This is a genomic window from Leptospira bouyouniensis (assembly GCF_004769525.1).
Lineage (GTDB): Bacteria > Spirochaetota > Leptospiria > Leptospirales > Leptospiraceae > Leptospira_A > Leptospira_A bouyouniensis.
Map to the genome: position 1 here is coordinate 748,065 of NZ_RQFT01000003.1, position 57,671 is coordinate 805,735.

General features: G+C 36.9%; 53 protein-coding genes (2 of these 53 cut by a window edge). 26 read left to right on the plus strand and 27 right to left on the minus strand.

Annotation, left to right across the window (positions count from 1 at the left end):
- From EHQ43_RS05195 to EHQ43_RS05205, 3 genes are all read left to right on the plus strand, one after another.
- Window positions 1–1,249, plus strand: partial view of an alpha-2-macroglobulin family protein gene (locus EHQ43_RS05195; protein ID WP_135770290.1) — the 3' portion only. It extends 3,821 nt beyond the left edge of the window; 1,249 of the gene's 5,070 nt are visible here — the last part of the coding sequence; its start codon lies beyond the left edge, outside the window; it ends in the stop codon at window positions 1,247–1,249.
- A complete protein-coding gene (locus tag EHQ43_RS05200; protein ID WP_135770291.1) occupies window positions 1,246–3,435 on the plus strand; it encodes a transglycosylase domain-containing protein in 2,190 nt (729 codons plus the stop codon). Before EHQ43_RS05195 ends, EHQ43_RS05200 begins: the two co-directional genes overlap by 4 nt.
- A gap of 169 nt (window positions 3,436–3,604) precedes the next feature.
- Window positions 3,605–5,050 carry a sulfatase-like hydrolase/transferase gene (locus tag EHQ43_RS05205; RefSeq protein WP_244242646.1) on the plus strand — a complete coding sequence of 482 codons (1,446 nt, stop codon included), beginning with the start codon at window positions 3,605–3,607 and terminating at the stop codon, window positions 5,048–5,050.
- On the opposite strand, the gene EHQ43_RS05210 is transcribed toward EHQ43_RS05205, so the two are convergent.
- Window positions 5,043–5,723: a TetR/AcrR family transcriptional regulator gene (locus tag EHQ43_RS05210; RefSeq protein WP_135739800.1), complete on the minus strand. Its 681-nt coding sequence runs from the start codon at window positions 5,721–5,723 to the stop codon at window positions 5,043–5,045. The two genes, EHQ43_RS05205 and EHQ43_RS05210, sit on opposite strands and share 8 nt — an antisense overlap.
- A gap of 158 nt (window positions 5,724–5,881) precedes the next feature.
- Here EHQ43_RS05210 and EHQ43_RS05215 point away from each other — a divergent pair, with 158 nt between their 5' ends.
- The 3 genes from EHQ43_RS05215 (at window position 5,882) to EHQ43_RS05225 (ending at window position 8,534) form a co-directional block, all read left to right on the plus strand.
- Window positions 5,882–6,559, plus strand: coding sequence for an SOS response-associated peptidase (locus EHQ43_RS05215; protein WP_135770293.1), 678 nt, complete (start codon window positions 5,882–5,884; stop codon window positions 6,557–6,559).
- A 47-nt stretch (window positions 6,560–6,606) separates the two neighbouring features.
- The gene (locus EHQ43_RS05220; RefSeq protein WP_135753313.1) at window positions 6,607–7,026 is read left to right on the plus strand and encodes a DUF5329 family protein; all 420 of its coding nucleotides are present in this window, start codon (window positions 6,607–6,609) and stop codon (window positions 7,024–7,026) included.
- Window positions 7,027–7,349: 323 nt separating this feature from the next.
- Window positions 7,350–8,534 carry a YncE family protein gene (locus EHQ43_RS05225; protein ID WP_135753312.1) on the plus strand — a complete coding sequence of 395 codons (1,185 nt, stop codon included), beginning with the start codon at window positions 7,350–7,352 and terminating at the stop codon, window positions 8,532–8,534.
- 88 nt (window positions 8,535–8,622) lie between these two features.
- On the opposite strand, the gene EHQ43_RS05230 is transcribed toward EHQ43_RS05225, so the two are convergent.
- Window positions 8,623–9,471 (minus strand): NAD(P)H-binding protein, encoded by an 849-nt coding sequence (locus tag EHQ43_RS05230; RefSeq protein WP_135770394.1) that lies wholly within the window; start codon window positions 9,469–9,471, stop codon window positions 8,623–8,625.
- A 166-nt stretch (window positions 9,472–9,637) separates the two neighbouring features.
- Between EHQ43_RS05230 and EHQ43_RS05235 the strand changes: the two genes are divergently transcribed.
- Window positions 9,638–10,534: an AraC family transcriptional regulator gene (locus tag EHQ43_RS05235; protein ID WP_135739796.1), complete on the plus strand. Its 897-nt coding sequence runs from the start codon at window positions 9,638–9,640 to the stop codon at window positions 10,532–10,534.
- Here EHQ43_RS05235 and EHQ43_RS05240 read toward each other — a convergent pair.
- The 3 genes from EHQ43_RS05240 to EHQ43_RS05250 form a co-directional block, all read right to left on the minus strand.
- On the minus strand, window positions 10,502–11,374 hold the full coding sequence (locus EHQ43_RS05240) for an RNA polymerase sigma factor (RefSeq protein ID WP_135770294.1): 873 nt from the start codon (window positions 11,372–11,374) through the stop codon (window positions 10,502–10,504). The two genes, EHQ43_RS05235 and EHQ43_RS05240, sit on opposite strands and share 33 nt — an antisense overlap.
- The gene (locus tag EHQ43_RS05245) at window positions 11,371–11,748 is read right to left on the minus strand and encodes a DUF1304 domain-containing protein (RefSeq protein ID WP_135739794.1); all 378 of its coding nucleotides are present in this window, start codon (window positions 11,746–11,748) and stop codon (window positions 11,371–11,373) included. The genes EHQ43_RS05240 and EHQ43_RS05245 overlap by 4 nt, the downstream gene beginning before the upstream one ends.
- Before the next feature lie 288 nt (window positions 11,749–12,036).
- A complete protein-coding gene (locus tag EHQ43_RS05250; RefSeq protein WP_135770295.1) occupies window positions 12,037–12,252 on the minus strand; it encodes a hypothetical protein in 216 nt (71 codons plus the stop codon).
- Between the two features lie 43 nt (window positions 12,253–12,295).
- Here EHQ43_RS05250 and EHQ43_RS19810 point away from each other — a divergent pair, with 43 nt between their 5' ends.
- Window positions 12,296–13,771, plus strand: a complete 1,476-nt coding sequence (locus tag EHQ43_RS19810) for a hypothetical protein (protein ID WP_279631071.1) — start codon at window positions 12,296–12,298, stop codon at window positions 13,769–13,771.
- A 28-nt stretch (window positions 13,772–13,799) separates the two neighbouring features.
- Here EHQ43_RS19810 and EHQ43_RS05260 read toward each other — a convergent pair whose 3' ends face one another.
- The 3 genes from EHQ43_RS05260 to EHQ43_RS05270 form a co-directional block, all read right to left on the minus strand.
- Window positions 13,800–15,401: a hypothetical protein gene (locus EHQ43_RS05260; RefSeq protein ID WP_135770296.1), complete on the minus strand. Its 1,602-nt coding sequence runs from the start codon at window positions 15,399–15,401 to the stop codon at window positions 13,800–13,802.
- A 301-nt stretch (window positions 15,402–15,702) separates the two neighbouring features.
- Window positions 15,703–17,226 (minus strand): hypothetical protein, encoded by a 1,524-nt coding sequence (locus EHQ43_RS05265; RefSeq protein ID WP_135770297.1) that lies wholly within the window; start codon window positions 17,224–17,226, stop codon window positions 15,703–15,705.
- Window positions 17,227–17,322: 96 nt separating this feature from the next.
- Window positions 17,323–18,753 (minus strand): glycogen/starch synthase, encoded by a 1,431-nt coding sequence (locus EHQ43_RS05270; protein ID WP_135770298.1) that lies wholly within the window; start codon window positions 18,751–18,753, stop codon window positions 17,323–17,325.
- 70 nt (window positions 18,754–18,823) lie between these two features.
- Here EHQ43_RS05270 and pckA point away from each other — a divergent pair, with 70 nt between their 5' ends.
- Entirely contained in the window at window positions 18,824–20,416 is a 1,593-nt protein-coding gene (gene pckA, locus EHQ43_RS05275) for a phosphoenolpyruvate carboxykinase (ATP) (RefSeq protein WP_135739789.1), read from the plus strand.
- Window positions 20,417–20,906: 490 nt separating this feature from the next.
- Here pckA and EHQ43_RS05280 read toward each other — a convergent pair whose 3' ends face one another.
- From EHQ43_RS05280 to EHQ43_RS05315, 9 genes are all read right to left on the minus strand, one after another.
- Window positions 20,907–21,413 (minus strand): DUF1993 domain-containing protein, encoded by a 507-nt coding sequence (locus EHQ43_RS05280; protein WP_425269620.1) that lies wholly within the window; start codon window positions 21,411–21,413, stop codon window positions 20,907–20,909.
- 136 nt (window positions 21,414–21,549) lie between these two features.
- Window positions 21,550–21,741, minus strand: a complete 192-nt coding sequence (locus EHQ43_RS05285) for a hypothetical protein (RefSeq protein WP_135770299.1) — start codon at window positions 21,739–21,741, stop codon at window positions 21,550–21,552.
- 768 nt (window positions 21,742–22,509) lie between these two features.
- Entirely contained in the window at window positions 22,510–22,713 is a 204-nt protein-coding gene (locus EHQ43_RS05290) for a helix-hairpin-helix domain-containing protein (RefSeq protein ID WP_135770300.1), read from the minus strand.
- A 116-nt stretch (window positions 22,714–22,829) separates the two neighbouring features.
- Window positions 22,830–24,425, minus strand: a complete 1,596-nt coding sequence (locus tag EHQ43_RS05295) for a TPM domain-containing protein (RefSeq protein WP_244242671.1) — start codon at window positions 24,423–24,425, stop codon at window positions 22,830–22,832.
- A 106-nt stretch (window positions 24,426–24,531) separates the two neighbouring features.
- On the minus strand, window positions 24,532–24,840 hold the full coding sequence (locus tag EHQ43_RS19685) for a hypothetical protein (protein WP_244242647.1): 309 nt from the start codon (window positions 24,838–24,840) through the stop codon (window positions 24,532–24,534).
- Window positions 24,803–25,102, minus strand: coding sequence for a carboxypeptidase-like regulatory domain-containing protein (locus tag EHQ43_RS19690; RefSeq protein WP_244242648.1), 300 nt, complete (start codon window positions 25,100–25,102; stop codon window positions 24,803–24,805). Before EHQ43_RS19690 ends, EHQ43_RS19685 begins: the two co-directional genes overlap by 38 nt.
- A gap of 138 nt (window positions 25,103–25,240) precedes the next feature.
- Complete coding sequence (locus EHQ43_RS05305; RefSeq protein ID WP_135770301.1) at window positions 25,241–26,044, minus strand: Ig-like domain-containing domain; 804 nt, start codon at window positions 26,042–26,044, stop codon at window positions 25,241–25,243.
- A 102-nt stretch (window positions 26,045–26,146) separates the two neighbouring features.
- Window positions 26,147–26,989 (minus strand): carboxypeptidase-like regulatory domain-containing protein, encoded by an 843-nt coding sequence (locus EHQ43_RS05310; RefSeq protein ID WP_135770302.1) that lies wholly within the window; start codon window positions 26,987–26,989, stop codon window positions 26,147–26,149.
- 21 nt (window positions 26,990–27,010) lie between these two features.
- Complete coding sequence (locus tag EHQ43_RS05315; RefSeq protein ID WP_135770303.1) at window positions 27,011–27,832, minus strand: LA_0442/LA_0875 N-terminal domain-containing protein; 822 nt, start codon at window positions 27,830–27,832, stop codon at window positions 27,011–27,013.
- Between the two features lie 228 nt (window positions 27,833–28,060).
- Here EHQ43_RS05315 and eat point away from each other — a divergent pair, with 228 nt between their 5' ends.
- A complete protein-coding gene (gene eat, locus EHQ43_RS05320) occupies window positions 28,061–29,356 on the plus strand; it encodes an ethanolamine permease (protein WP_135770304.1) in 1,296 nt (431 codons plus the stop codon).
- A gap of 10 nt (window positions 29,357–29,366) precedes the next feature.
- On the opposite strand, the gene EHQ43_RS05325 is transcribed toward eat, so the two are convergent.
- The 4 genes from EHQ43_RS05325 to EHQ43_RS05340 are packed head-to-tail and all read right to left on the minus strand — an operon-like array spanning window position 29,367 to window position 34,929.
- Window positions 29,367–31,442 (minus strand): adenylate/guanylate cyclase domain-containing protein, encoded by a 2,076-nt coding sequence (locus EHQ43_RS05325; protein WP_135770305.1) that lies wholly within the window; start codon window positions 31,440–31,442, stop codon window positions 29,367–29,369.
- A complete protein-coding gene (locus tag EHQ43_RS05330) occupies window positions 31,443–32,993 on the minus strand; it encodes an FMN-binding glutamate synthase family protein (protein WP_244242649.1) in 1,551 nt (516 codons plus the stop codon).
- Between the two features lie 41 nt (window positions 32,994–33,034).
- Window positions 33,035–33,433, minus strand: a complete 399-nt coding sequence (locus EHQ43_RS05335; protein ID WP_135770307.1) for a response regulator — start codon at window positions 33,431–33,433, stop codon at window positions 33,035–33,037.
- Window positions 33,430–34,929: a PAS domain S-box protein gene (locus EHQ43_RS05340; protein ID WP_135770308.1), complete on the minus strand. Its 1,500-nt coding sequence runs from the start codon at window positions 34,927–34,929 to the stop codon at window positions 33,430–33,432. Before EHQ43_RS05340 ends, EHQ43_RS05335 begins: the two co-directional genes overlap by 4 nt.
- 154 nt (window positions 34,930–35,083) lie before the next feature.
- On the opposite strand from EHQ43_RS05340, the gene EHQ43_RS05345 reads away from it, so the two are divergent.
- Complete coding sequence (locus EHQ43_RS05345) at window positions 35,084–35,437, plus strand: single-stranded DNA-binding protein (protein ID WP_135739775.1); 354 nt, start codon at window positions 35,084–35,086, stop codon at window positions 35,435–35,437.
- Window positions 35,438–35,482: 45 nt separating this feature from the next.
- Here EHQ43_RS05345 and EHQ43_RS05350 read toward each other — a convergent pair whose 3' ends face one another.
- Both EHQ43_RS05350 and EHQ43_RS05355 read right to left on the minus strand, forming a co-directional pair.
- Window positions 35,483–36,544, minus strand: a complete 1,062-nt coding sequence (locus tag EHQ43_RS05350) for a hypothetical protein (protein WP_135770309.1) — start codon at window positions 36,542–36,544, stop codon at window positions 35,483–35,485.
- Window positions 36,545–36,595: 51 nt separating this feature from the next.
- Window positions 36,596–37,102: a DUF3332 family protein gene (locus tag EHQ43_RS05355; protein WP_135739773.1), complete on the minus strand. Its 507-nt coding sequence runs from the start codon at window positions 37,100–37,102 to the stop codon at window positions 36,596–36,598.
- A gap of 129 nt (window positions 37,103–37,231) precedes the next feature.
- Here EHQ43_RS05355 and EHQ43_RS05360 point away from each other — a divergent pair, with 129 nt between their 5' ends.
- Genes EHQ43_RS05360 through EHQ43_RS05390 form a run of 7 tightly spaced genes read left to right on the plus strand, consistent with a single transcriptional unit; the run spans window position 37,232 to window position 43,020 of the window.
- Window positions 37,232–38,698 (plus strand): MBOAT family O-acyltransferase, encoded by a 1,467-nt coding sequence (locus EHQ43_RS05360; RefSeq protein WP_135739772.1) that lies wholly within the window; start codon window positions 37,232–37,234, stop codon window positions 38,696–38,698.
- Between the two features lie 47 nt (window positions 38,699–38,745).
- The gene (locus EHQ43_RS05365; protein WP_135739771.1) at window positions 38,746–39,093 is read left to right on the plus strand and encodes a PilZ domain-containing protein; all 348 of its coding nucleotides are present in this window, start codon (window positions 38,746–38,748) and stop codon (window positions 39,091–39,093) included.
- Window positions 39,090–39,782 (plus strand): Rossmann-fold NAD(P)-binding domain-containing protein, encoded by a 693-nt coding sequence (locus EHQ43_RS05370; RefSeq protein ID WP_135753293.1) that lies wholly within the window; start codon window positions 39,090–39,092, stop codon window positions 39,780–39,782. The genes EHQ43_RS05365 and EHQ43_RS05370 overlap by 4 nt, the downstream gene beginning before the upstream one ends.
- Entirely contained in the window at window positions 39,779–40,531 is a 753-nt protein-coding gene (locus EHQ43_RS05375) for a lysophospholipid acyltransferase family protein (protein WP_135753292.1), read from the plus strand. The genes EHQ43_RS05370 and EHQ43_RS05375 overlap by 4 nt, the downstream gene beginning before the upstream one ends.
- A 10-nt stretch (window positions 40,532–40,541) precedes the next feature.
- Window positions 40,542–41,708, plus strand: coding sequence for a methionine adenosyltransferase (gene metK / locus EHQ43_RS05380; RefSeq protein ID WP_135739769.1), 1,167 nt, complete (start codon window positions 40,542–40,544; stop codon window positions 41,706–41,708).
- A gap of 3 nt (window positions 41,709–41,711) precedes the next feature.
- Complete coding sequence (locus tag EHQ43_RS05385; RefSeq protein WP_135739768.1) at window positions 41,712–42,677, plus strand: transketolase family protein; 966 nt, start codon at window positions 41,712–41,714, stop codon at window positions 42,675–42,677.
- Between the two features lie 16 nt (window positions 42,678–42,693).
- Entirely contained in the window at window positions 42,694–43,020 is a 327-nt protein-coding gene (locus EHQ43_RS05390) for an ATP-dependent Clp protease adaptor ClpS (protein WP_135739767.1), read from the plus strand.
- Window positions 43,021–43,154: 134 nt separating this feature from the next.
- On the opposite strand, the gene EHQ43_RS05395 is transcribed toward EHQ43_RS05390, so the two are convergent.
- On the minus strand, window positions 43,155–44,033 hold the full coding sequence (locus tag EHQ43_RS05395; RefSeq protein WP_135740447.1) for an early set domain-containing protein: 879 nt from the start codon (window positions 44,031–44,033) through the stop codon (window positions 43,155–43,157).
- Between the two features lie 155 nt (window positions 44,034–44,188).
- On the opposite strand from EHQ43_RS05395, the gene EHQ43_RS05405 reads away from it, so the two are divergent.
- Window positions 44,189–47,851, plus strand: coding sequence for a hypothetical protein (locus EHQ43_RS05405; RefSeq protein ID WP_135770310.1), 3,663 nt, complete (start codon window positions 44,189–44,191; stop codon window positions 47,849–47,851).
- Window positions 47,852–47,854: 3 nt separating this feature from the next.
- On the opposite strand, the gene EHQ43_RS05410 is transcribed toward EHQ43_RS05405, so the two are convergent.
- On the minus strand, window positions 47,855–48,667 hold the full coding sequence (locus EHQ43_RS05410) for a WecB/TagA/CpsF family glycosyltransferase (RefSeq protein ID WP_135739765.1): 813 nt from the start codon (window positions 48,665–48,667) through the stop codon (window positions 47,855–47,857).
- A 126-nt stretch (window positions 48,668–48,793) separates the two neighbouring features.
- Here EHQ43_RS05410 and EHQ43_RS05415 point away from each other — a divergent pair, with 126 nt between their 5' ends.
- Genes EHQ43_RS05415 through mtnC form a run of 3 tightly spaced genes read left to right on the plus strand, consistent with a single transcriptional unit; the run spans window position 48,794 to window position 51,963 of the window.
- The gene (locus tag EHQ43_RS05415; RefSeq protein WP_135739764.1) at window positions 48,794–49,819 is read left to right on the plus strand and encodes a hypothetical protein; all 1,026 of its coding nucleotides are present in this window, start codon (window positions 48,794–48,796) and stop codon (window positions 49,817–49,819) included.
- Entirely contained in the window at window positions 49,816–51,174 is a 1,359-nt protein-coding gene (locus EHQ43_RS05420; RefSeq protein ID WP_135739763.1) for an MFS transporter, read from the plus strand. Before EHQ43_RS05415 ends, EHQ43_RS05420 begins: the two co-directional genes overlap by 4 nt.
- 45 nt (window positions 51,175–51,219) lie before the next feature.
- Complete coding sequence (gene mtnC, locus EHQ43_RS05425; RefSeq protein ID WP_135770397.1) at window positions 51,220–51,963, plus strand: acireductone synthase; 744 nt, start codon at window positions 51,220–51,222, stop codon at window positions 51,961–51,963.
- Here mtnC and EHQ43_RS05430 read toward each other — a convergent pair.
- Complete coding sequence (locus EHQ43_RS05430) at window positions 51,960–52,190, minus strand: prokaryotic cytochrome C oxidase subunit IV (RefSeq protein ID WP_135770311.1); 231 nt, start codon at window positions 52,188–52,190, stop codon at window positions 51,960–51,962. The genes mtnC and EHQ43_RS05430 overlap by 4 nt on opposite strands.
- Window positions 52,191–52,199: 9 nt before the next feature.
- Complete coding sequence (locus EHQ43_RS05435; RefSeq protein ID WP_135770312.1) at window positions 52,200–52,772, minus strand: cytochrome c oxidase subunit 3; 573 nt, start codon at window positions 52,770–52,772, stop codon at window positions 52,200–52,202.
- A 289-nt stretch (window positions 52,773–53,061) separates the two neighbouring features.
- On the opposite strand from EHQ43_RS05435, the gene EHQ43_RS05440 reads away from it, so the two are divergent.
- The 4 genes in view from EHQ43_RS05440 to EHQ43_RS05455 are tightly spaced (at most 9 nt apart) and all read left to right on the plus strand, a layout consistent with a single transcriptional unit that may run on beyond the window.
- Window positions 53,062–53,766, plus strand: a complete 705-nt coding sequence (locus tag EHQ43_RS05440; protein ID WP_135770313.1) for a c-type cytochrome — start codon at window positions 53,062–53,064, stop codon at window positions 53,764–53,766.
- A 9-nt stretch (window positions 53,767–53,775) separates the two neighbouring features.
- The gene (locus EHQ43_RS05445; RefSeq protein ID WP_135753289.1) at window positions 53,776–55,125 is read left to right on the plus strand and encodes a cbb3-type cytochrome c oxidase subunit I; all 1,350 of its coding nucleotides are present in this window, start codon (window positions 53,776–53,778) and stop codon (window positions 55,123–55,125) included.
- A gap of 3 nt (window positions 55,126–55,128) precedes the next feature.
- Window positions 55,129–55,911: a CbbQ/NirQ/NorQ/GpvN family protein gene (locus tag EHQ43_RS05450; RefSeq protein ID WP_135739757.1), complete on the plus strand. Its 783-nt coding sequence runs from the start codon at window positions 55,129–55,131 to the stop codon at window positions 55,909–55,911.
- A 9-nt stretch (window positions 55,912–55,920) separates the two neighbouring features.
- Window positions 55,921–57,671: the 5' portion of a nitric oxide reductase activation protein NorD gene (locus EHQ43_RS05455; RefSeq protein WP_135770314.1), read on the plus strand. It continues 58 nt past the right edge of the window; only the first 1,751 of its 1,809 coding nucleotides appear in the window; the start codon lies at window positions 55,921–55,923; its stop codon lies beyond the right edge, outside the window.

Sequence of the window (57,671 nt, forward strand, 5' to 3'; positions counted from 1 at the left end):
TAAGGGAAAAAGATCTAATTCTCCTTCTTATGCTTCTGCAATTAAATATTTAGAAGGGTATGTTAAAAATCCTACAGAAACATCTGTAAATTCCTACCAAACCTTAAGTTTGATTTATTCAGTTTTTTCTAAGGAGAAAAAGGATGTTTCTTCAATAGAAAAAACACTTATCGATCACTTTGATGAACTTAACCCAAAATCAAGAGGGATATTTTTAACTGCATATGCAGAGAATCTTAAACTTGATTCGTATCAAACTAATCCTACATTTAAAAAATTATATGAAGATTTTATAAGTTATATCGAGTATGATAAGGGTTTATTTCTCATTAAACCAATGAAGAAAAATCCAAACGAAAATTATTATTATTCATATTATAACACATCTTCTGTTTTAGGAAATTATTTACGCCTAATGCTTCGCGTAGACATCAAAAATCCTAGAATGGTGCAACTCGTAAAAGCAATCATGATGGACCAAAATAAAACATACTGGGCAGACAGTCATAGTGTTGGAACCATTGCTCTTGCACTATCTGAATACAGAAATCGCTTTGAAGCGACTACAAGCGATACAGAAGGGCAGGTAATATTTGGCGAAAAGACTATTATCGATGAATCATTTTCTCCAACATCTGATTCCATTTACAAAGAGGAGATTACATTTGATCGTTTGTTTGATGGAAAAGATGTCGCCAATCGGCCAATTAATTTCAAACGAACAAGTCCAGATGGAAGATTATATTTTCAATCAAGGTTGATGTATGTTCCTGTGAAAGATACCACACAACAAAAGTTTAATGGTCTTGAGATTAAAAAAACAATCTATCGTATTGATGGTAGAAACAGTGATGGAGATCCGATTCTAAAAGAGGTATCAAATTTACAAAGGGGATCAACTTATCTTATAAAAGTAAAAGTGCTTTCAAAAAAAGATCAAGCTTTTGTATTGGTTGTGGATCCACTACCAAGTAACACAGAAATTGTGAATACTTCATTTCTAACTGAAAAACAATCAGATTCAGAAGATACTGATGTCACCGAATCTTATTATGGGCAGTACCAGGAATATCGCGATGATCGAGTTATTTTTTCTGATGATTACCTACGTGCTGGTGAAACTGAATATAACTATATCATACGGCCGGTTGCAAAGGGTAATGCAACAATGCCAGCTTCAAAAACTTTTTTGATGTATCATCCTGAATTTTATGGGAATACAAGTTCATTAAAAGTGAAAGTGGAGTGAAACGAAAAATTTTCCAAACTTTGAAAATCCTAACTCCAGCAGTTTTGATACTGTTGGGATTAGGATATGTTTTTCGACCCATTGATCTAAACGTCTTTAAAAAACAAATTACAACGAGAATCCTTTCAAAGGAAAAACAAATCATTGGTCGGTCAACCAATGACTCGCAAACAAAACAAGATTGGGAATCCATTGATGAATATCCCGATTTTGTTTCTAAAATTGTAATACTTGCAGAAGATAAACGATTTGAAACCCATCATGGTATCGATTTATTAGCCCTTTCAAATTCTCTTTACTCTTTCTTATTCACTCGTGAGAATCGTGGAGGAGGATCTACAATCACAATGCAGCTCACTCGCATTGTATTTCCCGAGATTCGCAAGTATCCAATTTTATTTAGAAAAATAATTGAAGTCGCCACTGCATTACGTTTTGAACTTTGGATGACAAAAAAAGAAATTTTAGAAGCATATTTAAATTCTGTTTCATTGCATTCGAATATTGTGGGTTTTCCTTCTGCATCCCTACAATTATTTGGAAAACACATTCGGTTTTTATCGATAGAGGAATCGGTTTATTTAACAATTTTAATTCGAAAAAATCATTCCTCAGATGAGGAAATAAAATTTCGTTACAATCAACTTAAAGAGAAAATTCCCTTTCCAATTCCTTATTTAGAAAATCCAAAAGAACTTACTATTCTTACTAAAAAAGAAAATGTATCAGAAGTTAATCCTTTGTTAAGTGGGGAAAACCAACATTTTCTCAATTGGATTCGAGTTTTGATTCCATTACCAGATGGAGAATTTATAGGGACAATATCTTCTCAATTAAATTCGGAAGTTCATTCAATTGTTAATTCTGAATTAGAAGGATTAAAACGATGGAATGTAGGTAATGCTTCCGCTTTGGTTCTAGAAAAAAATCCTAACTATTTCGATGAATTATCTTTAGTTGCTATGATAGGTTCCAAAAATTTCTTTGAAGAAGGAAACGGAATGGTAAATGGTACACTTGCATTTCGCGATGCAGGTAGTACTTTGAAACCATTATTATATGGATATGCTATTGATAAAAAATATTATACAATAAATTCTATACTTTCAGACGAAAAATTTTCTTATCCAATTGGATTTGTCGGGAATTATCTTCCTAGAAATGCTGACCTTCGTTATTGGGGTGATCTGACTTTAGCGGAAGCCTTGGGAAATTCGAGAAATATTCCTGCTGTCACAGCCATCCAAAAAATCGGAGTCCCAAACTTTTACCAATTTTTAATAAGTGCAGGATTCCAACATCTCAAAGAGTCTCCTAGTTTTTATGGACCTGGTCTTGCATTAGGAACCGGCGGTGCAAGTTTATTACAATTGTCACGTATTTATGGTGCATTTGCGTTAGGTGGTATTTTACCTAAAATTCGATTGGGATACTTTAAAGAAGAACCATTTTATTTCGGTGATTCTAAACGGATATTTTCCGAAGAAACTTCTGAAGAAATTAAATTCATTCTAAGTGATGGAAAACTTAGACAAAAAGCTTTTGGCCGAAGGAGTTATTTAAATTTTCCATTCCCTGTTTCTGTTAAGACAGGTACATCTAAAGACTATCGAAACTCATGGACTGTTGCCTTTAATGATCGTTATGTAGTGGCAGCTTGGGTTGGAAATTTTTCCGGCGAAAAAACAATGGATGTTTCTGGTTCCTTTGGTGCTGGACGAATTGTACAGAATATATTTCGTTTATTGATGAATGATAAACCAAAATCGGTTTATATTCCTAAGTTAACAGAAATCAGAGATTTTTGTAAGATTACCGGAAAATCGGCAACTAAAAAATGTCCATCGATATCACTTCGTGTTCGTAAGACGATGAATCATTCTGAAATTTGTAACAAACATGGTGAAGGTGATTTGAGTTCAGTCATTGGAGTTGGTTTTGTTTATCCAGCCAATGGTCAAGTGTATTTGTATCATCCAGCGCATGAAAAAGATAAACAAAAAATTCCGATTCGAATCAGAGAAATCAAAACATTAAAGAATCCTAAATTAGTATGGAACCAAATGAAAGAAATTCCAATGTCTTTGGATGGAGATGCGAATGTTTCGATTCAAAGGGGAAAACAAAATTTAGAACTGTTTGATGGACTCGAAAAAAAGGCAAGCGTACAATTTGAAGTTAAGTAATTTAAAATTTTTTTATTTCGACCTAGGGAACAAATGGATTTCCTTTTTGGGAATTTTATACCTGTTCCATTTTCCAGGTGATTTGAATTGGAAAATATGGAGTTATTATCATGGTCTGTTTGTAAATATAATATTCCTAATTTGTTTAAGTTTTGAATTTTTTGAATCAATGAGTTTGAAATTAAATCATAATTTTAAAAAATGTTTGCGAATCATAGTATTTTTAATTTTATTTTTTGTTTTGAATTATCAATGGGTCTATCAAACACAAATTGATTTTAATCTTGTTGGATATGCCTTAAACAATTTTGTTATGATGTTCCATGAATTAATTCCTTTCATAAAAGAATGGAATATCGTTCATTTTTTCCCAGTCCTAATTTTTTTTATTTTATTCGATCCGTTTTTAATTTTATCCAATCACCGAGTAGATCCATATGTTTTGCTTTTAATTCTTTATTTTCTTTTGGTTTGGAATTCATGGTCTTCAGATACTATACAGTTGAATCAAACACCTTCAAAAAGAACGAACCAAAAAATAAATCGATATTTGGATACAATTCCGAAAGGTACAAATATAATTCTAATTGTTTTGGAAGGGGTATCAAGAAAACATATCTTAGAAATTAACTCCAATTTTATTGATTATTCAAAGTTAAATGGATCACATTTTTGGATTCCAATGCCACATACTTCAAAAAGTCTTTATACTTGGATGACAGGCGAATCCCAATTGTATAACAATCGGATTGAGTCAGAGAAAAAAGTTGATGAGGTTAGTTTACCAAGAGTATTAAAAAATAAATATTCCTACCAAACCCAAATGATTTATACACAATCGATCTATTTTGAAGGTATGAATTCTTTTTTTCCTAATATATTTGATAAAGTTTGGGATAAAACGATTCTTGAATCAAAATATAATGAAAAATTTGATTTTTTTAGTTGGGGAATGGATGATCGAGTGGTGTTAACTGAGTTCAAACAACATATTGATGGATCAAAACCTTTTTTTCTATTAATAGGTCTAAGCCAAACTCATAGTCCATATTTTACCATAGCAAAGTCTGATATTTCATTGAACAAAGTCCAACGGCATCATAATGCTTTAGAAGAAAATCTACGCATGGTCGATGATCTTATTTCTCATATAAGATCGAACATCAAACAGGAAACTTTGTTTATTTTAACGGCTGATCATGGAGAAAGTTTCGGAGAAGAAGGGGCTCATGCTCATAATTATTCCTTATATAATCAAGAGGTTGATGTTCCATTTTTGATGTATCTGATTCAATCAGACAAACTAATTATTCCTCAAGTGGGTTCATCTATTCATTTTAAAGAAACCTTACTTCAGTTAATGGGTTCAGATTTGGAATCAAAAGATAATCATCGTAATTTTTTAAATTCACAATATCTCCCGTTTTTAGCATTTAAAACTTGGAATTCTGAGATACAAAGAGGTTTAGTCAAAGAGGATAAAAAATATATTTATCATAGTGATAGAAATATTTTATATGAAATGGATTGGGATGAGAGGGATCGAAAGATAATCAAAGATTCAGCGCTAAGAGAAAAAATTGTAAAGGAGATCTTTATTGAATCCTCTAAATAGAATGTGAACCTGAATGGCCTTTTAATAAATTTAAAATTGAGATTTCTAAAAATTTTTTATAATCCAATACAAACATTTCAAGATCTGTATCTTTGACGGCCTCCTTAACTTGGTTGGAAGGAAAACCATGTGACCATGATCCCACTGCCAAAGCATGGCATTGCATTAAAAACAAAAATCCTGATTGTTCAGTAAAAAAAGGAAAATACTTTATAAGCTGTGGCAAAACAGACGTTATTTGGTTTTTAAGGTTGGTTTTGAATTCACGAATCGTTTGGATACTAGCATTTTTTTCTAGAATTGTTGGTACGATAGGAAGTAGTTTTAAAAAACGAAGGTGTCGATCCATCGAATTGACAAACCAATTAGAAAAAATTTCAGCATCAATCTTAGGTGCACTTACGAAAAATTCGTTTAAATCCATAAACCAAGATTCATAATCTGCACTATGAATACGTAGACAAAGATCTTCTTTTGTTGGAAAATATAAATACAAAGTACCTTTTGCAATTTTTGCACGTTTTGCAACTTCATCCATAGATAATTCTGCCCAATCTTTTTTTTGGAGCAGGGTTGCTGCAGCTTGTATGATCGATGTACGTTTAGAAAGTTTGTCTTTCTCTAAAACAGCTCTCTTTTTAGGTGAACGTTCTAACACTTGTGCTCGACTCATACCTCCAATGTATGAATCTAATTAAAAATTAGCTATAAAAAAACTGAAATTGACTTGAGGTCAATTCAAGCTGACTTTGAGTCACGAATGTGAAAAGAGTCTTAAAACACCAAAATCTTGGTTTGCAAAAATTTTGAATTTAGTTCAAATGAAAATCTGTGTGTGGTAGATTTGGATATACGATCATTAAACTGAAAGATGGTACGGAGAAATGGATTCGTTTGATCCAAGGAACACGAGTTTTTGATATTCAAAATGTTGAAGATTCATTCCGCCAGTCGCCAAATTTGGAATATTATCCAAGTTCTTTTGCGCCAGTCATTCATTCACATTTTGAGACAAAAGAAAATATTTTAGAATTAATGCAATGGGGGATCCAACCAGATTGGTCTCCGAAACCAATTTTTAATACAAGAGAAGAAAGATTATTCTCTACATCATTTTGGGCAAACTCTGCAAAATTCAATCGTTGTATCATACCTGCTTCGTATTTTAATGAATGGAAGTCGGAAAAAGGAACAAAGGTAAAGTATAAAATTTTTCCAAAGTCAGGAGAAAGTTTTTGTTTCGCTGGTATTTGGGGTGAGATTCCAAAATCTTCATCAAAACAACTTTGGTTTAGTATTCTCACTCAAGAAGGAAATCAACTGATGAAAGAAGTTCATAATTCTGGTGGGAATCAAGGTCGACAACCAGTTCACCTAACAGAAGAAGATTGGATTAGTTGGCTTAACCCTAAGGTGAACGAAGAAACTCAAATACGAAAATTGATAAAAACTTATCCAAGCGAATTTATTACAGCCGAGCCTGAGCTCGTTGAGCCTATGTTATTTTAATTGATATAAATGTTTCCTACTTCATTATGTCAAAAGTTCCAAAAAATATGAGAAAGTTAATTCCGAACTCACTTGTGATTTGCGTTTTTGTTATCCATTTTATTTTTTTAATGAATGTGAATTCAATTTCTGCTGATACGAAACCATGTAAATCCTATACAGAAGAAGAGAAAATAGAATTTTTACTAAAAAAAATTGGAAACTTTAATGGTAGTTTCATACGTAATGGTGAAATTCACCAAGCAAAAGATGCAGAAAATCATTTGCGATACAAACTAAAAGAAGCTAAAAATTCTATTTTTGCTCCAGACCCCAAAGATTGGACTGCAAAACTATTCATTGAAAAAATAGGAACGAAATCTTTTTTATCAGGCACACCATATAAAATTCGTTATACGAATGGAAAAGAGATCCTATCTTCAGTTTGGTTATATGAAGAATTGAAAAATATTGAAACTTGTCATTAGATTAAAATGTGGTTTTGAACTTGCCAATACTCCAAACCTATGATCCAAATTCATATCTAAACGCACTCTCAACTTTCCTTATGATTATGGAATCGAAATCGGAATTTAATTTTTTATTTGGATTGGACTGATTCTGCCAAAATTTTTTGAACAGAATTCTTCTATTGGTCATTCGCAAATGAATCGTGGATTCCCGGTTTAGGTTTGAATCCATTATTTGGATTGATACTTTTCTTAGAATTGGGAAAGAAATTTCATAAACAATAGTTGTAAAAAAAGAAATATCATGTAGTCTATGCCTCCAGTTCTTAATGGAGAGAATTATGTATTCAAGAATTACTTTTATATCTTTATGTAGTGTTTTTCTTTTTGTTTCTTATCCATCGTTTTCGCAAACAATTGAGTCGGAATTCTCTTATGCTACCAACTTTGATGTTCGCCCAACCTACGTGGAAGGAAGCAATCCTTACTTTGTGAATGGGGGTAAATGGATTTACATTGGCAAAACTGCTGATTTCGATGAACCGGGATTATATTTTTATGATACATCCTTAAAAGAAAAAATCTACAAAGCCATCCCTTTAGAAGCATATTACGTATCTCATACAACTGATTTTTTAGGCCAAATTGAATCCAAAGGAAAACGCCTTCCCTTGTCTGTATATGAGTTTTTGTTTTATGAAGAAACGAACAATCGAGCCGGGTTTATCCTTGAAAATAAAGCAAAGTCTTCTAATTCAAAAAAATACTTTTTTGTAGGTTGGGATTTAAGTTCCAATTCCATCGATGTAGTAGAACCAATTTTTGAAATACCAGAGGAAGATAAAAAGTCATATGCACAAAGTTCGTACATTGGGTATTCGGAAAAAGACCAGGCTGCATACTTTACATTTGCAGTTGATGCTGATTTAAAAGACGATGTTTCAGAAGATGTAACTACCTTTATTTATAAAATCCAAAACCATAACCTTACAAAATTAAAAGAATACAAATCTAAATTTTATCCATATACACCAGAATTCCATTCAGATTCAAACCAAATTGTTATCGCCTCCTACGCAGAAGCTTTTCAAAACAGAAATCCACTTGGATATTTATTCCAACTTGATTCCAATCTGTTTCAGTCTTTTTCTATTCCATCCGTACCATATGGAATTTGTTTTTCAAAAGATGGAAATACACTTTATATGGCATCTGCTGATACTGGCGAAGTGAGAGTTTATAATACAACTAACTTAAATGATGTGAAAAAAACAAAATGGGGAACTCATGGCCATAAATTGGGATTTTGGAAAGAAGGAGAATTAGTTTGGGTTCGTAACTCTGGTCTTCATATTTATGATCCAAAAACATTAAAACAAAAGAAAGTAATCTCTACCAAAAAGTTTTATAAAAACCATGTCAATGTGAGTGGTTCTAGTTTCGTTCCGTTTCAAAAATTATTACTTAGAAATATTTTGGAAGATGTAAAAGGTGGGGCTTCCAATCGGATTTTGATCGCAGATTGATTTTAAAAGTGATTTTCTCCGATCCCTCGACACATAGCGAATGGAATGTTTTGGGATCGGTGATTCATTAATAGATCACGAATGAATTTTATTTCCAGAAATTTGCATGGTCCTCTGCATATTTTTGAAATAAAATTGGTTCTTTGCCGGTGATTTGTTTTACAGTCTGCGAAATCGGAGATGAAAAACCTTCCCTTAAGGCGCCAGCAATCATCACAAGAAATGCAGCATAATCTTTTGATAGACCTGCTGCAACAAGTGAAGATTCAAATACTTTTGGATCAACATCTACATATTCAATATTTTTTCCACTTACGGCAGTTAAATGTTTGGCAACGATCGAATGATCGATTGATTCTTTTCCTGTAATTGTAATCGCTTGGTTTTGGAACTCATTGGTTGTCAATAACACAGAAGCAACGGATGCAATATCTCTTGCATCTATGAAACTAGTATTTGCATTTCCACCGGGAAAATAAATTTTTCCATCTTGTTGGATACCAGCAATCCAAAATGTATGAAAATTTTGCATGAACCAATTTGGACGGATGATGTTCCATGGAATTCCTGCGTTTTCCAATAATAGTTCTGTTTTTCGGAATGGCGCTTCAGGCGGTGCATGTTCTACACCCATTGCTGTCATCAAAACTACTTTTTTAAGTCCAACTTGTTTTGCTTTTTCAATCCATGGAGCAAGGATTTCATATTGGTTTGTTTCACCTGGAGGGCTTAAAAAAAATGCAACATCAACAGATTCTAAAATTTCTAAACCCTTTTTAGTATCCTTAGAATCTGCATGGACCCAAGTTAAGTTTGGTTCATTTTTTTGTGATTCCGGTTTTCTGGAACCAGCCCACACTTCATGTCCTTTTTTTTGTAATTCTTTGACGAGATACCCACCAACAAGACCTGATCCACCATATACAAATACTTTCATCATTTGTTACCTTATTTCCTTTGATTCAATTTTAGGTTTATTGCCTTTGAATCTTATAGATTTAGTTTATCACAAAAAAATATACTTTCTATGTCGAAAAATATTAAAAATATATCCAAAAGTATATTCTTGTGGACAAATGGTAGGAAATTGGTATTTTTTACGTATGGATTTACTTTCAGACATTCTATTTTCAGCAGGTTGGAAAAACGACCTTTTGTCAAAAGGCCAAATCTTTGATAGTTTTGGATTTCATTTTCCATGTGAAAAAAGTGGAGGTTTCCACGTAGTCACACAAGGCAGCTGTTATGCGAGGATAGGAAACAAACTTATTTCTCTAAAAAAAGGTGACTTATTATTCATAACAAGAGGGATACACCACGAGTTATTATCTGATCCAAAAGCGAAAGTCGTAACAATCGAACGATTTTTGAATGAGAAAAATAACCAAAAGAAAGACCAAATCCCAGTCACTACCTTTGTATCCGTTCGGTATGAAGTTCCTATTGGACCCGTCCACCCACTTCTCATGGAGTTACCAGATTTTATCTATATACCATATGAAAGTATCCAAAAACATCACTCACTTGAAGATTTCATTCAAATCCTTTCAAAAGAACTAGAACTGAATCTTGGAACTGATTTAATTGTACAAAGATTAACAGATATTATGCTGTATTATATGATTCGTATTTGGTTACAACAAGAGGAAAACTCACCTTCGGGTTGGATCAAAGCCTTCCACGATAAAACTGTTTTGTATGCTTTAGAAAAGCTTCATAATGTATATGCAAAGGATTGGACAATCGAGTCACTAGCAAAAGAAACTGGGGTATCTCGTGCCAACCTAGCTAACAAATTTCGCGATGTTTTGGGAATTCCTCCGATGGAATATTTGGCAAAACTTAGAATGGAAAAAGCAAAACAATTATTTCAAAAAGGAAATATGGGTTTGGAAGAAATTGCACAAAATGTCGGTTATGCGTCTGCTTTTTCATTTTCAAAAGCTTATAAGCGAATTTTTGGAAATTCACCGAGTCGAGAATGGAAACGAGTTATCTAACAGGTTTCTAATATTTTCTAGTTGGTTTTTTTTAGGTAAAAATGATGGTTGATTTCGAAAGATTTCGGCTGCTTTTCGAATTTTGGTTGTTTCTGGTAAAAGTGGTTTGATTTCATTCCATCTTCCATCTTTTTTCATTTGCTCGGAAAGATTGAGATAGGATTTGATCCTACCAACTTTGTTTGCATACCGAATTCGGTTTTTACATTGGCATGGATTTTTTTGGTTGGTCAAACTACATTCTTTGCCTAAAAATACTTCCAGCTGATTTCTTGCTCTCGATAATAACTGACGAAAACTATCAGGCCTTATTCCCAAAACCAACCCTGCTTCCTCACTTGAAATTTGAAATACTTCTCCTAATATATATGCCATTCGATATTTACGTGTAAGACCTTGTAACATTGCATAGGTGCAAGCTACTTGCACATGTAATACCATATGCGAAACTTTGGAAATAGATTCTTCTTCAGTTAAATTTTCTGTTTGTAAGTTGGAAGGATATGTATATGATGATTGTGTTTTATGTAGTTCTTCACGTATGGTACGTAAGTGAATTTGTTTGGATTCAAGATTAGATTTTTTGGTGTTGATGAGATGGTTACTTGCTATTTTATAAATCCAAGTGGAGAGTTTACTTTCTCTTCGAAACCCACCAAGATTTGTAATCACTTTGACTAAAATTTCTTGCGTTGCATCTTCTGCATCTTCAGGGTTCCATAAAAATTTTAATGCCAAAGAAAATATTTTAGGTTGGAAGAATTGTATCAATCCTTCCAACGCTTTTGTTTTCCCTTGTAAACAATCTTCTAAAAGAGATAAATGTGGATCATCGATCATTGTTTATGATTAGCATACCAGTGTACAACTAATGCTAAAAAAGCAGGTAATCCTTGCGAAAACAAAATCGAAAATTTTGCAGTGGCAGAACCATAAATGCCTGCGACAACGACACAAATCAGAAAGAATAAAATGGTTTGGAATTTTTGATTTTGGTCTTTGATAAAGAATAAAGCCCAAAAAAGTCCTGCTGCTAAAAATCCATTGTATAAACCTTGGTTTTTAGCCAGTTTTGCTGTGATTTCCGCAGTTTCCGGTGTGAGTTGGAACACTTTCATTCCAAATTCTGTTTTCCATAAAAACATTTCCAATACCAATATGAAAACATGTTCTACTGCAACAAAACCAGTTAATACCAAAGAAGTAAGTTTCATTGAATCCTCCTAAAGATTCCTTTTCTACTTACGACAACAGGATTTTTTCATTGTGACAAATTTTAGAAAAAAAATTCGAAAAAACGTGCGTTCTGGTTGGGAATAGCCACTTCCACCAGAACGAGCGGTTTAGAAAAGATTCACCTCAAAAAAAACAGTCGAAACTTTCATCGTATATCATTTGCTACACTTAATTCCCAATTGAAAGTGAAAACGAATGATGAAAATTTTAATTACCATAAATTGACTGCTAATAGCATCCAGTTTACTCCTATTTCTTTCTTGTAATCAGACAGGAAAATCGGATCCTAATTCTTTATTCGGAGTCCTTGCGTTTTCTGGTTCTAATTCCCAAAATGCAGAAACAAATCTCCCTATTAATCCAACAGATCCCATTATCCCACCTGTAAATACAACGCCAACCCCACCAGCACCCTCAACAGATGTTTGTGTTTTAGGAACAGATGCTTTGTATGTAAATGGTGATTCTGGGAGTGATTCCAATTCCGGTACCAAATCGGAGCCAGTACAGACCATTCATAAGGCAATGGAAATCGCAACTGCTGGGAAAGTAATCTGTGTTGTCACACTATCTAGTGGCAATGCTTATACAGAAGAAAACACTACTTTAAACGCTAAATCCGGTGTTAGCATTTTGGGTGGTTATAGTAATACTTGGGTGCGTGATACGACTAACAATCCAACTAAATGGAAGACAAATCGAATAGGGATTATGTATTCGAATTTGAATGGAGATGCCGAAATTTCTGGATTTCAAATAACCGCGAAGGACCCTTCCTCACCAAACGAAAGTTCGTATGGAATACTTATCACAAGTGGAACTGCAAAACTCACAATTAAAAATGTATTCCTCCAAGCAGGATCGGTTCCTCAATTGAAAGATACAAACCCAGGTTCAAGCATTGGAATTTTAGTCGCAAGTTTATCAAAGTTAACAATCGTTAATTCTGAGATTCGATCTGGTACAGCTGCTTCAGGCGCAGATGGATCAGATGGAGCGGATGGTATTGCTGGTGGAAATGGTGGGAATGGGAGCAATGGAGATAGGGATAGTGACTCAATAAACGCGTCAGGTGGTATCGGTGGTGTACATCCTTCCATTTCTAGTTTAAATGGATTTGCTGGAGGACGAGGTGGAAAAGGCCGTGAAAATGGAATCAATGGATTAGGCGCATGTGGTGGTTTAGGTGGAATTTATAATAATAGTACGAATTATATATTGAATCCCGGTCTAGCACCCAACTGTGTAGTTGAAAATGGAACGAATGGAAACCATGGAAATGCTCAACAAAATGTCTTGGGATCTTTTTCTCCCTTTTACGATCCTTCTAATGGATATGATGGTGGAGATGGTACTAACGGGACTCCTGGAAGTGGTGGTGGAGGAGGAGGAGGACAAGGATGTTTCGGTTGTGTTAGTGGAACTGGAAACGGCGGCGGTGGCGGAGGTGCTGCTGGAAGCAAAGGAAACAAAGGTACCGGAAGTAAGGGAGGAGCTTCAAGTTTTAGTATTGTCTTCTTGAATTTAGGCGAAGTTTCCTTGTCTGGTTCTCGATTTATCGCAGGATCCGGTGGTGATGGTGGTAAGGCAGGTAATGGTGGAGTAGGAGGTTCTGGAGGTTTAAAGGGGACAGGAGCAAGTAATGGTATAGGTGAAGTTGGTGCGGGAGGCGATGGCACTCCAGGCGGTAAAGGAGGGAATGGTGGTGATGGAAGCGCTGGTAGTGGTGGTTCGTCGATTGCGTTGGTTTTGCATTCCGTAACCACTTTTTCAGCAAATGATAATTTCTTTCAAACGGCAAATGGTGGGACCGGGGGCTCTGCAAGAAATTCCCATTCTGGGATTGGAGGTAGTTCTCTTGGAGTTTATTCCATTAACGGAAATTCTTTTCCCATGACCAATTCGGTCTTTCAATTGGGCACAGAAGGAAGTGCTGGATCTATTACTGGTTCTGGGATCCAATCAACTTCAGGGCAAAAGAAAAATCTGAGTTGGGAATGATTAAACAAATGGATTGGACGAGGAACAGTTATGGTTCCTCGTTAGCGGGGCGAGTGAATACTTCAATATAACCAATATTTCCACCGTTATCCAAAAATTCATTTTTTGCAGTAACCATTCGTCCAAAACAAACATCTTGGTAGTGTCTGAATGCTCTTAATCTTGTGATTGAAGCTGATATTGTACTGTCAGAATTGGTCTCATAAAATAGCGTATGAAATTTCCCATCTTCAGGATTGATCCTTGCTGTGACCGATGGAAATAAATTGATTGAATTGCCTGAAGATATTTCGTTATATCCAGTAAATCGTTGGCCATCAAATCCTCCAACTACCTTCGAAGTAACTGAATATGTTCTACCTTCAAATGCAAGTATCGCCGGATCATTAATCAGTCCTGATGTACTTGATCCCAGGAAACTATGCCAAACCAAATTACTCATCAGATCAAATCGCATATACAATAAACTATCATTGGAACCACTAAGAAATGCTTGTGAGGGATTTCCAAAAGTTGTATTACTCGCACCTAATGCATAGATACGGTCACGATCAATTGTCATCTTTGCTATATTTGCTTCGCCAGTACCTGTTGCATCTCCATAATACCGAATGTTGGAAATTGTAAAATCTAAATTCAGTGAAATCATAAAAACACTGGAGCCAGTATTTCCGACACTGGGATGACCGGTAAATCCAGCAATTTCATCATTCGTTTTGCCACTTAAAAACAAATTTGATCCAGATGATACAGCAGTATTCAATGTTATTGGAAAAGTGTTTCCTGAGTTTCCAACAAGAAATCGCTGCGAATTCTCAGATCCATCTCCATTGATCGTTGCCCAACCAATTTCTGATTTATTTAATATTCCAGATGTTTGATTTATTGGTGTAGGCATGTTGCTAAATCCAACAGTGTCAGCTGTTCCACTTGAGTTCAGTGTCTGGTAAAAAATATGAATTCGATCATGTTGATCTGAAACGGAAACAAATCCGTTCCCTGCGTTAAATTCAGTGGCTGATTTATTTAAGTATCTTGTCCATCGTCTATGCCCTTCGGAACTGAATCGTAATACATACACTGCTGGTGCTGGGTCTGAAGCTTTTGTACTGAGAGAACCTGTTTGAGTATTTGTAACAATCGTAGACACGCCAATATCTCCATTGGAAAATGAATACACCGAAGCATATCCAGTATCTTGGAAACTTCCATTACTTGTTCCTAAGTAATCCAACCACTCTATATTAAATGTTCTGCCGTTGATTTTGACTAAGATTAGATTGGTTGTTGGGGTAGTACCCGAAAATGAAAAGTTGATGCCAGTAGTCCTTCCATTCCACACTACGGGTTCACTTACTGTAGCTGTAAAATAGATATCTTCACCTATTCTTTTTAAATCGTTGATTGCTGTGAAATAGGAACCAGATCCTAAAGTGACATTTCCTTTTAAATTTGGATTACATAATGACCGAAGGTATGCATTCCAGATTGCTGTTTCAAAATAACTTTTCGACCTTGGATCACTTGGATTGTTAAGATTTAACTTACAGTCGTTAGATGAAATGTGGAGAAGCATAATTAAGAAAATAAAAATAATTTTTTTAAAGAATTTGGAAATTTTTTTCAGCATAATTTTTTCTTAGACCAAGGATTGTATCAATATGATACGCTAGTTCGTTTTTTCCATATCAATCTCAGTCACGAGCTACTTTCTCAAGTCTTTTGCCAATCGTTCATGAAAAAAACTCTTCTATTTTGCGGAAGAGTCCTAGTGGAGATTCCCTACAAAGAGTTGGTGATAAAACTTGCGCCAGCGATTGTAGCGGAAATCCTTTCGCTTGCGAAAGATTGGAGCGGAAAGCGCGGTCGCGTTGAAAATGAATGTAAATCCAGATAACGATTGCGAGGCGCCAAAAATGAGTTTAATGAAATTAAGGCAAACTTACATTTTCAATTGAGATTTGTGTGGCTTCAATCGGTGGAGTTGTGGTAAAACGAGTATAGTTTAAACGAACTAACTTTCCAGAACAAACCTCTCGTATCCTCTCTGTTTGTTCCATGGCAGGCAAATTTAAGTTAGAAGAATAATGGAATTTATCGAATGTTCCTGATTGTGAATTGATAAAAACATCTGCAAGTGTATATGGACCAGATGCACTGCCTGTAGTGATATCTGGAATGGAATGAAATCGACCATTAACAGGTGTGGTTTGTGTTCGGACTAAAAGTTGAGAATTTGAGAGAAGAATTGGTTCAGATTCCGTTGTATCCATTACATTTTCGGTACTACTTCCTAAAAAGGTATTCCAAAGAGTCGCACCACTTGTATTTAATTTAGTTAAGATAAAATGTTTGTTCGATCCGTCAGCAGCAACGATTGGTTCTGAAGGAGTACCATATGTGTAACGGCCTGAACCAATCATATAAATCAAATTATCTTGCAGCACAAAACGAGAGGCACCATAGTCCAATTCGGCATTAGTTCCAATATAGGCATACCAAAGCATGGTTCCATCCGTTTCATTCAATTTCATAACAAATGGTACTTGGTATGTTGGATTGGGATGGGTTGATCCATTGGAACCTTGGCTCGAAGTTCCAGTGATAAAAAGTCCATATGCATTGGCTTCTGCTCCAAAGATATAATCTCCGCCTGAACTTGTAAAATAACGTTGGAATATCATTGCACCATTTTCATTCACAGCCAAGTGAATCATATCAGTGTCCGATCCTGGATCGAGTGAAGAATTACTAATGGTTGGTCCGTCAACAAACGGTGAGTTTGCTGGTGTACCTCCTGTATTTTCAATAAACACATGTACACGGTTAGATGTATCAATTGCTGAAACTACATATTCACCGATGCTGGCTGAATCTAAATATGTAAACCAAACGCGTGTTCCATCTTCTTTGATTCGACCAACAAAAAGAGCCGATGTTGCACCAATCCCTGATTTAGCATTGAGTGTCCCTGGTTGTTCGGCTCCTTTCACAATCAGAGCCACTGAAATATCTCCATTCGAATATTTCCTTAATTTGGGCTTATAGGTAACTTCGCTACTTGCTTCGCCCAAATAATCTACCCAAAGGATGTCACCATTATCTTTGGATATACGCATTAAAAAAGTATTGAGAGTTGTGCCATTAGTTCCTGCAAAATTGTTTGTGACTCCTATAGGAGAACCTGGAATGATGTACTGCCTTGTCACACCTGAAACCATATAATCTCCATTTGAGAGTAATACAAGATCAGATGCAGTTGTTTTACTTGCTCCTGTTCCGTAGGTTTTTTTCCATGTTTTGAAATTTAAACAAGGATCAGATAATAACATATACCGTATAAGATTTGTTAGAAAAAAGTCTTGTGAAGTTGGATCACTTGGGTTATTCAGTTTGAGTTTACAAGAAATGAAAAGAAAAACAATAAAGATGAAGTAATGCAAAATAGAATTCATGGTCTACTTTGCACAACATTTGAATTCAATTTATTTCTCAATTAAAAAATGATTTCTTTGGATAAATGTTCGATAAGCGATTCATCATCAAACCATTCATTGTAATCTTTCAATTGCAGATTTATAAATATTATCATATTCTAACTTACGTTTTTTCCATGTCCAATCGAGTTTCATCATGTTTTTCACTACAATATCTCGATCGGGAGAAACGAACAAATCTTTTGCTCGTTCTAAAGCGTAACCCAGCGAACCTACGTCATTCGGTTCAAAAACAATTCCCGTTTTGAATTTTGGATCAATTGATTCTTCTACGGTATCCTTTAAACCTCCCACTCGAGAAACAATTGGAATTGTTCCATAGGCGTGGCTATACATTTGGTTTAAACCACAAGGTTCAAATAGGGATGGCATCAGGAAAAAATCACTGGCTGCCTCAATTTTATGGGCAAGTGATTCATTGTATCCTTTGTAAAAATAAAACACATCAGGCATTGTATCGGATAAATGAAAAAAAGCATTTTCTGTTTCTGGATCACCTGATCCAAGAACCACATAGCGGTGTGGCAAGTGGCGTCTTTCTAAAAATGCTTGGAGAAAAGTGGGAAATCCCTTTTGGTAAGTGAGCCTACCAATTAGGCCAATGAGTGGTGCATCCAAAGGCAAGTTAGGCCTTCCGATTTCACGGTAGAGTTCTTCTTTGTTTTTTGATTTGCCTTCTTTCCAATTCTGCAAGTTATAGGTTTGGAAAATTCGTTTGTCGGACTCAGGGTTCCATTCATCTGGATCAATTCCGTTTAAGATACCTGAATAATTTGCCTTTCTTTTATTTAATACATAACTCAGTCCAAATCCATTGGGTTCTGTGAGAGTTTCTTCTCTATAACCAGGGCTTACAGTTGTAATTTGTCCCGCGGAAAGAATCCCAACTTTCATATAATTGCATTTTTCATCGTGGTCAAAAGGACTTGTGACAAGGCGAAAGGGATCTTCTTTTAGAAATCCAGTCATCCAAAAGGGATGGTCTCCTTGGTAGGCGAGATTGTGGATTGTGAAAAGAGATGGGATGGACTTTGATGAATTTTTTTGTAAAGCTAAGGAGATGGCGGTATGCCAGTCATGTGCATGGAAGGCATCCACTTTTAAGATTTGGCTTAGCGCATAACAAGCGTAGGAAAAAATGGCGAATCGATAGTGTTCTTCTGCCTGCCCATAAATCGAAGCCAGGTTGAGAAACAATTCCGAATCAAAAAAGTACAACTTCACACCGGATTCTTCCGCTTCCCGAAACCTTGCTTTCGCAAGTAAGGAGACTGCCATGGTTTTTTCATTGGTATCTTCGGCAAGAAGTGCCTTGAATTCTTTGCCAGTCCATTGCGGCTCTTTGCCCATCGTTCCGATGAGTGGTAAAGCGACATAAACTTCTTCTGATTGGGCTTGTACTTTTGTGAGGGAGGCAAGCATGTCCGCAAGGCCCCCCATCTTGATGTAAGGAAAATATTCTGCGGATGCGTGGAGAATCTTCATTTTCTGTTATTGACACCGACTCGCAAAGTAAGAAGCTAGAAAAACACAAAGTGAAATCGAGGAGAGATCCATGTCAGTATCTACTAATCTAAAAGGCCTTGCTGAATTAGGCCTAAAACCGTCCGAAGTCTTCCATAACTTATCATACGAAGAAATTTACCAGCACGAATTGAATAACAAAGAAGGTGTTACTTCTGATAACGGAACGATGATGGTGGATACAGGGATTTTTACGGGTCGATCCCCAAAAGACAAATACTTTGTCGATGAACCTTCTTCTACCAATAACATTTGGTGGGGACCTGTTAACACAAAGGTTTCGGAAGCAATTTTCGATGAACTTTACGCAGAAGTTACAAAATTCCTAGATAACAAAAAATTATACGTATTCGATGGCCATGCAGGGACCAACGACGACACACGTATCTCTCTCCGTGTGGTCACAGAAAGAGCTTGGCAACACCACTTTTGCACCAACATGTTCCTTCGCCCAACCAAAGAAGAACTCGCAAAACTCAATCCAGAGTTTACGATCATCAATGCATCGGGTTATAAAAACGCAAAATACAAAGAACACGGCTTAAATTCCGAAGTGTTTGTGATCTTCCACTTAGCGAAAAAAATCTGTATCATCGGTGGAACAGAATACGGTGGGGAAATGAAAAAAGGGATTTTCTCTGTCATGAATTACTACCTCCCACTCAAAAACGTTCTGACAATGCATTGTTCTGCTAACGTTGGTAAGGATGGAGACAGCGCGCTTTTCTTCGGTCTTTCTGGAACAGGAAAAACAACTCTTTCCACTGACCCAAATCGCAAACTCATCGGTGATGATGAACACGGTTGGGACGATAATGGAATCTTCAACATTGAAGGTGGATGTTATGCAAAAACCATCAACCTCGATCCAAAAACAGAACCAGAAATTTATGCTGCCATCCGACGAGATGCACTTTTGGAAAACGTTGTCTTCGATGCGACAACGAAAAAAGTTGATTACTCATCTGCGGCAAAAACTGAAAACACTCGTGTATCGTACCCAATCTTCCACATCGACAACATCCAACCAGGATCCAAAGCAGGTCACCCAAACACTGTAATCTTCTTAACCTATGATGCATATGGTGTTCTTCCAGCAGTGTCTAAACTTTCCATCGAACAAGCGATGTATCACTTCCTTTCTGGTTATACAGCAAAGGTTGCAGGAACAGAGCGCGGAGTCAAAGAACCACAAGCAACTTTCTCTGCTTGTTTTGGTCAGGCGTTTATGACCCTTCACCCAACATACTATGCAAAGTTACTTGGTGAAAAAATGAAAAAACACAAAGTAAATGCTTACCTCATCAACACAGGTCTTGTGGGTGGAAAGTATGGCGTGGGAAAACGAATGAACCTTCCTGCAACTCGCCAAATCATCAATGAAATCCTTAACGGAAACATTGAAAAATCAGAGTTTGAAAAACACCCAGTATTCCAAGTGTCTTTCCCTAAATCCGTAAACGGTGTGGATGCTCATATCCTAAACCCACGTAACGCTTGGGAAAACAAAGAAGAATACGACAAAACTGCCGCAGACCTTGCGAAACAATTTGTAGAAAACTACAAAAAGTATCTCACTGGTTCAAAGGAATTTGATTACAGCCAATACGGCCCAGTAGCGTAAACCGAGTTAGGAATACAAAAAAAAGTCGTCGCCTGGTTCCGATTAGGCGGCCATTCAAATTCCATTGTGCAAGAAAAGGAATTCATAATAAACCATCCTTGGGTTACCTCGGGTGGTTTTTTTATTGGATGATTGTTTGCAATTACTGGCGACTAACCATTAGGTTGTGATTAAGATATTCTATAATCATCCAATCTACATAAATGAATTTTTGGGCGCCTCGCATTTGTGTGATGATCCAAATCCTCTGTATACCGACCGGGCTCACTTCGGGGTGCGCTGACGCTTCCGTCCCTCGCCAACGAGCGATGGCTGGGACCAAGCCCTTCGGATCCCTTGCGCGGGGTTAAACTTACCAATTCGATTGAATCAATTGAAATGAGTTCAAACAACTCTTCAGGAATCTCGATGGACCATAGATTTACATATCTTAATTCTGTCTTTTTGCAATGATTCAAGTGTTTATAAACTCTAATCACGTGTATGGATTTTATTTCTTAAATGGCATCTCACCCAAATAATCTTTTTTCCCTATCTCCACTCCGTTATGTCGGAGAATCGCATAAGCAGTTGTGACATGAAAATAAAAGTTTGGAATTGCATGATGAGTTAAGTATTCAAATCCAGTAAGATACTTTCCTTCCCATCTAGGTTGTGTTACTTTGATTTCAAACACAGATTTAAAATCTGATTCTTGGTATGTTTCCAAATACTGAAGTACAGAATGAATTCTTTGTTTCAGTTCATTTAAGTTTGATTCTGTATCCTCGTGTTTCGGTGCCTCTTTTCCGGAAATACGAGCCACACAGAGTTTTGCTGTATCACAGGCAATTTGGATTTGTTTGGTTAAAGGAAATTGGTCTGGGAATAATCTTGAATTAAGTAAGTTTTCAAAAGGGAACTTTTTTATATCAGCGTGGAGCTCTGCTTTTTCTAGAATATGATGTAAATTTTTGAGTCCCTTTTGAAAGGATTGGACAGTGATTTCGAAGATCATGGATTCATTCATGAATCTACTCCAATTTGTGTCGGTTCAAAATCAATCGATTAAATGATAAAATTCAAAATGCAATTTGATCCTTCGTATTGGATTTCCTAATTCATCAAAATTACGAAAGAAAATTGAAAAAAAACTAATTGTATGAATAGATGATGCCAAAACCACCCGTGGAGAGTTCCGTTTGGTCAAAATTGATCGAACGGATTTTGGACTGGTTTCGCATATATCCAAAATACAATCTTGATTGGTCATAAATTTGGTAGGATAAAGAAATCTCTGCCTGAAATCCTAAGATTTCTGTGATATTATTTGGATTGGTTTTCATGAGTGTAAAATATGGACCAACTCGACCATTTGTAGATTAACAGGTACCTGTCCTTTTCTCCACATAATCTCTGTTATGATGCGTTACATAAAGATCAAACCCTGAATTTAATTCCAAACCATCTAAAATTTGAATTTTGAAGTGGCAAATACACCAAATCTTTGTTATTGCGTAAATCCGATATGTTGTTACCTATGTGTTCATTTGTCTCAAACGGAACATAGATAAAATTTTGTCCCTATTTATCATATTCATATTTTTTTGTGGTTCATTCGGTTCTTGGACATAAAGAAATGTTGTGGGAAGAAATAAGACAAAGAGAAATGTTTGGAAATTCATTGAGTTTCATTTAAGTATTTTTTTAGATGTAAATTTATAATGTTTGGCGCCTAGCATTAATTTGTTGCAATGTCATTCATTGAATACCTACGGGGTCACTCTGGGGTGCGCTAACGCTCCCGTCCGCCGCCATCGGTGAGAAAGTTATTTTCGCATAACATAGGCGGAATTTTCATTCATATTTTCATGAATATATTCGTAAATTTAGATATACTAATTGGCTCTCTGTAATCTCAATGGAATTTTACAGTGAAGGAAAAAAATTAAGATTTTACCGTTAAAAACGTTATGAAACTGACTTTGCACCGTTTTTAGCGGTTTTGCGAAGACTGGGAGAGTAAGGTGAATTCTCAGTCCAGTTGCGAAATATCAATTTGGCTATATTCAATAATATTAATCTGGATGAAGGAATATTGGAATCGAAATAAATTATTCTTTGAGTTGCATTCCGATCTTACGTAACTCAGCTTCCAATTTCGGAATCGAACTCGGACCAAATCCATGCAAACGGAGCAGGTCTTGTTTTGAGTATTTCGATAAATCTTCCAATTTGGTGATCCCTAGTTCATAAAGCAGTGCCCTTTGGGCGGGGGCACCGAGAAAATTTAAAAAATTTGCATTCTTTTTTGCCATACCTAAATTACCATAACTACCTTATCATCTCCATTTGGATTCGAATCTCACGGATCATCTGATCATCGTAAGGTGGAAAGAAATGGTAAAACCGTAAGTAAAGTTGGTCGTTAGTGTTAGTAACTGCCGCCACTTCCCCCTCCGCCAGAAGATCCACCTCCAAAACTACCACCACCTCCTCCGCCGCCACTGCTGCCAGAGCCAGAACTACTTTTTTGTTTTTTGGGAATTGTTTCGTATTCTATGGCATTGTGTTTGCAATGGGCACAATTTCGTTTTACTTCTACCTTCCCCGAACTACTGTAAGTTGCCGGAGATAAAACACGACTGGATTTACATACAAAGGTTTCAAATTTACACTCAGGACAAACTTTGATTTTAGGAAAAGATGTACCTGTATAAATGTATTCGGGGCTGATATTACGAAATTTAAATACGGAATGATTTTTACAACTTTCACATACCCAAACATCATAATCTACGGAGTTTACAATTTCTTCTGAAACTTGACCGGAAGAAAGATGTTTGTTATCTGCTTCTTCGGAAAGTTTGGTCATCGTGTTCCCACAATGTTTGCAAGTCCTTGGTATATTCCGTATGGCTTGTAACCTTGCTTGTAACTGTTGCATACGTCGGTCACCAAAGAAAATAAAATATACGATTATACTTGCGATAATGAGAAAAATCGAAACGGGAAATAATGCTTCATCTAAGTACAAAGAGAGAGACGTGATGATAATGATAAGGGGACTTATCACAAGTCCATAATAAAGAATAAAATCTGTTTTGTGAACGATATGGTATTTAGCGGTTGGAGAAGGAGTTAGCCAAACAATGATTCTTTGGAAAAAATTTAAGAAAAGAAATAATCCCAAGTAACCTAAAACGAATGTTGATTTGAATTGGAAAGACTCTTCTTTTTCTATTCTTTCTGTTTCTGCAAATTTTTCATTTAAGAGTCTCGATTCTTCGTCATTTAAGAAAAAATTGGGAGTGGTGTTGTACAATTCTATTGTTTGGTCAAGGATTTGTTTTTCTTCAGAGCTGAGATTCGTATAAGCCTTGCCTTGGTAATCATATACATCGGTGCGTTGGAATTCATTTGCACTATCTGAATTGGTGGGTTCAGAGCTAGTGTCTGTTAGAGCAAAGTTAGCTGTTCCATCTGTCACCAATTCTTCCACTGGGATTTCGGGAGACTTAAGTTTGTGAATGAGAGCGGCCACTGTATCAGCATGACCTTGTTGGAAATTATCTGCTTTAAATGCAGGGATGGTGTAAGTGTCAATAATCCGTTTGACCGTGGCATCGGGAAGATCACCTTCTAGTCCATAACCAATTTCGATTTCTACTCGCCTTTGGTCAATGATGTGTAAAACAAGGATTCCATTGTCTTTTCCCTTTTTCCCGATCTTCCAATAGTTAAACAAAGCCACTGCAAAGTCTTTTGGCACATAACTTCCGATTGTTGGAAGAGTGACCACTGCAATTTCTAATCCAGAAACAGATTCCTCGGCATTGATCATTTGGTCGATCACAGACGTGTCGGTTAGGACTCCCGCACCGTCTTCCACCCAACTATTGCGGAGTGTTTTTGGATTAGGGACTTTGGCAACAAGGGTATCAAGTGATTCTTCATTGGATTCGGAACAATTTACTGCTAAACAAATAAACAAAGTGACGAACAGTAAGGTTATGAACTTACGAATCAGCTGGGTTGGTTTAATGGTTGAGTTTGTTGTTTGGGAATAAAAAAGGATCAAAGAATTTGTGGAATGATTCACGATCTAAAGAAAATATTCGAGACCATTCCATTTGTCAAGTATGAGTATAAGCCGAATTGGGATTGGCATATAAAAAAATACTCCTCGGAGTGAGGGAGACTCCTGAGTCTGATGAACGGATTCTGGAATTCAAATCGATTCTATATGTGGTACCATTGGAAAAATTAGAAGTTTGAATGTAAAAAGAGGAACTCCCCATAGTTAGGGCATCAAGAGATACACTCGGGATGACGGTAATATTTTCGGCAATCCACTGTGCATTCTGTCCTTGTATTGGTCTAACCACATCTTCGGTAAAATTAAATTCAAAACCTTCCCCCCACATCGGTTGTAGCAGAAACATACAGTCCATCCATTTCATTGGAGCGGTTGGTCACTCTTAGGATGGCATCAGTGACCGTTGAACCATTTTCATTCCGAATTTGACCTGTTAGTGAAAGTGCAAAGGGATTAGGAGATAATGTTAACAAGGACAAACTCGAAATAAGAGAGTATTCTTCTTTCGGTTCAGTGACGATAAATTTTTGGATGAGTGGATTCAAGTAACAGTTGGAAAGTTTTGTGAAAAAGGAAAGGATCAGTATCGATTTGAATCTTCGAATCATGGTGTTTCATTGCTTTCGTTTTAATAGTAGTTTATAAAATCTATATATTAAAATATATAATATATTAAAGTAATGTGTCAAGGGAAAATCGAGTTAGATAGTGCGTTCTTTTACTTTGTTAATAAATTCAGGAATGCATTAAGAAGGAGGTGGGTAAAAAAATCTAATTGTTCTCGGTGTTAAAGGTTTGCCCGTTGCTGAAAGAATACTTGATTTCAGTATAATCTCATAATTTGTATTGAAGGTTAAACTCATTGGAGAAATGGTAAGGGTATTACCTGAAACACTCATGACATTATCAAAAGAAGTTGCTGGAGAAACACTGATATTTTCAGAAATCCAAGCATTTACGAACTCATTTGCTAATGCAGGGATTGGTGGCTCTGAAAATTCGAAATACATGGAATTAATCGATGTCTCCACATTCCCATTGAGTAAGACTTGCATTAATACTCCATCAAGAGTATAAGCTTTTACCAAATCAAATACATTCGTCTGATCTGTAATATTGACTACGCCTAGTCCATTGATTTGAATCCCGGGAGCAGCTCCATACAAACTATAGGAAATTTGATTAGCGCTTTCAACATCTAAAGTAAATTCAAAATAATACAAATTCTCTTTATAGACCGTAAAAGAGATCTGCCCTGATTGATAAGGGATAAAAAATCTTCCTCCAACAACTGTTGTAAAACCTGGACTTGTTGATTTAGATTGCGGAGCAAAAGATTTTCCTGGTTGCAAAACAAGACCTGCCTCAGCCAGTCCATTGGGATCGATGATTTGTCCTGTGATCAAAAGTGATGGGCCAGAAAGACCCAAGAGAGCTAATGCGGAATTGTTTTCCTGTGTTTCAGGGGGATTTAACAGGGCATTGACGAGTGGATTATAATAACAAGAAAAAGATAAAATACAAGAAATGTAAAATAGAACCGATCGCATATGTTGTTTCCTCTTACTCTTTCTATGACGATTCTAATATTATAAGATGCTTGTAGAATACTCAAGTCAATAAATTGTAAAATTCTAAATTTCTACAAATTTTTACGGAGGAGTCTCTAGTCGAAATTTGACTGAACGTGGAGTTAATGGTATCCCATTTGCCGAATAAAAACCAGGACCAATTTGAACGGTATATTCGATATCGTAAATCGATACATTCGTCATTATAATGATTGTATTTGGTGGTGATAAACTTGGACTCAGCAAACTCATACCTGAAGGTGTAACTAATACATTATTGGCAACTAACGTTGTCAAAGTCGAAAAATTCCATTCAGGTAGAGAATCAGAAAATGTAAGAGTTAAGTTAGGAGACATTCCAACATAAGTTTCATTATTTGCGGGGGAGGTACTAACCAGTTCAAATAATGTTGGTTTACTTGTTGGATTATATGGAATGAAACTACCAATTTCGTAGTTGATAGGATTAACGTTTTTCACTGCAATGAAATCTGGTCCACCGAGATTCAAGGTAAAGGTAACAAGATCTTCCCCTAGTTCAGTGACACGAACCGTTGTATCTCCAGGACCAATGCCCAAAAAAAACCTTCCAGTGGAATCCGTGGTGCCAGAGCTATCGGTTCCAAAATTATTACTTTCTGAAGCGATGACTGAATATTCTTTGTTTACCTGGGCATCGCCAGATCCGTTTCGGATAACACCTGTAATATAAATAGTGGTTGTCACTCCATTTAGTGCCAGTAAGAGACCTCCATCAAAGAGGCCACCTTTTTTCTCATCTTCTAATTTTGGATTCAATAATTCATAAACAAATGGATTGAGATAACAATTCTGAAACAACAGAAAAGGAACGAATAGGATGACGATCCCTTTTAAGATTTTACTCAAGATAAAAAAATGAAATGGTTTTTTATTCGGTTTCATTTGTTTTTGTTATTTCTCAATCTACTTTTTTTTCTTCAAAGCTTCTAAGTCTTTTTCAAGTTGTTCTAACTCGTATTTTTCTTCTGCTTCTTTTAACTCTTGTTCGGTTTTGATCTGTTCCACTGCTTCTTCTTTGATTCGATTAATTTCGGAATCTGATACCATTCGAAAACCATTCCCTTCGCAGACGTCGACGATGATGGTTTTTCTTGTGATGGTGATGGCAAATCCACCAAGTAATGTGATTGCTAAGTCTTTCCAAGTGGAAGTTTGGCGGATACGGACAGGGCGACTGTCTTTCGGTAAAAGTACATTCCAATCAGGTTCTTTGAATCGAAGCCCACCAAACAACCAAAAGTATTCTGGGTATTCTTGAAAGGTTTGGCATTTTGCCGATTCAGGGGCAAGGGTGATCATATTTCCATCGGCAACTGATGTGAGGACAAAGGAATCACGAAGGCTATGTGTAACCGTTGTTCCTTCTCCCTTTTTGATGCGATTTTCACTCTCTTGCTGTGCAAGAGTTTCACGGCGCTTTTGGATCTCTTCTTGTTTGGCTGCGATAGCTTTTTCTTTTTCTTGTTTCCTTTTTTCTTCTTCTTCTTTTCTGATTTTTTCTTCGTCAGCTTCGGCTAAGTCTTTGTAAATGATTTTTAATACAGACTTTTTCGAAATTACCATGTGTTTGCCGTTTTGTGTATCAATTTCCACACTATCAACGTTTTGGTTTGTGATAATCCCTTTAATGGATTTACCTTGTTTTAAAAGAATGGTTTGCACTGCATGGAGTGGTAATAGAAGGAAAAAAACAAAGATAAGAAACGTTAATTTGTACTTTCGCATCGAATGAATTCCAATAAATCTAGGATTTGTCCTATATTAATTAGAATGTTTCTCAAAAGCAATTAAGAAATTTAAAGAATATGTGAAATAAGATGTCAAATTCGCAACAAATTGATCCATCGAACTGATGTTTATTCATCAAAATCATTTGAGAAAAAATAGGAAGACATAAATCATTACAATGATATTTGAATGTTGTTTCCATTGATTCGAAACAGAGGAATAAAAATGAACGATCACCCAAAATTGCACAAAGCCCTCCACTCCGTTCATCTTTGGGGTATGGCTGTTGGACTTGTGATTTCTGGAGATTACTTTGGTTGGAATTTTGGTTGGGCAAATGCAAACTTTTGGGAATTCGGTTTTGCAATCATTTGGATCGCATTATTTTACGTGATGTTTGCATTGTGTTTTACGGAACTTGCAGCAAGTATCCCACAAGCTGGTGGTCCTTCTGCTTATGCTAAACGAGCATTAGGTGATACTTTTGGTTTTTATACAGGTTACCTTGTTTTAGTCGAATTCCTTCTTGCACCACCTGCGATTGCTTCTGCCCTTGGTGGATACATTCATTTTTTATTTCCAATTGTACCATCCTTTTATGCGGGGATTGGAATGTTTATCCTTCTACTGATGATCAATTTAACTGGGATAAAACAAACCGCTCGATTTGAATTGTTTGTAACCTTTATTGCTGTGATCGGACTACTGTTTTATTTAGGTTTGTTATATCCATATACTTCGTTTGAGCGGATTCCAAGTTTTCCATCTTTGAACTCCATTTCTTTTTCTTCAGTATTCATTTCGATTCCATTTGCGATTTGGTTTTTTTTGGCTGTAGAAGGAGTTGCTTTGGCGGCAGAAGAAGTAAAAAATCCAGAGAAAGATATTCCAAAAGGTTACATTGCAGGGATCTTCACATTACTTTGTTTAGCTGGAATGATCTATGTTTTTACAGCATCTGTTTCGAATACTGAAGAAATTGCAAAAATTGAATACCCTTTGTCATATGTATTGAATTCCTTATATGGATTTGAATCCATTTGGCCTATCCTTTTCACCTTTATTGGGTTATTTGGTCTAGTCGCTTCTTTATTTGGTATCATTCTTGGGAATTCACGTTTGTTGTATGCAATGAGTAAAGAAAGATACCTTCCTATGTACTTGTCCAAACTGACAAAAGGTTCCCTTGTCCCTCAAAATGCAGTATTAACAGGTGGAATATTTGGAATTTTATGTATGGTATTTTTGGATACAGCTGAACTCATCACAATTTCTGCATTAGGTGCCTGTGGGATGTATTTACTGAGTTTGGTTTCTTATATGGTGTTGCGAAAAAAAGAACCAAATTTGGATCGTCCTTACAAAGCCCCATTGTATCCAACTTTACCCATAATTGCGATTGTGTTCGGTTTGCTTGCTTTTGGATCTGTTTTCTATGCAGAACCAAATCTAACGATCGGTGTATTTTTAATTGGGATTGTACTTGGCATTGGATACAAATGGAGCCAAACGCCTGTATAAAAGTATTCGTTTAACTCGTACCAGACTCTAGTTTGAGACGTTCGATCGCATCTTTACATCTTTCAAAGAACAATCTTGACACAGAATCATCTGGATTTTTATCTAAAAGAGTCGCAAATCCATTTTTGGCTTCTTCAAAATCTTCTCTTCTGTAAGCATCCAAGGCAAGAGTATAATCATCGATACAGGAAATCAAACGATTTGCTTTTTCTGGCTCATAACCATCTAACACTTCTACCACAAAAACTGAATCTGTTTTTCCTTTGATATTAACTCGGTCAAGTAATCGGTAATGAAAACCCAAAGTTTCAGAGGATTCTATAAAGGTTTCCGCACTAATCACAATTCGAGAAGAAAAAAGTTTTGTGATGCCTTCGATTCTCGAAGCTAAATTGACTGCATCGGAAATCACTGTACCTTCCATTCGTTTGTGTTCTCCGAGAATCCCTAAGGTTAAATTCCCAGTGTGAATGCCGATGCCTACTTCAATTGGGATGTATCCACAGTTTGCACGATGGTTGTTGTATATTCGAATTGCTTCTTGCATTTCGACAGCCGCTTTTACCGCATCATTAATATTATTTGGAAAAAGTGCCATCACAGCATCACCGATAAATTTATCGATAAATCCATTATTATGCCGGATAATTGGTCCAACGCGCTGCAAATAACTATTGAGAAAGTCAAAGTTTTCTTTGGGAGTTAGAGTTTCTGAAAATTCAGTAAAAGAGCGAATGTCAGCAAATAATACTGTCATTCGTTTTTGAACTTGGTCTCCTAGATCAACTTGGCGAATGTCATTTTTCCCTAGATGGTACAAAAATTCAGTTGGTACGAAGCGACTAAAGGAAGAACTAAATTGTTTTTGTTCCTCTGCAAATGCTAATGTTTTGCTTATGTTTTGGCGGACAATCCTACCAAAAGTAAAAACTTGTAAAAAAACAAATATGACTACGGTTGAAGGTGCAATGTAAGTTGTGTGTATGAATGCTTCCGCATGTAGTATATCATTGGTAGCTCCTACTAAAATAAGACCAATGCCGAATAACAAAGGTTTTGCTTCCATTCTGTTTTGTTTATAAGCGCGTAATAAATAAAACAAAATGAATAATCCATTCAGGACAAAAGCAATTGGATAAAGAGAAGCTGTTTCTGTAAAATAGACGGGAGGTAGAAGGAGTCCAAAAGTTAAGATAGTAGAGAGTAGGTAAAAAAACTTTCCCACCTTTCTTGAAAAATCATTTGGAAAGATTGTATAAAAATAATGATAAAGTAGGGGGGCAGACCAATACCAAGAAAAATATTCTAAACGTAAAAGTAGCCAATACGGCATACCAACAAATTCAATAACAATTCTTTCCCCTGTTGAAATGGTACGGAGTAATACAGCAAGTGAAAATAAAAAGATCCCTAAGGTTTGTCTTCCATCACGATTGTAAAAATACATGACCAAAAAGAAAATTCCCACGAAGGCAAAAATCGAACATAGAATTGTTTCATTCATTTTATGTTTGGTGAGTCGACTTTCTGCTTTCGTGAAAGGGGAAAGAACAATATCATTCCAAATTCCACCTTTTCTATGAACATAATTTGCTACATACAAATCTATTGTAATATCTTTGTTTGGTGGCAAAACAACGATGGTAGACCGAACCATAGGAACAAATTGATTCGTATTACTTGCGGGTATACCAGAACCACCATAATACTTTCCATCGATGTAGATCGCATAGGATGTATCTTGTTCATGGACAGTAAGTGCCATAGTCTCTTGGAGATCTTCTGGCAATTGGATATGCAATCGAAAGGTAGCATGCCCAAAACCAGAAATTTTTCCATACTCCATTTGGTATCCATTCCAATGTTGAGGCAAGTTTAATATCCGATCGGAATTATTTTCTTGGATGTTTGTTGGAGAAGTATTCCAATAAAATTTCCATTCACCCATAAGGGCGACAAATGGTTCTGATTGGAAGGAATGATTTTTTAGATCGATAAACCCATTTTTAGCTTCTTTGTTGGTATTTCTTTCCTCTGATAAACAGCTAACGAGGAAAACTAAAGAAAATAAAATGAGTTTTTTCATCTACGCTTGTCGTTTTGGAAATACAGTATAATCTTGTAATTTAGTAAACTTTACTTCATCTCGTTTGTATCCGAGAAGTCCCTCAAGGGTTTGGTAACGATTCATTCCCATACTAATTTCGATGTCTTGGCCTGTGAATTGGCCTGGGTGTTCATACCCACATGAATGAGCTAAACTGAGGAGTTCTTTGCGAAATCCTTGTATGTATTTTGCTGCTCGTTTCCCTTTAATCGTTGGATCCACTCCGCGTTGTAACCACCAATTTTGAGTGGCAACACCTGCAGGGCAATGGTCAGTATGGCATTTTTGTGCTTGGATACATCCTATGGATAACATTGCTTCCCTTGCAATATTGATGAGATCACAACCCATGGCGATGGCCACAACTGCCCGATCTGGGAATCCTAGTTTACCAGAACCGATCCAAACGATACTTTCTGATATCCCTTCTTTTTGGAACAAAGTGTACACTCGTTGGAATCCAATTTTGAAAGGCAATGAAACATGATCAGCATAAGTGAGAGGAGCAGCACCAGTTCCCCCTTCACCTCCATCAATCGTGATAAAATCTGGACCTTGGGAAGTACGTTTCATCTCGTCTGCGAGTTCTTGCCAAAATTCAATTTCTCCCACTGCACTTTTAATTCCAACAGGCAAACCTGTTGCATTCGCAATTTTTTCAATGAACTGCACTAGTTCTTTTACATTTGTGAATTCACTATGAGAGTTAGGTGAGATACAATCTTCTCCTTCTTCGACATGACGGATGGATGCAATTTCAGCATTTACTTTTTTTGCAGGTAAAATACCACCTTTCCCAGGTTTGGCGCCTTGTGATAATTTAATCTCTATCATTTTTACACAGGCATTTTTACCAACTTTTTCTTTTAACACATCTAAGTTAAACTTTCCAGAATTGTCTCTGGCACCGAAGTATCCCGTTCCAATTTGCCAAACAATGTCTGCACCTTCCATGTGATAATGACTGAGTCCCCCCTCACCTGTGTTATGGTAAGAACCAGAATCACGTGCTCCTCGGTTCAATGCAAGAACGGCATTTTTACCAAGTGAACCAAATGACATGGCTGAGATATTGACAATGGAATAGGGTCGATAAGGAAATTTTCGTTTTGGTCCAATTACCTTTAGGCATGGGATACAACTTGGATCATTGTTATGGATGTATGCTTTTGATTCTGGATAAGGAAAGGCTTTGTGTTTGATAATGGGGTAACCAGGTTCGTATTGAATTTCTGTTGTACCAAAACCAAAGTTGTTATTTTGTCCCTTAGCCGTTGCGTAGATCCAACTCCTTTCGGTTCGATCAAACGGCCTCTCTTCTTTGTCGTTGGCAACCCAATACTGTCTGAGTTCTGGGCCAATCATTTCCAAAAAATAACGAAGTCTTCCGACAATAGGAAAATTCCTTTGAATGGTGTGTTTTTTTTGAGAGATGTCTCGTATAAAAACGGACACAAAAAAAAGTACGAGTCCAATCCAAGTGGCAGACATGGGATTTGTTTCGATCCAATTTAATATTTGATTCATCATTTGTGCATCCATATCTATCTTCGATCTAAGTTATTGACAAGCTAAGATTGTAGATGTGCCAAAGATTCCAAAAGTTTTTCTTTGGTGAATGGTTTGAAAATATAACCGGAGACATAAGGAATTTTAGTAGCTCTCTCCGTGTCTGCTTCATCTACAGAGGAACTCACCAAATAAATTTGAATTGGTTTTGGAAATTTTGAGAGTATGGGTTCCATCGCTTCCAAAAATTGCCAACCATCCATAAAGGGCATATTGATATCTAAAAAAACAATATCAGGCAATTTCGTCGTGTTTCCTGATTCATTTTGGAAAAAACTAAGAGCATTTTCTGCATCAGAAAAAATCAGTATTTCTCCTGTAATGCCAGCGTTTGCGATGATTTTTTTGGTGGTGAACTGGTAGATTTTATCATCATCAATGATACAAATTTTGGGTGTCATAAGTTTGAACTCCCAAATGGAAAGTGGAGTAGAAAGGTTGCTCCTTCTCCAGGTTTCGATTTGACTTCGATTCTCCCCCCTAATGATTCCATCGTGTATTTCATTAAAAACAAACCGAGCCCTTTCCCACTCATCTGACGATGAAAAGTCTTCTTCATCTGAAAAATTTGGTCACTGTACCGAGATAAATCAATCCCAGAACCGTTATCTGAGAAAGAAATGGTGGTTTCTGAGCCGATCGCAAAGGATTCGATCACAATCCTTAAATCTCGGTTTGGTTCGGCAAATTGCAGGGAATTACTCAGGAGTTGCAAAAGAATTGTTTCTAGGTAGTCTTTGGAAATAAAAACGGATTCTTTTTCAGCCAAATTAAGTTCAATGAGGACTTTCTTTTTTTGTAATTCTCCTTCCATCAGTTTTTCAACTCGTTTGAACGTTTCTCGGATCGAAACCCATTCGGGATGGTAATTTTCCAAACTTTGGATTTTTAAAGTTGTGATAAGTTCTGAAAGTACGGTTTCTAAATTTACTGTCACTTCTTCCAAATGATTTTGAAGTTCCATTCTTTCCTCAACCGATTCTGTAATTTGTAAAAGGTCGATCAAACTCCTGAGGTTGCTAACGGGAGCACGTAAATGGTGGGAAATGATTTGATTATAAGATTGTAGTTGTTTGTTTTGTATGAGAAGAGAATTTTTAGTCGCTTTTAAATGTTCATTGTTTTCTAAGAGTAAGGTTTCTGTTTTTTTTCTCTCATCTATATCAATGATTTGGGCCAAGTAATAAATAGGTTCTCCTAAATCATCTCTTAGTACTGTAACAGTGATGTATGCCCAAACCAAATGACCAAGTTTATGTATATATTGTTTTTCGATCGCATAATGATCGATCATTCCTTTTTGAACAGAATCACGGTAACGTAAATTTTCTTCGAGTTCTCCGTGAGAACTAATTTCTGAAAAATGTTTTCCCAATAATTCGAAGGTTTCATATCCTAAAAAACGTGCAAAGGATTCGTTCACGTCGTCGATATAACCTTGTTTGCTTGTGAGTACGAGTCCAATTGGTGAGTCACGAAACAAAGTTTTGAATTTTCGTTCTGATAGTGCTAAGTTTGCATCCGATTCAATTTTTTCAGTTATGTCACGAGAAGATGTATGTATATATTTTTTCCCTGAAGTTGCATGTGTTGTTAATCGGTTGTCAGATTGTAACCAAATGTATGTCCCATTTTGATGTAAAAAACGAAAGGTTGGATGGATGTTATCATCCCCTCGCAAAAGTGGTTGGTGAGACCTTTCGAAGATCAACCTTCTGTCATCAGGGTGAAAAAAATCATAAGGATTTCTTCCAAGCAGTTCTTCCGGTTCATACCCAATGATGGATTTTGAATTAGGACTTACATAAACATATGTGCCATCCGTTTCATGCAGGCATACTAATTCTCGACTAATCGAGGTTAATAATTGTAGTATTTCAGAATCTTGAAGTGACACAACCTAATTCAATAAGAAAAGTATTCAATTGTCTATCCCAAATCAGTCTTTTTTGTTTTTTATAATTTCATCTATTCACTTAATTTTTTTTACCAAACTTCAAGTTTTTCACCTGATTGTGTGTGGCCACAAAAACAGTATTAGGGATACTCAAATGAAAAATCTATCGTACATCATTTTGGATGGGAATTTAACGTCTGATCCAGAAGAAAAAACTATCGTGGGAGGTAAGACTCTCGCTCACTTCACAGTGGCAGTCAATCACTCACAAAATAACCCAGATTCAAAGGACAAAGACGATGTTTCTTTTTTCGAAGTGGATGCTTGGGAAAAATTAGGCGAAAACTGTGTGGAATTCTTAAAGAAGGGAAGTAAGGTGACTGTGATGGGCAACCTAAAACAGAATCGATGGAAATCTCCCGATGGAGAAACTAAATCGAAGGTGAAAGTCACGGCTTCCACAGTTCGATTTGATAGTATGAGGAAACGAGATGAAAAGGTAGCTTAATCTACTTTTCGGGTGTAGGATCAAACCTCCACCCGTGTTTTGACGTTATGGAGTTGAGATTGTTCTCTTTTTGTGTTTCGTATGTGTGGGAGAATCAAAGATGGAATGGTTGTCATCTTTTTCAGTTTGCGCATTTTCTTTTCCATCCTCAGGACGTTTTTCTTCCTCTAAAATTGTTTGTTTCCCATTTTTTCCAACGGAAAGAATTCGAAAATAACGCGGAGAAGATACCAAATTCCATTCTCTGAAAAAGAATTTCGTAAAAGAATGTTTAGGTCCATACATTCCATTTGTAATTTCAATTTTTGATTTGATAATGGTTTTAAATTCGGACTGTTCTTCTTTGGTGAGATTTGGGAATTGAGCAATTTCACCATTCACATAACGATTTCTTAATATATCTAATTCCCTTCGGTTTCTTGTGGTAACATCTTCGAAAAACTTTTGTTTGGCTCCGGAACAGTTCCCATTATAAGATTCACAGTTTGGCTCTAAGTTTGGGCTCACATACGTTAACTCTACATAAATACTTATGTATTCGCCAGGTGAAGGTACTTTGCCTTCAAAAATTTCTAGGACTTGAGGGACAGTGTCACGATCTGTGTATTGTCTTTCGATCGCTTCTCTTGTGACTTTTGTTTCGGGAGTTGTGCTATTGACTTTTACTGGTTTTTTGGATTCACCAACAATAACTTTGTTCCGCATCACTTCTGTTTTTGTTTCTAATATTTCATATGCTTGGAAGTTAACAGGTTGTTTTGCAATGATTTCCCCTTTTTGGTTTAATACAACAATGTGATGGTCTATGATCGTTCCTGCAATGATTTCTTCAATGATACTAATCCCTGCGTCCTCAAAAAACAAATCTACCTGTATGAAAGGAATTTTATTTTCAGAAAATTCAACGCTCACACTGGGTTCTTGGGTGAGGGGTTTTTTTGAATTAGAATCCTGTGAAGGATTTGCCTCTTGTTTGGTAATCATTTTGATTCGGTTCAAATTGATTTGTTCGGATTGTGTTGGGAAGGTAGGAATCATGACCTGTTGTGGTGTTTGACACCCCCAAACAAATGCCAGAAGCAATACGGCAAAAAGAGTACGTTTCATATTTAGAGTATCGGCAAAGGATTGCCCCTAAAATTAGGGGCAATGTGGGTCTTAGATGTGTTTTACGCTCATTGGAGGAAGGATCGGTCCACTCACTTGTTGGATCTCTACATACTTTCCATTGATAAGACGGTATGCTTTTTCCGGTTTGTCTTTTAAAAAATAAACAGACTCCACTCCTTTTGCTGTGGGAGCATCCATTCTTAATACCTTACCCCATTCAGTGTAAGTAAGAGTGATGGTTTGTCCATTTTCAGTGTATTCTTTCACTAACTTTCCATCAAAATCATATTCAGCCATCGCAATTGGATTTCGGTCTGTCCAGAATTCGATTAAATTGAAAATTAGAACATCCATGATTCCACCCACATAGTAGGCGATGGATAAAGGAATGATCATAAATAAGGATCTAAAGAAACCAGCGACTTTACCTGTTCCAATCTGAATATTTCCGTTGAAAGAATAGATTGCCTTTGTAACACCGAATTTTCCAAAACAATTGGAAAGAAGGCCGAATGACAATAATCCTACAAGAGCTGTTTTTAATATTTTTTTCATTTTCTACCTCTACATTTTTTAGCTGAAAACTAGTGTCCAATCATATGTGAATTGAATAGGTTCTGCAAGTCGAAATGATTGACAGTGGTATTTTTTCGATGATTCTGGTCTGAATAGAAGGCGAAACCATTGATCTTTTCTGATTTTGAATACTTTGTCTTCTTTCTTTTTGTTTTTTTTACAGTTTGGTATTTATTCCCCGCTCTATTTTCGAATCAATCTAGAGAAACTCGAATCTTACATGTTTTCCTACTGATCAGTAGTTATTTTTTCTACATGTCATGGGACTATCGATTTGGTGCTCTTATTTTACTTTCAACAGCGATTGACTTTTATGTTGGACTCAAGCTAGCAACAGAAACGAGAGAAAAGATACGTTATTATCTATTACTCTTTAGTCTCATTACAAACTTAGTTTTTATCTTAGGATTTTTTAAGTATTATAATTTTGTTGTGAATTCGATTAACTCTGTCACCAGTTTTTCGTTTGGTGATGAGTTTTTGCCTGTTTTAAAAATTATATTACCAGCAGGGATTTCATTTTTTACCTTCCAATCGTTATCATACACCATTGATGTTTATCGGAAGGAAATCCCTGCTGAAAAAGATTTTATACGTTTTGCTTTGTTTGTGAGTTTTTTTCCACAACTTGTCGCAGGTCCAATTGTCACCGCTAGGACTTTTATGCCTCAGTTGTACAGCCCAAAAAAATTGGAAGACATTGAATTTCGCGTAGCGATTCGTTTTTTTATGTTAGGTTATTTTAAAAAAGCCGTACTTTCTGATATGGTTGCACCTACAATCGATGCTATTTATGCAAATCCTGCGGGTCATCATGCCTATGCGTTGCTTATAGCAGCTGCCCTTGGTGGCATCCAAGTGTATTTGGATTTTAGTGGATATTCTGATATGGCGATTGGAAGTGCCCTATTACTCGGTTACAAACTTCCTACTAATTTTAATCTTCCATTTTTAGCGACATCTGTTTCTGGCTTTTGGCGTCGATGGCATATGACACTCAATTCTTGGTTACGCGATTATATTTATATTCCTATGGGTGGAAGTCGTGTGACATCCGTTCGTCGAAAATTTAATTTATGGTTTACGATGTTTGTGAGTGGTGTTTGGCATGGTGCCCAATGGACCTTTGTTTTTTGGGGGTCACTCAATGGATTTTTTTATGTGTTAGAAGAGATTTGGAAGGAATGGTTCCCGGAGAAAGAGGGGAAAACATCCATTGCTGGTTTGAGCTTTTTGAAAATTCCTCTTTGGTTGTTTCAAAATTTACTCAATAATTCTATTTTCTTTTTGGGTGCCGTTTTTTTCCGTTCGCTCAGCTGGGAAAATGCATGGATCCATTTAAAAGGGATTTTCCTTTTCCAAGATGGAAATTTAAGGCCTTATATGTGGAAGGATTTCCTTTGGATCATTGGTTTTCTCATTTTAGGACATTTTGTTGGTTATTTTCTGTTTGAAAAAGGAAAAGGAAAAAAAATTCCAGCCAGTTTGGAATTTGTTTTGTATCCGGTTCTATTTCTTGTCTTAAATTTAGCTACACCAGAAAATTCTGTTCCTTTCATATACTTTCAATTCTAATTTGCTTTTTTCGTTTCCAATTCTAGGATTCCATGTAATTTGTTGCTATGGAAAGTGAGCGAAGGCTTCCCAGAATTTCTCCAGGTGATTTTTCCGAATTCGAAGTCCATCTTGACCTCGAAGGCATCACGTTATTTGGAAAACTTGGAAATATTTCCGAAGAAGGTCTTTGTTTTTTAGGTGAGGATGACTTACTTAGCGATGAAATTGAATCCCAAGTTTTGGGAAGTATTGTTTGGGGAAAAGGCACAAAACGTTTGTTCTTTGAAGGTACCATTATGTGGACCCAAACCTCAAAAATCAAAAATGTGATTTATCATATCGCCGGAATACAATTTTTAGAAAAAATCAATTTAACCGATTCGATGCTTGCCAGAAGTTTGGAGATCAAATGAAAATATTATTATTAGGGGGCACGGGTCTTGTCGGCAAACAAGTGTTACTCTCGCTCCTTTTCTACCCTCAAATCAAAAAAGTTACTGTGTGGGCACGTCATTTTGAAAACTCTTCAAAACCTAACCTTCCAATTGAAGTTATAAAAGCGACTTGGGAAGATTTTCAGGCAGGGAAAGTAAGTGTTCCCGAAGGGATTGATGCCGTCTTTTGTTGTTTGGGAACGACGATAGGAAAAGCAGGTAGTCAGGAAAAATTTCGAGAAATCGATTTTGATTACCCTCTACTTGCAGCAAGACAAGCAAAAGAAAAAAATATACCAGGATTTTATATCATCACTGCGATGGGTTCAGATCCTAACTCAAATATCTTTTACAACCGAGTGAAGGGTGAATTAGAATGGGAGTTAAAAACACTAAAATTTCCATTTTTAGGAATCTTTCGGCCTTCACTCCTCATTGGCGATCGAGAAGAGTTGAGAATAGGGGAAAAAATAGGTGAGGCAGTCAGTAATTTTTTTCCGTTTGGATTGTTTGGTTTGCAAAAGTACAAACCCATCCAAGCGGCTTACGTTGCAAAAGCAATGATCTATTCTTTGTTAAAAGACAAACCATCAAGTGAAACCAAACCAGTCGTAAAAATTTATGAAAACGATGTCCTTTGGGAAATCGGCAAGGACCATACTTTTTGATACCAGATAACAAACAAAAACCCTATTCCAAAACCAAATACATCATATTAAGTTTTGTTGTTCACTTCATCGTGAGAGTTTGGTATTTATTTGTTCGTAATCAAAAGTTTATCATTCCTGATGAATCTGCGAAAGTGATTGAACAAGGGAAAAACTACATCATTGCTGTTTTCCATGAAACCACACTTTCTTTGTACCGGCATGCAACGCAGTATTTAAAACGAAAGAAAAAAGCGGATATGGTGGCACTTGTCTCCCAATCCAAAGATGGAGAAATCATCCACCAAACTTTTGCTCGTTCTGGACTTCGATCTGTGCGTGGTTCTTCCACTAGAGGCGGAACAGGAGCCTTTCGAAATATCTTAAAAGAAATGAAACAGGGTGCCGTTCCCATCTTTACGGTGGATGGTCCCAAAGGCCCAAGAAAGGAAGTAAAACCTGGTGTGATTGTGACTGCATCTCTCACTGGTTTCCCGATTTTATACCTCCATTCTTGTTACGATCGTGCATATGTGTTTAAGAGTTGGGACCGCCATTTTTTTCCAAAATTTGGGGCTCGTCTATTCATCCAATATGGCAAACCCTTCCTTGTTCCAAAAGGCCTCACCGAAAGCCAAATCGATGAATATGCAAAAAAATTGGAACGAGAGATGCAAGAAAACGCCGAGTCGCTGGAAACCTATGTGCGTGGACTCTTTCCTGACAATTCTATTGACGTACCACCTAAAAACGAAATTTTAACCAAGTAAGGTAAAAAATATGTCCTCTCTTAAAAACTATATCTTCACTTCCGAGTCCGTATCTGAAGGACACCCGGACAAAGTCTGTGACCAAATTTCTGATGCCATTCTTGATGCGTATTTAGCGCAAGATCCAAAGTCCCGTGTTGCATGTGAAACCCTTGTAACAACAAACCTCGTGGTAATCGCCGGTGAAATCACAAGTAAAGGAAAAGTAGACACACAAGAAATCGCTCGTAATGTGATTCGAAAAATCGGATACAACGACATCAATATGTATTTTGATGCAGACTTTGCTGTTGTTGCTTCCCACGTGCATGCACAATCTCCAGACATTGCCCAAGGGGTAAACGAAGGAGAGGGACTTCATACAGAACAAGGTGCTGGTGACCAAGGTTTGATGTTTGGTTTTGCGATTGCAGAAACTCCGGAACTAATGCCTGCTCCTTTGTATTACTCTCATAAACTCTTAGAGCATTTATCTGAACTTCGCCATACAAACAAAATTGATTGGCTTCGTCCTGATGCAAAATCTCAAGTTACCATCCAATACGAAGATGGAAAACCAAAACGTGTTGATACAGTGGTAATCTCCACCCAACACAAACCAGGTGTGACTCACAAACAAATCGAAGAAGCAGTCATTGAGGAATGTATCAAAAAAATGATTCCGAAAGAATTGTTAACAAACACTCGTTATTTCATTAACCCTACAGGTAAATTTGAGATTGGTGGTCCACATGGTGATACTGGTCTAACAGGACGCAAAATTATCGTAGATACTTACGGTGGAATGGGTCGCCATGGTGGTGGTGCATTCTCTGGTAAAGATCCTTCAAAAGTAGACAGATCTGCTGCCTATATGGGTCGTTATATTGCTAAAAACGTGGTGGCAGCTGGGCTTGCTCATAAATGTGAAGTTCAATTGGCATATGCGATTGGAGTGGCACAACCAGTATCCGTTCTTGTTGATACATTTGGAACAGGAACTATTTCCGATGAAGAGATTGCAAAACGTGTTCTAGCAAACTTCAAACTCACTCCAAAAGGAATCGTCGAAGGTTTAGACTTACTTGGAAAAGGAAGAACTTACCAAGAAACTGCAGCTTACGGTCACTTTGGTAGAACGGGAAGCACGTTTACTTGGGAAAAAACTGATAAAGCTGAAGCGTTAAAAAAAGGATAAATAATGGGAGCACCTAGCCAATCGACAGCGGACAAAAAAGCAACAAGAGATGCATACGGCGAAGCCTTAGTTGAGTTAGGTGCGTCAAGACAAGATGTGGTGGTTTTAGATGCGGATCTTTCCGGTTCCACTAAAACTGCTGACTTCAAAAAAAAATATCCTGAAAGATTTTTTAACGTAGGTGTCGCTGAACAAAACTTAGTTGGTCATGCAGCGGGACTTGCCCTTTCTGGATTTGTTCCGTTTGCATCGAGTTTTGCCATGTTTTTGTCTGGTCGAGCATGGGAAGTTGTCCGAAATAGTGTCGTATACCCAAAGTTAAACGTAAAACTCGTGGCTTCTCATGGTGGAATCACTGTGGGAGAAGATGGTGCATCTCATCAATGTATCGAGGACTTTGCGATTATGCGTGTCATTCCTGAAATGACTGTCATTTGCCCGTCTGACTTTAATGAAACCAAACAAGTGATCCATGCCATTGCCGATTACAAAGGTCCAGTCTATGTGCGTGTTGGTCGACCTGCCATTCCTGTCATTGAAAGAGAAAACTACAAATTCCAAATCGGAAAAGCAGAAGTAATGTCAGAAGGAAAAGACGTTTGTATCATTGCAAACGGTGTGATGGTCAATGAAGCCATGTCAGCAGTGACTCTTTTAAAAGAAAAAGGAATTAGTGCGACACTCCTCAATATGGCAACCATCAAACCTTTGGACAAAGAAATGATTGTCGCCAAAGCAAAAGAATGTGGTGCCGTCGTGACTTGTGAAGAACATAATGTCATTGGTGGCCTAGGTTCTGCTGTCTCTGAACTTTTATCCGAAGAATTCCCAGTACCAGTGATCAAAGTTGGGATGAAGGATAGTTTTGGTAAGTCAGGAACTTGGAGTGGTTTACTCGACTATTTTGGCCTCCGCGCCAAAGATGTAGTTTCCCACGCGGAACTTGCCATTTCCAAAAAGAAAAAATAAGGGTAGGGCTTCGGCAATGACCGGTTCCGGAGCTACCCAACCTTCTATCTTAGAAGAAACAGAGATTAAACCCCGCAAAAATAACGGCCCTTGGAAGGTTGTTTTGTGGGATGATGACCACCATACGTATGAATATGTCATAGAGATGTTGATGGATGTTTGCCAAATGACTTGGGAAAAAGCCTTCCAACATGCGGTTGAAGTTGACACTCGTAAAAAAACCATCGTCTTTTCTGGGGAATTAGAACATGCAGAATTTGTCCATGAACGGATCTTAAATTATGGACCTGACCCACGTATGAGTTCCTCAAAAGGTTCCATGACGGCGACGTTGGAACAATAAATTTTAGGGAATCAGAAGATACGAAGGGAGATTTTATTCACTCAAATTTCCTACTGAAATTACCGCCGAGAGATTTCTTAATTTGTTTTGAAACGTTTAGGTTTATTAATTTCAGATTTCAATAATTAAAGTTTTCACATCTTTCGCTCTAATGCGTAATTACGCTCTGGTACGATGAGCGAAGAAACCGATTCATTGGTATCGATTTTGATATTGGTGACAGGGTTGTAAGTATCGAGCATCGTTTCTCCATCGACTATGAATTGGTAATGATACTCACCTGGAAGTAATTTTTTCTCTAATGTAAAGACTCCCTTACGATCTTTTTTCAAAAAATCATGTTCTGGGTTCCAGTCATTAAAATTCCCTACGACACGTACCACTTCGGCATTTGGTAAATAAATTTGAAATTTCACGGTACGTAGGTCTCTTTCTTCATTTGCAGAATCTTCAAGAACCATGGTCTTTGTTTGTCTGTCAGTGTCTTTCGAGTCCAAAACAAATCTTGAATAATACGAACCAGATCCATCTTCCACCTTATCGAAGTTTTCTGGATCATAAGTAAGAAGTCCATTCACACGGAATTTGTATTCATAAACAGGGTCATCTTCATAGTTTTCTTTGATTTGGTTTGGTTCAACTACAGTATAATAAATACCATATTGGTTCCGTTTCATTTCAGAACATTCCCAGTTGTTGAAACTCCCACAAATTTCAACTGATTCATCCCGAAGCCCATTGTATGTAAAAAGGATCCCGCGGTGCAAAAGATTACCACTTGAAACATAAGATTCAACGTCAAGGTAACGAATGTAACGTGGAGCGATGTTTTTTTTCAGACTTTCCAATTGCCAAAGATAATATACCGTATTTTGGTCTTCTGTTTCTTCCGACATTTCGAGTTCCCCAGAGGAAAAACTACCAATCCAATCCATGCCTTCGTCGGCAAAAATACCAATCCCAGTGAAAAAGAGTAAAATGAGGGCAATTCGGATGAATTTGGATTTCAACATAGTGCAGTCGTCTCTAAAGTCCTTTGTTTTCATTTTCGGCAGGATTGAAAAAAGAGAGTGAAAGGTTTTTTTCTGAATGAACAATCTGACATAATAAAAAAAATATTCTGTCATTTTCAGAAGGGGCCGATAATTCATTAGGAATAGACCTTCGCATGGCTGAGCCAATAGACAAATTGAGTCCGGAAGAAATCAAACAAATCGAGACGATGTTTTCGGCTCTCAATAAAAATCCTATGTCTTCGGAAGAACTCAATCCGATGGCGAAAGTTTTACGTGAGAAATTAGGATATACCAATCCATTTTCTGGCAATGAAGAGCCAGAACCTTCAGACGAAGAACCAAATGATGCGATTCCCGATGATTTTGGTGGAGATGACACTAGCGAAGGTGAAACATCCGATCCATTTGCTGGGCTTGATGATGATGACGATTTTGGACCACCCAAACTATCCAGCAACCAACCAGAAGAAGACGACGGCATTGATTTAGATGAACTATTAGGGGAAGACAGTCCCAAATCCCAAGAAACACCTTCGCCTACCACGAATGATTTTGATGATTTGGGAGTGGATACCCCAGCAGATGACTTTGGAGCCGAAGAAGATCCATCTACTGATGAAGCCGATCCTTTTGCAAATTTAGATTCACCAAACGAAGAGACAAGTGCTGCCGATGACCCGTTTGCAAATTTAGATGCCATCGATGAAGCTCCGGTGGAAGAGATAAAAGCACCAGAAATTGGTGATGATCCTTTTGCGAATTTAGGAGGAGATGACGATTCCTCTCCTAAAACGACCGACGAAGATTTGTTTGCTGGATTCGATTCTGGATCAGACACAGACGAATCCCAAACACCTACAGATGATTTTGATTTTGGATCAGGTGGAGAAACTCAAGGCGGTGACGATCCATTTGCTGATATGGGTTCGTCTCCCGCAGATTCCGATGTGGGATCTGGATTTGGTGATGATCCATTTGCCAGTTTAGATACTCCTTCTCAAACAACTGATACCACCAATGATCCGTTTGGCGGTTTGGACACACCAACACCTAGCGGTGAGTCTTCTTTTGGTGATGACCCATTTGCTGATATGGGCTCAACTCCGATGGATTCCGATGTGGGATCTGGATTTGGTGATGATCCATTTGCAAATATAGATTCTACTCCTTCTACAAAGGAAAGTGAACCTGCTGACATTGGTGGAGGATTTGATGATCCGTTTGGTGATCTTGGTGTGGGAATGGAACCACCAAGTCTTGACGACGATCTTGCTGCACCTTCCTTTGACGATCTTGCACCATCAATCGATGATATGCCAGTTTCCTCCATGGATGATTTTGGTGGAAATGATGAAGGTCCTGGTGGTTTTGAAGAAGACCTCATGTCTCTTGGCAAAGAGGAAGAACCGGAAGAATCTCTTGAAGCCAACCTAACGGATGAAGAACTTGCAGTCATCCAATCGGAACTTCTTCGTTACCCTCCGAAATTACGAAGGACAATCATTGATACGATTGTTAACCAAAGAATTCCAGTTCGTAATCAAAAAGAAATCATCGAACTTATCAAAGCACAACAAAAACCAGAAGACATCGCAAGTTACTTAAGCGGACTTTTGGGAGAACGTGTCGAGCTTAGTGATTCAAGTGGAAAATTTGCAGCTGATGGTGTTCCCATCATTGCAAGTAAAGATGCATACACTAAAGAAGGTGCTGCTCGCAAACGAGAGCTTATACGGCGGACCATCCTTTCTTCAGCCGCCGCTATCTTTTTAGTTTTTGGAATCGTTACTTTATGGAAGTATGTGATTGTTCCTTACCGAGCCAAAGCCCAGTATGCGCTTGGTCTTGAAAAAATTGAAGAATTCACTTATGAAACGGATGCATTGGAAAAGAAAAAGTTACTCGCTGATGCTGAAAATTATTTTATCAAAGGGGAAGAAATTTTCCCACATAACCTAGAGTTTTTGAACAAATATTGCAGTGCTTATACCAAAGCTGGTTTGTACGAACGTGCCTTTGAAAAATGTTTTGGGAAAGTTGAACCTGATTTTGGATATGAACCTGAAGATAAAGAACACAAACGTGCTTGGGAAAATCGAAAAGAAGTACCAAACATTAGTTTTGCGAAAAAAACGGAATGGAATGATGCGGGTGTGGAAACAGCAGGTCGTCGTCCACTTCCAGAGTTAGCATTTTATTTAACTTCACAAGACAAAGTACCAAGAAAGGTTTTAAAAGCAGGGGCATACATTGCATCTCGCCTCAAATACAATATCCATGACATAGATACATACATTGCACTTGGTAACTTCCATTCCTTCCATAGGAAAGACTTTATTGAAGTTCCACCGGGAAGTAATCGTAAAAAATACAAAAACGATCATTTAGCGATTGAATACTTCAAACGTGTGTTTACCGATGGAGGAGATCCAGATAACGTTGATGCAATTGCAGGTATTGCAAAAATATTCTATAATAAACAAGAATTTGGAACTGCCGTTAAATATTATAATGATATCATTGAAAAATATCCTAAAAATCCAATTGGGCATGGCGGAATTTTATCCACTTATATCGAAATGTGGAAACGAGACAAAAATCCGCAGTATGTTCTAAATCACCATAGGCAAGTTCGTAATGCTTTAAATATTGAAGACGAACTTTCACTTTTTGTTTTGGCCAAACTTGCATCCTTCTACATAGATTTGGATTCAGAAGAAGTGCGTATTAAATACAACATCAACCCAGAAGACCAAGTCACGGGAATGGAAATTGATGATAACGTAGAATACCTGTTAAACATCGCTTATGGTAAAGATGGTGGAGCTAAATTTGCAGAAGGTTATTACCAACGTGCTCGATTTTATTTCAAAAAAGAAGAAGCGGCTCGTGCCTTAAAACAACTTGAGTTGGCATCAACTTATGATGTCAGACACTATTTAGCTGTTTTACTTATGGCTGAATATTATATTCAAACAGAAAATTATGATGAAGCTGTAAAACTTCTACGTGAATCCGATGATCGATACCAAAACTATAGAGATCGTTTAGGAGAACGAGATGAAGATGAAACTTTACTTGAAGGAAGTCCAGGAAGGATATCTTTTAACTTAGGAAAAATCCAATTTTTAGAAGCTGCAGGCATTAATAAAACAGACAATATAAGAGAGTTTCCTGGCAAAAAAATCTATCCTGAACGAAGCATTGGAACTCTTTCTTTTGAGGAAAAAGAAAGACGGAATGGTTTGTTTATGGCACGTGAATCATTCCTTGCAGCCCTTGACCGCGACATCACAAAAGATTCAAAGATTGTCCGTGAATGTTATTATTATTTAGGTTGGATCGATTATAATCATGGGGATTTTGCTCAGAGTTTGGATTTTTGGGCAGAATTACCTGAAGAAGACATCTATAACAATCCTACGCTTTTATTTGGGAAAGGGAATGCATTTTATTACACTAGGCAATACAATGCGGCACTTGGCAACTATCTCAAGTTAAAGGATGATTTTGAACTCAAAGAACAAAGTTTGGGTCGAATTGATACTGAAAATTCGGATCATAGAGAAGTGTATGAGACACTTACGGCCCTCTATAATAATATTGGTGCCGTGTATGAGAAAAAACAAGATACTATCAATGCACTCAAATACTATTGGAAGGCAATGGAAACAGCGCGTAAAATTGGATCCGTCAGTGAAATTGCCAACTCTAACAAAGATTTAGTGTTTGCTCGTGCCAAACTTGACAGAGAACCGTTGCTTGAAGATTGGCTTGCACCAACCCTCGATCGATTGACAGAAATAAAAAAATAGGGATTAACGTTTACGGAATCTTTCGCGGATTCCAAGTAATAAGAAGTAAAAAGTCTCCCACATCCGACGGATTCGATATGGCCTAGCGATGATACGCCATAACCAGATAAGACCCCTTTCTTTAAACCATTCTGGCGCTTTTCTATCAGCACCAGATAACATATCTAAGGCGCCGCCAACACCAATGACTACAGCTTTGCCGAAATAACCAGTGTTATTTTCGATCCAAATTTCTTGTTCTGGAAAGTCCATCGCTAAGAAGATAATGTCTGGTCCTGTTTTCCGAATTGCTTCTTTGACCCGCATTTCCCTTTGACGATCGAGATGGCCTGCGTGCCTTCCTACGATTCGAACTTTTGGGAAGTGCCTTGTGAGATTAAAATAAATTCGCTCAACAATTTCGTCTTTAGCCCCAAAGATGAATGCCGTAAATTCTTTGAGTTCTGCTAGGCGGATGAGATCCATCATCACTGCAATTGGGGTCACACGTTCTTTCAGTCGACCCTTTGTCATCCAACCAATCCCGGCACCTTCCACCAAAATGGTGCCAGCTTTTTCTGCGATACGGTGGAGTGATTTTTTGGGACGCATCCTCATGAGTTTGATCGGATCTAAGAACAAAACATGGTGCATGCCTTCTTTTTTCTCGAGCACACGGAAGAGTTTGGCAATGGCTTCATCAGTTGTGACATTGTCTATCGGAATTCCCAAAACATTTAAGGTTTCCAACTTAGAAACATCGATATTTTGGTATTCGAGTAGTATATCTCTCTCGTCTTTTGAGGAATTGTGAACGATTTCGCTCAATTGCTTCATGTAGCCAGGTTTTCCTTTCCTATCTAAAGCATTATGTCCAGTACCCTCTCTTGTCGCCTCTAAATTTTTAAAAACTTTCGTTTTTTCACTTGGATTGGAACCGAGAGAAAGAGAAAAAGTATCAAAATGTTTCGTAGCAATTGTTTTCTAATTTTTATTCTCCTTTTTCTCTCAAGCGCAAGTTATGCGGAAAAAATTTCAATCTTTGGAACCATTCAAAATGGTACAACACGAGGATTAGGCAAAGCAGACTCAATTCGGATGTTGGCACTACAAGGTGCAATGGTCCCTCTATCAGAAATTGGACCACAAAATGGGAAATTTCGATTTCCTGAAATGGATTTACCTGAGGGTGCACCCATCCTTTTACAAATCCAATACCAAGGTGTAAATTATAATAAAATGATCCCACCAACTACCATGTTTCGTACTTCTCCTCAAGAGGTAACGGTATATGATACAGGTGCAGATCGTAAACAAATTTCAATCAAAAGCTTAATGCAAGTTATGCGTGAGAAAAAAGGACTCCGAATATTTAAACTATTCCTAATCGATAATGCAAGTAATCCACCAAAATCCTATGATTCCAAAGCAGGTGCATTGGAATATTCAGTGGCAAAAGAGGCTACTGAGATTATGGCACAACTCCAACAACCAGGTAGCAAAATGGCAATTCCACTTGGTGTTCCAGAAGGACCAAATGGAGGTAGGATTTTAGATCGAGCAGTATTACCAGGAAGTTCTGAATTACAAATCTCGTATTTGATTCCCAATTCACAAGATTCATTCAGTGAACGAATGTTAATTGAGTCTGAGAATGGCAAATATCCAATCTTTGTGAAACCTCAAGATATGGAAGTGAAAACCAATGAAAAAACACCTATTGTAAAATTAGATAAAGATGTACCGAAAGGTCTCAGTGCTTATGTACTCAATGCACTTGAGTTTGGAACAATTGTTGAATTTCAATTTGTTGGTGGAAAAGCACTACCATCTATGGCCAATTCACCTAATCCAGAAATTTGGAATGGATCGATCTTAACTAGTTGGGATTTGTCTTTATTTGCAGTCATTGGATTTTTAGGACTACTCTTTACACTCTCATTTATTTTTGTCTACCGCAAACAAACAGAAAGGAAAAACAATTTATGAACCAAAAAAAATCAAAACAAGAAACCACCTATCTTAGGTTTTTTGGCCTTGCAGAACTTGTGAACCATGGCCCAAGAGGGATTTTAGCCTTCTGGATGATATTAGGGATGGCATTCTTTTTGTTTGGTGATCAGAACCTAATTGCACCCAATATGAAAAATATTGGTGCATCGTTAGGTATTACAGATCCGAATGAAGTGGATTGGAAGTTTGGTGGTATCATTCCAGTTTTGTTTTTTATCCTTGGTGGATTTGTTTCCCTTTCGATGGGATATCTTTCACAAGCATTTTCCAGGAAACACTTGTTGGTTGCTACTGTGTTATTAGGAGAGATCCCTTGTTTTTTAACTGCTTATGCACAAACATACGATCAGTTTTTAATCCTTAGAACTCTTTGTGGATTTGGACTTGGTGGTATTTTCCCTTTGCTCTTTAGTTTGATTGGTGATTATTTTTCGAGTCAATCGAGAGCAATTGCTACAGGTTATGTATCACTTGCAATGGGACTTGGGGTTGGAGTAGGGCAGTTATTAGGTGGAATTCTTGGTGGTGCAGATCCTATTGATGGTTGGAGAGCTTCATTTATCTATATGTCTGCTCCTTCATTTTTCTTTGTGGCAATTTATTTGTTTTTCTGTAAAGAACCTAAACGAGGTGGGGCAGAAGAAGTTGGTGTTGATGAACTTTCTCACAAAATCACACTTAAAGATTTTAAATTATTATTTGAAAACAAAACAAATCTCGGAGCTTTTTTACAAGGTCTTCCAGGTTGTATTCCTTGGGGTGTGTTCTTTGTTTATTTGGCCGATTATTACGAACATACATACCATTTATCCAAAGAAGTATCTGCAGGTATGATTACCTTTGCAGCGATAGGAATTTTTATTGGGACTTTCTTTGGTGGTGTACTTGGTCAAATTTTGTATAATATCAAAAAAACGTACCAACCGTTGCTTTGTATGGGTACAACATTCTTTGGTGTTTTTCCAGCAGTGATGTTGTTATATGCATTTGATATTGTTCCTTATATGGGTCTTTTTATAGCACTAAATATTTTCACAGGGATTATGATTTCAGTAACTGGCCCGAATGTAAGAGCAGTACTACTCAATGTGAATGAGCCAAAATCTAGAAGTGCGATTTTTTCAATTTATAATTTAACAGATGATTTAGGAAAAGGTTTAGGACCTGTGATGTCAGCGGTTATTCTCGGGCTCACACCTGATCGTGGTCTTGCCCTTTCTATCTCTATTCTTTTTTGGATTCCATGTGCACTTGCTTGGATTTTAGTACTGTTCAATTATGAAAAAGATGAAGCTAACATGCATTTATTGATGAAACAAAATGTTTCTTAATTCATTTTTGAAATACAATTTTAAAAATTGAACAAAAGCACATCAATGCAGATTAAACATAACTTACTTGATATAGAAGGGACAACGGCACCAATTGCCTTTGTCCACGAGATTCTTTTTCCTTATGCGAAAAAACACATTCATTCTTTTTTAAAGGACTATCAATTTTCGGAAGACCAATGGACGGAAATCCAAACGGAATTCCAAAAAGATATATCAACTTCTGATTCATTACTAACTCAAAAACTTTCGATTCAAAAATCTTCTGGTGAATTGAATGCAAATGAAATACCAAAAACACTTTCTATGCAATTCGTTTCCGTTTATTTTGAATATTTAATTGAGAAGGATCGAAAATTTGGTCCCTTGAAATCGATTCAAGGTAAAATTTGGAAACAGGGTTATGAATCTGGTGAAATCAAAAGTACCGTGTATGAAGATGTCCTGGGTTTTTTAAAATCTTCCAAAGAAGCCGGGATTCAAAATCATGTTTATTCCTCTGGTTCAGTGGAAGCTCAACATTTAATCTATCAATATTCGGTGTTAGGTGATTTGCGAGAGTACTTCACTTCTTATTTTGATACGGCAGTTGGTGGCAAAAGAGAAAAAGAGAGTTATGAAAGGATTGTTGGAATCCTCAATGTTTTGCCCAATCAAATTCGATTTTTTACCGACATTGTTGAAGAAGCGGAAGCAGCTAATGCTACAGGAATGGATGTGGTAATTTTAAATCGGCCTGGAAACCTCAAACAAAAACCTCATCCATTCCCTATTTGGGAACATTTTTAAGTAAAAAACCAAATCCCAAACGAATACACGAATATAAGACCTGAGAAAATGATTTTCCAAAAAAAATGAGCCTGGATTAAATTCATAAACACAAACGAGATGAGAAGAAATTTGAGTGCACTCATAACTATCAAATTCCAATTACCAGGCACAAATGATCCAAACCCATAAAAAGAAAGGTAAACAGTCAGAAACAATATTAAATAAGTAAATACAATCTGTAACATACGCTCTCCTTATTGGATCAAATACAATGCTGGGTACAAAATTAACCAAATAAGATCACACATATGCCAAAATATAGCCCCAGCTTCTAAGTTGACAAATTGTATGTTTTTACGAGTGAAGAATACAATAAGTAGGATTAATAAACCAACAACTACATGTAAGTAGTGAAAGCCAGTTAACAACCAGTAATAGCTAAAAAAGACACTTAAGTCTAAAGTAAAACCTAAACTCCATTTATTTTCGAATTCTAAAAATTTAAGAATCAAAAATCCTAAACCAAATATTATAGAGCCTAAGATTCCAAAAATGAAAATTGGTTCTTTTTGTTTTTCTTTTGCGTATACACTTAATGCTAATAAAAATCCGCTCGTAAGAAGGAAGATGGTATTCCAAAACGCAAAACTTCGATTCAATTGGCTTTGCATGGCTTGAAAACCACTTGGATTTTGAGCTTTATCAAAGATGAGAGATCCAATTCCCATACAAAATGTGATCACTTCAACAAAAACAATGAGCCAAATCAAGATTCCACCTGGTGGGTACCAGATTGATTCGTCACTCTCTGCGAACTTGGTGTTCATAGATGCTCCTTTCGTTTAAAATAAATCAAAATAGCAGAATATTCAATATAAATTATATAATTTATGGAATCATATCAGTTTGGTTATATTTAATCGTTCAGTTTGAACGGTGTTTTAAATATTGAACAAGGATCGTAAATAGATTTTAAATGATTCTAATTTTCAATTTGTTTCATTATGTTTTACTTCGAATATTATGATACACTAAAATATATTAAGAACTTGATTTAGATCAAGGCAATTTGTACAATCTGCACTTACATTTGTAAAATGAAAAAAGGAGGTAGGGATGCTTTCAAAATCGCAAGCTAGGGCATTCTTTCTGGGTGGAACGTTTTTGTTCAGTGCAATCTTTGTGTTCCTCACAATAGATTCCATTCGACAAAACGATGCCCGTACCAATGCGCAAAACTTAACTGAAGATGTGCTGAAGGGGAAAGAGATTTGGGAAAAAAACAATTGTATGGGTTGCCATACCTTACTTGGAGAAGGCGCTTATTACGCTCCTGATTTGACAAAAGTTGTCGAACGAAGGGGTGTTAGTTGGATCGATGTGTTTTTAGATGATCCTCAAGCGATGTTCCCTGGGGAACGTAAAATGGTGAAATACAATTTCACGAAAGAAGAAAAAGGACAGGTCATCGCCTTCTTGGATTGGGTTGGAAAGATTGATGCAAATGGTTGGCCTCCAAAACCAAATATTCCAGTTGATTCGATTGCAATAGCCGTATCTCCGCAAACTTCAACTAATATTGTCAAAGTATCGCAACCAGAAAAGTTTTCACAGCTTTGTGTCGCCTGTCACGCAGTAGGTGGTAAGGGTGGAAATGTGGGGCCAACACTTGACCATGTTGGATCAAAGTTTGATGCCGATTACCTTAATCGTTGGTTGATTGATCCACAAGTGATTAAACCGGGAACAAATATGCCAAAGTTACCGTTAAGTGATACAGAGAGAAAAGACATCGTAACTTATCTTTCTGCATTAAAATAAGGAGAAACAATGAGATTCCAATCACAAAAGGTCGCATATTGGTTCTTTGCAACTTGTATGTTACTCTTATCATTACAAATCGTTTATGGTTTTATCATGGGTTTCGCTCGTATTGGAATGGATGGACTACATGATTATATTCCGTTTAATACAGCACGTGCGACACATACCAATTTACTTGTCGTTTGGTTATTAACTGGATTCATGGGTGCGGCGTATTACATCATCCCAGAAGAATCCGACCGGGAATTGTATAGTGTAAAACTCGCTTATATCCAACTTATTTCTTGGGTTGTGGTGGGTGTTATCGCGATTGTTGGTTTCCATTTTAATTGGTGGGAAGGCCGTAAGTTCTTAGAAATTCCTAGACCTCTTGATTATTTGGTTGTTGTCAATGTTTTGACTTTTCTTTTTAACATTGCAATGACCATTTGGGAAGCCAAAAAAAGAAGTACAACACAACTAGTTCTTTTCTTTGGTCTGTTATGCGCGGCTTTATTGTATCTTCCAGGTATGATTTACTTCGACAACCAAACCCTCGATTCCTACTTTCGATGGTGGGTCGTACACCTTTGGGTAGAAGGAGTTTGGGAACTCATCATGGGTGGTATCTTAGCATTTTTACTCATCAAACTCACGGGAGTGGATCGAGAAGTGATAGAAAAATGGTTGTATGTGGTTGTTGGTCTCACTTTTCTTTCTGGGATTTTGGGAACCGGCCATCACTATTATTGGATTGGAACTCCAAAGTATTGGCTGATGGTGGGTGGTATTTTTTCAGCATTAGAGCCACTTGCATTCCTTGGAATGGCGATTTGGGCACTCAATATGTATCGTAAAAAGGGTAAAGACCATCCAAATAAAATCGCACTCTATTGGACACTTGGAAGTGCGATCATGTCTTTTATTGGAGCTGGATTTCTAGGTTTTGCACACACATGGCCTGCGGTCAATCAATGGACACATGGTACACTTGTCACTGCGATGCACGGTCACCTTGCGTTCTGGGGAGCTTACGCCATGTTAGTGTTAGCTGTAATTTCTTATGCAATGCCAAACATGACAGGTAGAAAACTGTTTACTGGTATGTCAGGGTATTTAGCATTTTGGGCATCCAATGTTGGTATGTTAGGAATGACTGGAGCTCTAGCTGTCGCGGGGATCACACAAGTATACCTTGAACGTAAATTGGGTATGGATTTTCTTGTCGTACAAAAAGAAATCGTATTCCACTTTATTGGAATGTTACTTGCGGCAACACTTTTCACAGTTGGAATCACTTATTTTATCGTTGATTTCATTCGACATGGACTTCCATCAAACGAAGCTCTTGGAAAAAATGTTGGCGATTTAGATTAACATATGTTAACAACAAAAATTCCCTATTACGAACCAATCGGTAAGGAAGTAGAAATTTTTCAAATGGCGGCCGAGAACACTCTGCCGCTTTTGCTAAAAGGACCCACTGGCTCTGGAAAATCCCGATTTTTAGAATTTATGGCACATCAAATGGGTCGTAAACTCATCACCATATTATGCAATGATGAAACCTCTGCAGTGGATTTGGTGGGGCGATTCATTGTTAAAGGTGCAGATACCATTTGGATGGATGGCCCACTCACAATGGGAGTGAAAGAAGGTGCGATTGTGTATTTGGATGAAATTGCCGAGGCAAGGCCAGATACTCTTGTCACAATCCATTCACTCACGGACCACAGGCGAACTTTATTCATAGAACGAAAAAATGAGTCATTGGTAGCGCACCCTGATTTTTTATTGGTGGCATCGTATAATCCTGGATACCAAAAAGGATTTAAAGAATTAAAACCTTCCACCAAACAACGATTTTTAGGAATGGATTTTCCTTATCCAAAAGCATCAGTAGAAGAAAAGATCATCGTTGGAGAAACTGGAATTTCAGAATCAATATCTAAAAAATTAGTGCAGTTTGCAAATTTAGTTCGTAATAAACCTGAGTTAGGTTTGGCGGAAACTGTTTCCACAAGGTTACTCGTTTCCTGCGCTAAGTTAATATCTAAAGGGCTTCCTTCTCGTTTAGCAGGTCGTACAGCAATCATCTTACCTTTGACAGACGATGATGATACTGTTAGTGCATTACAAGATAGCTTTGATTTAATCTTTTAGGATTTCAATTTGGAATGGGATCAATTTGTATTTTACCAAGGTCATAAACTTTGGAAAAAATTGAAAACAAAACTAACTCCACCGAGTCCTTACTTTCCATATGAAATGGAAAAAGAGGAAATCAAAATCATTAAATACCTACAGACATTACGTACGGAAACTACATCCATTTTATATGGAGGTAAGGAAATTTCACTTGGACAAAATTTTTTAAAAATTCCTGAAGTGCTACATTGGTATGAGAAAGAATCGGATACAAAAAAACAAGTTCGGATCCTACTTGCCTACCTGTCATACCTTTTTAATATAAAATGTGCTTTTGGCTTTTCGGATGCAATATCACCTTTGCCTGCGAATATACAAAATAATCAAAAGAAAATCGATGCTTTAGAACAAAATGTGTTTGGCTTACTATCATTTTACACTCATTTCCGTTCTTTCTTAAAAGTATTTCCAGGTGCCAAAACTGATTGGAAAGAGATTCAAAAGGAAAGATTGTCTCTTCGTAAAAGAGATCCTAAACAATATGTAAGTATTATATCATATTTTTATAATGCGTCTTCCTTTCTTACTAATACACGTATGAACTTTCCTACTGGGAAAGATTTTGTATCTGCAAAACAAAAACAAAACGTTTCATCCAAAGAATCTAAACATAAATTGAACCCCATTGAAGCTGAAATTTTAGAAGTAGATGAGAAAAAAATCGAGGAATATACGTTAGGTCACAATTTTGAAAAAATTGAAACGGTAGAGGAGTTTGATGGACAATGGAGAGACATTGATGGGGAAGAAGATATGGAGGAAGAAGAAGCCCTACAGGAACTCAATCTAAAACACATTATCCGAACCGAAGACCCCATACACACTACAAGAACAAGTGAGTCAGGTTCTGGCACATTATCAGAAATTTTAGACGATACGAGTAATGAGAATCCTTACTTATATTCTGAATGGGATTATAAACAAAAAAAATATAAACCAAATTATTGCACAGTGGCAGAGGAGTTTCCGAAAGTCATTGATCCAAAGTATACTGCTGATGTATTAGAAAAACAACGACGTATACTACTTTTATTAAAGAAAAAAATGACAGCATTACTTAACCAAACACGTATTAAAAAACGATTGGTCTCGGGAGCAGATATTGATTTAGATGCACTTGTTGATCGGTATGCTGACTTAAAAGCTAAAAAAACTCCATCAGAAACCATTTATATGAATCCTATTCGGGATGTATCAGACATTACATTGTATTTTTTGGTAGATCTCAGTTTGTCTACTGACTCTTGGATTCATGACAAACGTATTTTAGATGTGGAAAAAGAAAGTTTGTTATTATTTTCTGAATGTTTGGAAGAGTTGAAAATTCCTTTTGGCATTGCAGGTTTTTATTCTAGAACAAGAAATCACAATCAGTTCATTCACCTCAAACAAATGAATGAACCTTGGTTGGGTGTTCGGGATCGATTGGGTCCTTTATCACCCATCGGTTATACGAGAGTTGGACCTTCTCTTAGGCATGTTAATGAGATTTTAAAGAAAAAAAGTCATAGACAAAAATGGATCATCTTAATCACGGATGCACGACCAAATGATTATGACCAATACGAAGGAAAGTATGGGATTGAAGATGTAAACAAAGCTGTAGGTGAATGTTTGTTAAATGGAATCCAAGTGTATACTTTAGCAATTGGAACTGAGGAAAAACCAACCATTCCCTCTATGATGCGAAATGCAAGCTATCAAATGTTATTCCA

Excerpts from the sequence above, each read along its gene's own strand:
- EHQ43_RS05205 (WP_244242646.1), top strand. The coding sequence starts at position 3,605 with ATGAGTTTGAAATTAAATCATAATTTTAAAAAATGTTTGCGAATCATA.
- EHQ43_RS05210 (WP_135739800.1), bottom strand. The coding sequence starts at position 5,723 with ATGAGTCGAGCACAAGTGTTAGAACGTTCACCTAAAAAGAGAGCTGTT.
- EHQ43_RS05220 (WP_135753313.1), top strand. The coding sequence starts at position 6,607 with ATGAGAAAGTTAATTCCGAACTCACTTGTGATTTGCGTTTTTGTTATC.
- EHQ43_RS05225 (WP_135753312.1), top strand. The coding sequence starts at position 7,350 with ATGTATTCAAGAATTACTTTTATATCTTTATGTAGTGTTTTTCTTTTT.
- EHQ43_RS05230 (WP_135770394.1), bottom strand. The coding sequence starts at position 9,471 with ATGAAAGTATTTGTATATGGTGGATCAGGTCTTGTTGGTGGGTATCTC.
- EHQ43_RS05235 (WP_135739796.1), top strand. The coding sequence starts at position 9,638 with ATGGATTTACTTTCAGACATTCTATTTTCAGCAGGTTGGAAAAACGAC.
- EHQ43_RS05240 (WP_135770294.1), bottom strand. The coding sequence starts at position 11,374 with ATGATCGATGATCCACATTTATCTCTTTTAGAAGATTGTTTACAAGGG.
- EHQ43_RS05245 (WP_135739794.1), bottom strand. The coding sequence starts at position 11,748 with ATGAAACTTACTTCTTTGGTATTAACTGGTTTTGTTGCAGTAGAACAT.
- EHQ43_RS19810 (WP_279631071.1), top strand. The coding sequence starts at position 12,296 with ATGGAAATCGCAACTGCTGGGAAAGTAATCTGTGTTGTCACACTATCT.
- EHQ43_RS05260 (WP_135770296.1), bottom strand. The coding sequence starts at position 15,401 with ATGCTGAAAAAAATTTCCAAATTCTTTAAAAAAATTATTTTTATTTTC.
- EHQ43_RS05265 (WP_135770297.1), bottom strand. The coding sequence starts at position 17,226 with ATGAATTCTATTTTGCATTACTTCATCTTTATTGTTTTTCTTTTCATT.
- EHQ43_RS05270 (WP_135770298.1), bottom strand. The coding sequence starts at position 18,753 with ATGAAGATTCTCCACGCATCCGCAGAATATTTTCCTTACATCAAGATG.
- pckA (WP_135739789.1), top strand. The coding sequence starts at position 18,824 with ATGTCAGTATCTACTAATCTAAAAGGCCTTGCTGAATTAGGCCTAAAA.
- EHQ43_RS05280 (WP_425269620.1), bottom strand. The coding sequence starts at position 21,413 with ATGATCTTCGAAATCACTGTCCAATCCTTTCAAAAGGGACTCAAAAAT.
- EHQ43_RS05285 (WP_135770299.1), bottom strand. The coding sequence starts at position 21,741 with ATGAAAACCAATCCAAATAATATCACAGAAATCTTAGGATTTCAGGCA.
- EHQ43_RS05290 (WP_135770300.1), bottom strand. The coding sequence starts at position 22,713 with ATGGCAAAAAAGAATGCAAATTTTTTAAATTTTCTCGGTGCCCCCGCC.
- EHQ43_RS19685 (WP_244242647.1), bottom strand. The coding sequence starts at position 24,840 with ATGTTTCTGCTACAACCGATGTGGGGGGAAGGTTTTGAATTTAATTTT.
- EHQ43_RS19690 (WP_244242648.1), bottom strand. The coding sequence starts at position 25,102 with ATGATTCGAAGATTCAAATCGATACTGATCCTTTCCTTTTTCACAAAA.
- EHQ43_RS05305 (WP_135770301.1), bottom strand. The coding sequence starts at position 26,044 with ATGCGATCGGTTCTATTTTACATTTCTTGTATTTTATCTTTTTCTTGT.
- EHQ43_RS05310 (WP_135770302.1), bottom strand. The coding sequence starts at position 26,989 with ATGAAACCGAATAAAAAACCATTTCATTTTTTTATCTTGAGTAAAATC.
- EHQ43_RS05315 (WP_135770303.1), bottom strand. The coding sequence starts at position 27,832 with ATGCGAAAGTACAAATTAACGTTTCTTATCTTTGTTTTTTTCCTTCTA.
- eat (WP_135770304.1), top strand. The coding sequence starts at position 28,061 with ATGAACGATCACCCAAAATTGCACAAAGCCCTCCACTCCGTTCATCTT.
- EHQ43_RS05325 (WP_135770305.1), bottom strand. The coding sequence starts at position 31,442 with ATGAAAAAACTCATTTTATTTTCTTTAGTTTTCCTCGTTAGCTGTTTA.
- EHQ43_RS05330 (WP_244242649.1), bottom strand. The coding sequence starts at position 32,993 with ATGATGAATCAAATATTAAATTGGATCGAAACAAATCCCATGTCTGCC.
- EHQ43_RS05335 (WP_135770307.1), bottom strand. The coding sequence starts at position 33,433 with ATGACACCCAAAATTTGTATCATTGATGATGATAAAATCTACCAGTTC.
- EHQ43_RS05345 (WP_135739775.1), top strand. The coding sequence starts at position 35,084 with ATGAAAAATCTATCGTACATCATTTTGGATGGGAATTTAACGTCTGAT.
- EHQ43_RS05350 (WP_135770309.1), bottom strand. The coding sequence starts at position 36,544 with ATGAAACGTACTCTTTTTGCCGTATTGCTTCTGGCATTTGTTTGGGGG.
- EHQ43_RS05355 (WP_135739773.1), bottom strand. The coding sequence starts at position 37,102 with ATGAAAAAAATATTAAAAACAGCTCTTGTAGGATTATTGTCATTCGGC.
- EHQ43_RS05365 (WP_135739771.1), top strand. The coding sequence starts at position 38,746 with ATGGAAAGTGAGCGAAGGCTTCCCAGAATTTCTCCAGGTGATTTTTCC.
- EHQ43_RS05370 (WP_135753293.1), top strand. The coding sequence starts at position 39,090 with ATGAAAATATTATTATTAGGGGGCACGGGTCTTGTCGGCAAACAAGTG.
- metK (WP_135739769.1), top strand. The coding sequence starts at position 40,542 with ATGTCCTCTCTTAAAAACTATATCTTCACTTCCGAGTCCGTATCTGAA.
- EHQ43_RS05385 (WP_135739768.1), top strand. The coding sequence starts at position 41,712 with ATGGGAGCACCTAGCCAATCGACAGCGGACAAAAAAGCAACAAGAGAT.
- EHQ43_RS05390 (WP_135739767.1), top strand. The coding sequence starts at position 42,694 with ATGACCGGTTCCGGAGCTACCCAACCTTCTATCTTAGAAGAAACAGAG.
- EHQ43_RS05395 (WP_135740447.1), bottom strand. The coding sequence starts at position 44,033 with ATGTTGAAATCCAAATTCATCCGAATTGCCCTCATTTTACTCTTTTTC.
- EHQ43_RS05405 (WP_135770310.1), top strand. The coding sequence starts at position 44,189 with ATGGCTGAGCCAATAGACAAATTGAGTCCGGAAGAAATCAAACAAATC.
- EHQ43_RS05410 (WP_135739765.1), bottom strand. The coding sequence starts at position 48,667 with ATGAAGCAATTGAGCGAAATCGTTCACAATTCCTCAAAAGACGAGAGA.
- EHQ43_RS05415 (WP_135739764.1), top strand. The coding sequence starts at position 48,794 with ATGTTTCGTAGCAATTGTTTTCTAATTTTTATTCTCCTTTTTCTCTCA.
- EHQ43_RS05420 (WP_135739763.1), top strand. The coding sequence starts at position 49,816 with ATGAACCAAAAAAAATCAAAACAAGAAACCACCTATCTTAGGTTTTTT.
- mtnC (WP_135770397.1), top strand. The coding sequence starts at position 51,220 with ATGCAGATTAAACATAACTTACTTGATATAGAAGGGACAACGGCACCA.
- EHQ43_RS05430 (WP_135770311.1), bottom strand. The coding sequence starts at position 52,190 with ATGTTACAGATTGTATTTACTTATTTAATATTGTTTCTGACTGTTTAC.
- EHQ43_RS05435 (WP_135770312.1), bottom strand. The coding sequence starts at position 52,772 with ATGAACACCAAGTTCGCAGAGAGTGACGAATCAATCTGGTACCCACCA.
- EHQ43_RS05440 (WP_135770313.1), top strand. The coding sequence starts at position 53,062 with ATGCTTTCAAAATCGCAAGCTAGGGCATTCTTTCTGGGTGGAACGTTT.
- EHQ43_RS05445 (WP_135753289.1), top strand. The coding sequence starts at position 53,776 with ATGAGATTCCAATCACAAAAGGTCGCATATTGGTTCTTTGCAACTTGT.
- EHQ43_RS05450 (WP_135739757.1), top strand. The coding sequence starts at position 55,129 with ATGTTAACAACAAAAATTCCCTATTACGAACCAATCGGTAAGGAAGTA.